Source organism: Clostridium neonatale, from assembly GCF_900465025.1.
Lineage (GTDB): Bacteria > Bacillota > Clostridia > Clostridiales > Clostridiaceae > Clostridium > Clostridium neonatale.
The window spans coordinates 1,570,858-1,628,528 of record NZ_UICR01000001.1 but is presented as its reverse complement, the minus strand read 5'-3'; the positions used below and the strand labels follow the sequence as shown (position 1 = coordinate 1,628,528).

Genomic DNA, 57,671 nt, shown 5'->3' with positions numbered 1-57,671 from the left:
ACCTTGTTTTTTATCTAAAACAAAATATTGACCACTTCTTGGAATTATCTTGAAGCTTTCTTTACAGATTAAGTTATGAATTTCCTCTCCATAAAGTCCAGCTGCATTAATAACATATTTTGCTTCTATGACTTCTCCATCTTTAGTAGAAATCTTAAATGTATTATTCTTTTCAATTCCTGTAACTTCTTTATTTAACTTTATTTCTCCACCATTTGTTACTCCATTTTCAGCCAACGCTATTGTATATTCAAATGGACCAACTATTCCTCCTGTTGGAGCATATAAAGCACCTAATATGTTCTCACTTAAATTGGGTTCTTTTTCCAAAACCTCTTCTCTGCTTAATATTTGAAGACCTCTTACTTTATTTTTAACACCATTTTCATATAAATTCTTTACAGTTTCCATATCTTCTTCTGTAAATGCTAGGATTAAAGATCCATTCCTTTTAAATGGAACACAAAGTTCCCTGCATAAATCTTCAAACATTTCATTTCCTTTGACATTGTACTTTGCCATTAATGTTCCTTCTTTGGGATCATAGCCAGCATGTACTATTGCTGAATTTGCTTTTGACGTACCCATTGATACATCATTTTCTTTCTCTAGCATAAGTACTTTCAAATCATATTTTGTTAATTCTCTAAAAATTGAGCTTCCAATAACTCCTGCACCAATTATTGCCACATCATACATCATATTTCCTCCTTAATCATAGCAAAAAGAGCCAAGCAAAAACAAAGGTATGTATACCTATATTTTATGCCTGACTCTATATTCTCTCAGCATTAATATTTATTTATATACTAATTATATCATGTAAATGTATACTTGTCTATATTTCCTTTAATTTTCTTCCCAGCCTTTTGCTCTTTCAACAGCTTTCTTCCATCCTCTATAAAGCTTTTCTTTTTTATCTTCATCTAAATTCGGAGTGTAAGTTTGACTCACTGACCATTTTGTTGCAATTTCCTCTTTAGATTCCCAGAAACCAACTGCAAGTCCTGCTAAATAAGCAGCACCAAGAGCTGTTGTTTCAGTTATTATTGGTCTAACAACTTCTGAACCTGTTATATCTGCTTGGAATTGCATTAATAAGTTATTTCTACTTGCTCCGCCATCAACCTTAAGGCTTGTAAGCTTGCATCCTGAATCTTCTTCCATTGCATCAATTAAATCTCTTGATTGATAAGCTATAGATTCAAGTGCTGCTCTTATGATATGATTTCTATTAGCTCCTCTTGTTAATCCAAATATAGCACCTCTAGCATACATATCCCAATGTGGAGCCCCAAGTCCAGTAAATGCTGGGACAATATATACTCCGCCATTATCTTCAACTTTCTTTGCAAAATATTCAGTATCTGCTGCATCATCAACTAATTGAAGTTCATCTCTAATCCATTGAATTACAGCTCCTCCTACAAAAACAGAACCTTCTAAAGCATATTCTACTTTGTTATCAATTCCAATAGCAATAGTTGTTACTAATCCATTTTTACTTTGTATCATTTTGTCTCCAGTATTCATTAATAAGAAACATCCTGTACCATAAGTATTTTTAGAACTTCCTGGTTCAAAACAAGTTTGTCCAAATAAAGCACATTGTTGATCTCCTGCCATACCTGCTATTGGAACTCTAATTCCACCTGTTCCTCCAAGGTTTGTATATCCATAAACTTCAGATGAATTTTTTACTTCTGGTAACATTGATTTCGGAATCTCAAGTTTTTCTAGTATTTTTTCATCCCATCTTAATTCCTTAATATTATAAAGCATAGTTCTAGAAGCATTTGTATAATCAGTTACATGAACTTTACCATTAGTAAGCTTCCATACAAGCCATGTATCTACTGTACCAAATAATAATTCTCCTTTTTCGGCTCTTTCTCTTGCACCTTCAACATTGTCTAAAATCCATTTAATTTTAGTTGCTGAGAAATATGCATCTAATAATAAGCCTGTATTTTCCTTTACATATGCAGAAAACTCATCATCTTCTTTTAATTCATCAACTATTTCCGCTGTTCTTCTACATTGCCATACTATTGCATTATATACAGGCTCTCCCGTATTCTTATCCCAAACTATTGTAGTTTCTCTTTGATTTGTAATGCCTATGGCTGCTATATCTTCAGGTGTTATATTAGCTTTTGCTATTACTTCTTGTAAAACAGCATATTGACTTGCCCAAATTTCTAATGGATTATGTTCTACCCATCCTGCCTTTGGATAAATTTGTGTGAATTCCTTTTGGCTTAAATTTAAAATGTTTTGTTCCTTATCGAATATTATTGCTCTTGAGCTTGTAGTTCCTTGATCTAACGCTATTATATATTTTCCCATTTATATGACACCTACCCTTTCAGATTTAATAAAAATAATATTTATGATAATTTTATTGTAAGCTTATTTTTAATAATTATAGCCGCATAAAACATATACCTATAATGTCTATTTCAATACATCATACGTCTTGTACAGGAAATTACTATACAATTTTGTTTTATGTGGCTTCCACTCTAAATCTCTATAGCTACATATCCCAAATTTCTTTTTTGGTTGTTGATACACAAGTTGCTCCGCTATTTAATGCTTGTATAACTTCGTTCTTGCTTTCAATTAATCCTCCAGAAACTAAAGGTTTTTTAGTTTCTCTAGAAATAATACCTAAAACTTTCGGTATTACACCTGGTAATACTTCTAAAGCATCACATTCAGTTATCATGTGATTTTTTACATTATTTAATGAAAGTGTGTCAAAAATAAACACCCTTTGAATTGCTAATAAATTATACTTCTTAGCAGCTTTTACAATTTGAGGTTTTGTACTGATAATCCCATGAAACTTGGTTTTTTCTTTCAAATATTTGATAACGATTTCTTTGTTTGCAAAACCTTCTACTAAATCTATATGAATTATGCCAATCTTATCACTTTCTTCTATCTTTTCACTTATACTCGCGATACTTGTGATGTCTCCGAATAATACAAATATAATCTTAGCAGATGATTCTAAGGCTGAATTTAGCTGTTCTTCATTCTTCACAGCCGCTATAATTGGATTTTCTTCCAGTAAATCTTTAATGTCCATATTCACTCCTCAATTAATAACATAATATTTATTTGAGTATTACATATTTGTATTTACCTGTCAAATTGGTTTTTCAACACCTTACAGTATAATGCTGATTTTTTCTTGTTTATACCAACATTGTATATATTAATGCACCTAAAACTCCACCTACAATAGGTCCTATAACCGGAATCCAAGCATATCCCCAATCTGAATCACCTTTATCTGGAATTGGAAGTAATGCATGTGCAATTCTTGGAGCTAAATCTCTAGCAGGGTTTATAGCATATCCTGTTGTTCCACCTAAACTTAAACCAATTGCCCAAATTAAAAGACCTACAAATAAAGTTCCAAGTCCGCTTGCAATATCTTGAGCGCCTATTCCTAATATACCAAAAACTAATACAGCTGTTCCTATAATTTCACTTATTAAATTTAATGTAGTATTTCTTACTGCTGGACCTGTTGCAAATACTCCAAGCTTGTCTGCTTTATTATCAGTAGCTTTAAATTGATCATAATATTGAATAAATACCAAAGCTGCGCCTAAAAATCCTCCTATAAGTTGTCCAGCAAGATAAATTGGCACTAAGCTCCAATCTAGCTTTCCAATAACTGCAAATGCAATAGTTAGTGCTGGATTAAAATGTGCACCACTATATGAACCAAATATTAGCGCTGGAACCGCAACAGCAATTGCCCATCCTGTTGTTATAACCATCCATCCTGAATTTGAACCTTTTGAATTCTTTAAGACAACATTTGCAACAACGCCATCTCCTAAAAGGATAAGTAATAATGTCCCTATCATTTCTGCCATAAAGATTGTCATAATAAAATCTCTTCCTCTCCATAATTAATATTTATTTAATATTTATTTAATATTTATTTAATATTTATTTAATGACATACTTTTTAAATTATCTTTTATCTCTTCAATGGTTTTATTCATACTGGCATATACTGCGGCAACTATAGCTCCTTCTACTAATGGAGCATCTATTATTTCTACTTTACTTTTAATATCTTCATCTAAAAATTCTATTGCCATCTCAGCATTCATAAGTGAACTTCCTAGATCAAACAATAATATAACACCATCTTTATCAAATGCATTTTCTATAGCAGCAGAAATTTTCATAGCATCAGTTCCTATTCTTCCATCATCTGTTCCACCTGCTGAATATATTTTCACCTCTGGAACCATTTGCTCAGCTACTTCCTTTACACCTTCTGCTATTTTTTCACTATGTGAAACAATCACTATCCCAACCATATTTTAATTTTCTCCTAATACCTTTTTTGTTATTGTGTCTAGAATCAAATACATTGATGTAGCACCGGGATCTTGATGACCTTTACTTCTTTCACCTAAATAACTTGCCCTTCCTTTTGTTGCTATAATATCAATTGTTTTTTCCATTCCATCTTTTGCTGCTTCACTTATTGCATTTAGTATCTCTTTATCAGTCTTATTATGTGATAAAGCTTTACTTCCTGCTGTAATCGCAGGTAACAATGCATCTATTAAAGTTTTTTCACCTTCCTTAGATTTCCCCCTTGCTTTTATTCCATCTAATGCCTGCTGCAATATGTTCATATAATCATTAACATCTAGGCTTGTTTTATTTACCGTTACTAATGCTCCCTTCATAAAGGCAGTACCATACAGCGGCCCAGAAGAACCCCCAACAGTACTAACTAATGTCATTCCACATGTTTTTAAAATTGTTGATATATCATCAGTATCAATTTGACTCATCTTATCATTAAGAGCCTTGAACCCTTTAGACATATTAAGTCCATGATCTCCATCACCAATTGCTCCATCAAGCTCACTTAAATATAATTTATTTTGTTCTATAACCTCTCCAATATCTAAAAATATTTCTTTAAGTTTTTTTGCATCTACCATGATTTATTGCCTCCAAAATAGAATAATACTATAAACTCTTAAATGCTGGTGTATCTGCAGAATCTTCTAATAACTCCTTTAATTCATCATCAAGCTTTAGAATTGAAATTGAACAACCTGCCATTTCTAATGATGTCATGAATTCTCCTACAAAAGTTTTGTATACTTCTATTCCCTTATCCTTTAATATTTCATTTACTTTTTTATTAACTATGAACAATTCCATATTAGTAGTAGAGCCTAAACCGTTAATCATAACGCTAACCTCATCTCCACCCTTTAATTCTATATCACTAAAAATCTTACTCATCAGCTGCTCAGCTACACTATCTGCTGAAGATATTTTTTCTCTATGAGTTCCTGGCTCACCATGAATGCCCATTCCAATTTCTACTTCATCATGACCTATCTCAAAATTTGCCTTACCCACTGCTGGTATTATGCATGAAGATAATGACATTCCCATAGTTCTAACATTACTTATTACCTTTTCTGCAACTGCTTTTACTTCTTCTAAACTTCCTGACATTTCAGCTTTAGCTCCAGCTATTTTATGAACAAATACAGTACCTGCTATTCCCCTTCTTCCTGCTGTGTAAATACTATTTTCTACAGCTACATCATCGTTTACAATAACTTCTTCAACTTTGATTCCATCCATTTCTGCCATTTCCTTTGCCATTTCAAAGTTCATGACATCTCCAGTATAATTTTTTATTACAAGTAATACTCCTTCTCCATCATCAGTGGCTTTGATTGCTTCATATACTTGATCTGGAGTTGGTGATGTGAATACTTCGCCACAAACTGCTCCGTCTAACATTCCATATCCTACATATCCAGCATGTGCTGGTTCATGTCCGCTTCCACCTCCACTAACTAATGCTACCTTATTTTTCTTTTTTTCATTTCTAACAATAACGTTAAAACCTTCTAATTTCTTTACATACTCTGGATAAGCTGCTACAATACCATCAATCATATCATTAAGAACATTGTTAGGATCATTAATTAGTTTTTTCATATTTTTTCCTCCACTCTTTTTTCTTAATAAATAATTATAGCCGCATAAAACACTTTCAAAATAAAGTAATATTGTAGAACTTATTTATTACTTTAATAATGAATGTAGTTTTATGCGGCTTATTCTCTAATTCTCATAGCCTGCATATAATTATATTTTTATTCATATAAACGTTTTCTTCCCTTTTATTAAAACACATCTGTAATTTTATGTCAATGATATTTTCAAGAAAAATTTAATATTATTATTTAGGCATCAAAGTTTAATTAAAGATAATTATCATTACAATAAATTATATGTTATAAATAAGCTTATTATGAAGATTAAAATGGCAGTATATAAAAATTTATATACTGCCTTCTAGGGTAAATATATTATTGTTGTAGATAGACATAGGGGAGTTCATATCTACATATTACTGTGATAAATATATTTAAGTAATGAAATGAAAAATACTTTCAGCACATCCTTGTAATAATTATTATATTTATCTTATCTTAACGTTAGCTTAACGGATATAGTATTTTTTACAACAAATTAAATATATCAGTAAAAAAATCTTTATCAGTTAAACTTAAATTCCTCTTAAAAATTTTAATAATTCATCCCACTATTTATTATTATGGTAAAATAGTAAATAAATACAAGAAGGGGGCATAATCAAAATGATAAAATTAAATATAAGAAAAGCCGTGACATTTTCATTAGTAACAGCCTGCTTATTTTCATTAACTCCAATGAAAACCAATGCTGCATGGAAAAAAGATACTACAGGCTGGTGGTATACAGTAAATAATTCATATTCTAGAGGCTGGAAAGAAATCGATGGAAAATGGTATTATTTTTACTCTAATGGATATATGGCTCATGATACAATAATTGGTGGATATAAGCTAGGATCTGATGGTGCCTGGATTACAAATACATTAAATAATTCTAATAAATCAACTGAATCAAAAATTACTGAGGTTACTGTTGGAAATGCTCAGGAATTTGTTAATTCTATAGGCTCCAATAAAAAAATCATATTAAAACCAGGAGTATATAATTTATCAGATGTAAAACAAATTAATAATTCAGATTCTGGTGTAAAGTATATACCAGTAGATGATGGTGATGAATTGAATATAATAGGAATTCATGATCTTACTATTGAAGGTGCAGAGGCAGGTAAAGTAGAAATTAAAGTAGCTCCACGTTTTGCTAATATAATGAATTTTTCTAACGCCAAAAATATTACTATAAAAAATATTGTTGCAGGCCATACACCAGCAAAATATGAATGTAATGCAGGAGTATTGAAGTTTACTAATAGTAATAATATTTCAATTGCAAACTCACATCTATATGGCTGCGGAAGTATTGGATTGGACTTACACAATGTAAGTAAACTTGAAGCATCAAATTGTTTAATAGATCATTGTTCTTTGCGTGCAATACAGATTTATGATTCTTCAGATATTAAATTTGTAGAAAATAAAATCATTGATCATGAAGCCTATAGTAATATAGTAATGATAGATGGTGGAAAAGGTATTACATTTGAGAAATGTGAATTTGCAAATAATAATAATTTCATGTGGAGTTTTATAGAAACCTCAAACAAATCAGATATATTGTTTGATTCATGTGTAATTAAGAATAATTCAAAATCATCAAGTTCAGAATTCAATGATGAAAATATATGCTTATTTAAAACAACAGACTACTTTGGTAAATGTGACAGTAAAATAACAGTAAGAAACTCAGAAATAACTAAGAACACATGTGATTCTTTAGTAGACAATAAAGAAAGTGTTAAATTTGATGATTGTACTATTAATAATAACACTTTTAGCAAATAATCTAAAAATAATTTATAACTCAAATAATAGCTCTGTTCTCTGCTCTTATATAAATATATCTCCTAAATAATAAAAAGGCAGGATGAAATTCAAATATTTCCCCTGCCTTTAAAAATAATTAATTAACATGTAAAAACATTTCATAATTTTCTATTTTATCCTCTCTATTGGTATCTTTTAGCCATGTATTGTACTTCAAAATATATTTTTCTAACTGTTCAAGCTTTAAATTATTAATTTGTTTACCTTTACATTCTGCATACATATTAATCTTAATTATATTTCCCATCTTCTCACCTCTCTTTAAATTCCTCATATCTAATAATAATCCATTTTTGTGTCAGCATTTTGTCAAATTAGTAAACCTTTACTTAACATTCTTAATTTTTTCGATTTTAAAAAAATTAAGAATGTTAAATCATTTTATTAAAAAATAACAAGTAAAAATTAGCTTATTATATATGTTCTAATTAACAATTTACAATGATGGTTGAAATCTTTTCAAGATTTCTTAAATTTATATGTAAATCAATTATTGGAACTTATATATACTACTTTTGAAATTAATTTAATTAATCACAATTTATATTAATTATATCCATAATTATATTATAGCCATATATCAAAATTTTATCTTAAAAATATATAAAATTTTGATATATTTAGCAACTTTATCGTTTTTTCTATTGTAACTTTATTTTTATCCATATAATCTTCTCTAATTCTCTTCTTTTTTATTCAAAGTATCAACCTTTCAACCAATACTCTCAGGTATTTCCTCTATTCCAAGTAATCTAGGGATTCTTTCATTTATTTTTATAGATATTTTTGCAATTTTCATTTGCAGATTTTCAATTATCGTCTTAACTTTGCATATGAAATAATACTCATCATATCCATTTGTAATTACTGCAATAGGATTAAAATCCCATCCATTTATTCCATCAACTGCTTTACTTAATATTTCTTTATCTTCTATTGTAATATCTTTTCTTATTTCCATTTGATTATTTTCATTTATCATACATCAACACCCTTTCTATACTATATATATTAAATAATGTTTATGTCAGGTGTTTGTCAAATAGATTAAGATTTTCTTAACATACTCTTAAGTTCCTTAATTTTATTATAAAAACTTATATACAAGCCTTCTCTTATTGTTTTTTAAATGAAATAATGTTATTTTTCTCATTTAAGAATAGTTACATATAAATCAATTATTATATAATTTTTTCACATTTTGTAACTTACAACCTAGTAATAATCAGCTTTATTTTTCTTCATTAATAAGACTGGACAACAATTCTATTCCTTTTATTATATCTTCTTCATCTGCATAAGCATAAGATAATCTCAAAGAATGTTTATTGCTGCATCCATATATACTACCTGGATTTATCAATAATTTATTTTCCACAGCTTTTTGAAATAATTTTTCTGTATTTATTCTATTATTAAATGTAATCCAAATATAAAAACCACCTTTTGGAACTGTCCATGTTGCAATATCTTTAAACTCCTTCTCTAAAATACTAATCATTAAATTCCTACGTTTTTTTAGCTGAATACGAACCTTACTCAAATATTTATCATACAGTCCACTGGACAATAATTCGAACATGACATATTGAGCTATAGAGCTTGCGCCATAATCCATTTGCATTTTAGCGTCTCCTAATTTTTGAACAACTGATTCAGGACCAACAAGCCATCCAATTCTAAACCCTGGCGCTAAGCTTTTAGAAATTGATCCAAGATATATTATCATTCCGTTGTTATCTATAGCTTTTAATGGTTTAGGTGGAACTTCATCAAACCATAACTCACCATATACATCATCTTCTATTATTGGAAGCATATTTTTCTTACAATAGCTATATAGTTTTTCACGTCTTTCTTCACTCATTATATTACCCGTTGGATTGTGAAATGTTGGTATTGTGTATAGTAGTGCTGACCTAGCATTATTATTCTTTATAGGTATTTTAAAATATTCTATTCCTTCTTTATCCATTGGAATACCACAAAGGTTTATACCTGCTGATTGGAATACTTTTAATGACTGTATGTATGATAAGTTTTCTGTATATACTGTAGACCCTTTCTTAAGTACACATACAGATAATAAATGTATTGCTTGCAAAGATCCTGATGTTATAAGTACACATGATGGCGATACATTAATGCCTTTTAACTTTAACCTGTCACATATTATTTTTCTAAGATCAAACAAACCTAATGGTTCTAAATAGTTTAATGAGGTTAATTTTTCTGGCAATCTGCTAAATATCTCTTTCATTATATGGCTTGGCAATAATTTAGGCGATAATTCTCCTGTACCAAGACGTATATAATTATCATCATATTCAAGCTTATTTATTGTCTGAATTATAGGCTTGTTCGCCTTGAATATACCTGAATCTATATATTCTCCCCAGTCAGGTGTATTATTTGACACAAAAAGTGACCATGTATTACTTGCAACCCTTGTTCCTCCCCCAGAACTTCCTTGTAAAATTCCATAAGAACATAATTCATCCATGGCCATAACAATAGTACTTCTATTTACTTTAAAAAGTTCTGCAAGTTTTCTTTGTGAAGGCAGTCTGCTGTTAAGCACCCAATCACCATTTATAACCTTGCACTTTATATATTCAACAATTTGTTTATATATTGGAATTTCTAAAGATTTATCTGGACACCAGTCAATTATTACAACTTCCTTTGATAAACTTTCATCAAAAGGCTTCATCTTTCCACCACTTTTCTTTCAAAATATTAAAAAGATATATTTAATATTATATGTTTGGTTGGATAATAAATCAAACTTTGGTTGGATACATGAAATAACTATAATGATAATATATATATTAAATTAATTGTAAGCTTATAATGATTGGTAATATTATTGGTAAATGAAAGGATGAATTTAAATATGTCAGAAAAAACACTAACACTTAAATTATTAAAAGAAACTTTTGCTGTCTGTAGATTAAATAAAAATGAGGTAATTCCTGATTGGATAAATACTAGTGATTTTTATTCTATAACAAAAACAGAAGACGAATTATCAATTGTATGCTCTCAAGAATCTGTTCCAAAAGAAATAAAACATGAAGATGATTTTAAAGCCCTCAAAATTGAAGGTCCTCTGGATTTTTCATTAATTGGCATACTATCAAAAATAAGTACTATTCTAGCAAAATCGAAAATAAGTATATTTGCAATTTCTACATATGATACGGATTATATACTTGTTAAAAATACTGATATTCCTCGTACTATAGAAGTACTTTCTAATGAAAACTATGAAATTCTAATTTAAATAATTATAATTTGAGCGAGGTAAATTAAATGTGTATTCCTAATTTACCTCGTTTAAACATTTGAAATAATATTTTTAAAAGTTCACCTTTTAATCTCAAATATCTTAAGGTGCTCTTAATTTATCTCACTTCTATATCCTTTTTGTTATCTCCATAACTTAAATAATATTTATCTGCATCTATTATTCTAGCTATTTCTTCAATAAATACATTAACTTCAGAACTTACTTTCCTTTTATCTTTAATATATAGAGCTTTATCATCTATTTGATCAAGGCAAGTTATAGCTAAAGATTTTCTTATTTTAAATTTACTATTTAATGATTTATTAAAGTCTGCCTCAATGTTTTCTTTTAATAAGTCTAAATTTAATAATCCAAATCTTAAAGTTCCTTGATATCTATTAGGTATATTTGTTAAGTCTTCTATTTTTTCATATGGTTTATCTTTTAATTCATCTGGCATTGGACCTGCTCCATGTCTTGTTAAATAGCTTCTTGTAATATATATAGCCTCAATATCAACAGCCTGCCTTGTTTCTTCATCATTAAATTCATCATATAGTAGCTCAATAACATTTTCAATGCCAGTATTTGAAGGTGTTACATGAGGGAAATATTTATAATTTTGATGCAACATTAATCCCTGCGCACCTTCAAATATTAAGGTATCAAAATCATTTGCTATCTTAGAAAAACTTTTAAAATAACAAAAAGCATCACGAATTTTTAAATGGAACCTATAAGATAGACTTTCTTTTATTAGTACCTATCCTATAAGTTCCATTTTATTTATCACATTATGCTTTTTATTATTTATTCTGCTGGAGTTAATACTCCTCCATCATTTAATGTTATAGTTTTGCCTTCAAGCCATGAATTGCTGCTATTGCTGCTATCATAGTATATTGTATTTCCATTATCTTTTATATTATCAAGAGAAGTATCTTCATCAGTTAAAACTGTAACATATGATGTTCCTGTTACATTCCATGTACTATTCTTATCTAATGATATGTCTAATTCTTTTCCAGAATTTGCGCTATTTACTGTAGATTTTAATGTACTAGATTTTAAATTAAGTTTTAAAGTACTTATCCTATCTACTGTTATTAAGCCTTCTAAGTTTTGATTATCCGCATTAAATGTCAAATCTGCTCCATTGGCTCCTTTTGTTCCCCATTCACCATTATTTCCAGCTACATTTAGAAGTTTTCCGCTTCCAAATGAAAGTTCAGTATTTGTTAGGTTAATTACACCTTCTGTATTTGTTACAAAGAACATTGGAGCTGTGCTATATTTACCTGAAGCAGGATCAATAGTAAGTTTTGAATCTGAAGCTGAAAAAGTTCCCACACCATTATCAGCATCTCCTGACATACTCTGATAAACCATTACTCCAGTATCATCAACACCACCTGTACCTCTTCCAATTGCATATCCAGTTAAATCACAATTATTTAATTCAATTGAATTTTTGCCTTCTATAACAGCAATAGAAGATCCTGTGGCCTTACCTTTACTATCAGAAACATTTATATCTCCTGTTGAATAAACACATGGTGAACCTTCTCCAGATGTATTAAGAGTGCTATTATTCACACTAACAGTTCCCTCTCCTCTGTCAGTAGCAACTGCTGCGCTATGTGCCCCAGCTGTGCTTATCTTAACATTATCAGCATTAATTTCACCTTGATAAGTAGCATCTAGTCCTCTCGAATGGTCTCCTGTTGTATTTATTACAGAATCTTTAACAGTAACTTTTGTTCCTTCTCCAGTTGAAAATACAGCATTTCCACCAGCTACTGTCGTATTTATATTTACATTATCAAGTGTTGCATTTGAACCTTCATTAGCTAAAAAGCCTGCATTTGCACCAAAGAAATCACTAGCTTCTTCAACTGTCATCTCACCAGATGTCTTGTTCAATTTGGAATCTGAAATTGTTAAAGAACCTCCATTAGTCACTTTTATAGCTGATTCATTTGCCTTCGTAGCTGTAACTTCTTCCTTGCTTTTAGTTTCAGATGTTCCATCAATAGACATTACTGCTGTAGACTCTACTGAACTTCCTTTATCAACATTGAACACACCATTAGGCATTTGTCCATTTTGTCCTCCCTGTGGCATTTCAGGTGGTTTACCATTAGTCTTTTCATTTAAAGAATCAGAATTACTATTTCCTTTATTCTGCACATTTTCATAATAAGGTGTAGCATATTGTGTTGCAGCATTAGCTACAGTGCCGCTTAATAAACCAGTTCCTATTATAGAAAATACTGAACATATACCAATTAATCTCTTTACATTTTTAGATACCATACTTAAATCCTCCTAAATTTTACTCAATTGTTATATAGTCTATGATTTAACAATAGTATTCTTATCTTAACGTTAGCTTAATCCATTGTTGTTAATAAAAATTTTTTCATCTAACACCAATAAGTTTTAAAATAATTTAAAAAAACATTTGACTTCAAGTCCCTCTAAGGTTGTACACTCTTTTATGATATATGAATATCAAATATATAGAGCAAGTGACAAAGATTCAATATGTAAAATTAAATAATGGTATAGAAATGCCAATGTTAGGGTTTGGTGTATTTCAAATTCATGATGCATTACATATCTTGATAATACGATTTTACAATTTTGCTATTTATTTTTAATTGTTGATAAATTTTATATAGATTTTCTTTAATAGTATTACTAATGCATAAATAATAACTATATTAAAGAATAAACTCAATATATTGATATCCATCCCCCTATTTCCATTAAATAGATTATCAAAAAGCATATAACTTCCTTCACTCCCTTGGTATATTGACCAATAGTTACATGGAAATCCAAAGTTATATACTATTAACGTTCCATTTTGTCTTATATTAGCTGGTACAATAAAAGTAACAACAATGAGTAGAAATACACTTAATTTAAACTCATATGTTTGGATTCGTCTCATTTTATTCACTACTTTCTATAACTTTATTACAAATCTTTTTGAGATTATAAGTTATATTATAACATAAATTGTAAATATATCATGTTCAAGTTTCAAGGAAAATTTTTTAATTACTACTCAAAATCCATATTTTGTGCATAAAAAATATCACAAAAATCATTTATTATTTTGAATAATGTGATATTAAAAACTAGTATTTACTTTTTATCTGTTAATTTTCATTTATACTTGAAATAATCAATAAAAATCCTAAAATAAAGCCGCCACCAATTATATTTCCAATTACAACCCACACTATATTTTTTAGTGCTAATAATATTGGTAATCCTCCTAAAGAGAAATATGCAATTGAAAAGATAGCCAGATTAGCTATACTATGTTCAAATCCTGCTAGTGCAAAAGTAAAAACACAGAAAAACATCATTATAATTTTTCCTACTTCACTTTTAATTCTTATTCCACTATATACTGCTAAGCAGACACTAAAATTACACAGTATGCCCCTCAAAACAAGCTCTAGAACTGATAAATCTAATTTTGAGTAAGCTATTGGCTCAATATAAGATTTAATAGCTTCAAAGTTGACACCACTTTTTACAAACATATAAGCAAATATAATTATTCCAACAAAATTTCCCAAAAATGAATAACTTAATATCTTTAAAGTAGATTTTATATTCACTTTTTTCTTTAAGATTCCTATATACATAACAAAATTATTCCCTGTAAATAATTCTGCACTAAAGAATACAATTGCTATAATGGCAAAGCAGAATAATGCAGCACTAGATATCCTAGCTGCTTCTGGATAATTGGGAGAAAGTATTCCTCCAATTGTATATGACAGTATAGTTGCAAGCATGATAAAAATCCCTGCCATAACAGCACGTCCAAAATATTTTGTAAAGCTTTCTTCTACTATTTTAACTTTATTAGCTGAAGTATTTGCAATTTTATCAACATCATCATGATACATTTTTCACACATCTTTACCTTTCTCTTATTGATAATAATTTTCATTTTCTAAATTATACATTAATTTTAAAGTTTTGTATATAAATATATATTTTTTTATTATTAAAAATATATATTTGGTTGGGTAAAAAATCGTTTTTTGGCTGGATACAGCTAAATGATATGATGATACTATGAGTTTGTGTATAAGAAATATATTAAAGTCTTTAAAACTAAATTTATAAACATGAGATGAGATTTTTCAATGTAAAACGCAATATTATCATTAAAATTATTAAAGGACAGCTTTGCTATATGTAGATTAAAGAGAGATGAAAACATTCTAGATTGGGCATTAAACAATAATAAGAATGAAATAGAAAATTCTATAAGAGTTCTTTCTATTGAAAAATAATATCATTCAATAAATATATCTATTATTAACTTAATTTTATACTACTAATAAGGAATGATTTTTATGTTAAAAACAATATTGAGAGGTTTTACAATTGGACTTGCCTATCTTGCACCTATAGGAATGCAAAATTTATATGTGATAAATAGTGCTCTATGTAGAAAAAGATCTCAAATGTATATGGTTGTATTTACTACAATATTTTTTGATATTTCATTAAGTCTTGCATGCTTCTTTGGTATAGGATTTTTAATGAATAAATTTCCACTATTTAAATTAATAATTCTTTTGGTTGGTTCAATTACAATAATAATGATTAGTATTCAGTTAATTAAAAGTAGTCCTTCACCGTATTCTTCAATTAATATAGAAAAAAATTTTATACAAACAACAATTTCTTGTTTTTTAGTTACATGGGCTAATCCTCAAGCTCTTCTTGATAGTACTTTGCTTTTTGGCGGACTTAGCACAACTCTTCCATCACATATGACATCATATTTTATCTTTGGAGTATGTATTTCATCTTTTATGTGGTTTTTTTGCCTTGGAAGCATTGTCAGTATATTTAGTAAATCATTTAATGAAAAAACTTTAAAGATTATTAACATGGTCTGCGGTTCTGTGATTATTTATTATGGAATTAAGCTTGCCTATAATTTTTTAAAGCTTATTTTATAAATTTTATTACTCTTTAAGTCAGTATTCTAAATCCTGCATTTTGTATGAATACCCAATAGCAAATGCAATCGTGTTTTTGCAAAATGACATAAGTGAAGTTTCATTAAAATTCTTAAGTTCTAAAATTCTTAAGAATTTAAGAATTTATATTCTTTTTCATATAGTATCTCTTGTGATTTTCTGGGCACTGATCTAAGACTCCAAATATCTCGTAACCTTGCTTTAAATAAAAATCTTTTGCTTGAAAATCAAATGTATCTAAGTGAATTAATTTACACTTATTTCCTTTTGCTATCATCTCAATTTCTTCTAAAAGCTTTCTTCCCAATCCCTTATTTCTATATTTATCATCAACAAATAAAGAATCTATATATAAACAGTTCCAGCAATACATTTTGCTATTTATCCCTGCAATGATTCCGCCATGATTATCTTTAATAACTCTGTTTATCCATATGAATGATTTTTTCTGAGTATTGGGCACCTTAGATAAATTGTAATTTATCAGCTTATCTATTATTAACTCTGATTCTTTGTCACTACTTTTTTCAATATTATATTTTTCCATATTATATCTCCTAATATATATCTAATTCATACTAACTTAAATTTAGTATACTTTTTTCTTACTATTTTTAAAGATCCACACAATTATAATTAGATGTATATTGTGGTTTTAATCTTGTAAGCAATTATGACACTTTTTTTCTACGTACATAACTATATATTTAAACATAAAAAATAAAGAGGTAAATTAAACATCCCTGCCTAATTTACCTCTTTATTTTTTATTATTGTGCTTGCAAAAACTCTTCATAAGTTTCAACCTTATCCTCTCTATTAGTTTGCTTTAGCCACTTATTATATTGCATAATCTTTTTTTCTACATTTTTTAAACAAATCTTTTTATTATGCGCCTTTTTAGTTTCTGCATACAAGTTTATTTTCATTATATTTCCCATTTTCTCACCCCCTTTTATATATAATACAATTCGTTTTTTATATTTCGGTACTAAAATTTAAAAAAATAATAAAATAGTACGTTTAAATTATTATACATCGTACTATCTCATTATTCTAGTAGAAATTTTTTCTATACTTGTTGATAAAGATGATTCTATTCATAATTCTGACATTTTTCGAGAGGTGAATGTCACCTATTAGTTATATACTTTGCTCAAATGCAAATACATCATTAGGATCATATTTAGTTTTTATAAATTTCAGCTTTTCATAATTATCACCATAATATTCATGTTTATAATCTTCAAGCTCTACTAATGGGAAATTAATAAATGATCCTTTTGTTATAGATTTTATGTATTTAAATTTTTCTAATATCCATTCTATGTTTTCTTTTTTATATTTATCTTCTTCAAATACACTTTGGAAGCCCATTATAAATTTTGCATCTCTATAATAAAAAGCACCTTCTTCTTTGGTTTTATTAATTACTGCACCGCCAAGTCCATAAAATGTTACAGCTGCATAAACTGCTCCATTTGCAGCATTATCTAAAATTTTAATTATCTCTTTTATTTCTTCTTCTGAATAGTCATTATAAATAAATCTTCCTGTTGATTTATATTTTTCATAATCTGCATGGCTGTCTTGAATTATTCTATTTGCTTCAAATATACTTGTATATGTTAAATTTAAAGTTTCATCATAACATAAATCTATAAGTGGTCTTAAAATATTGTGAGCTTCTTCTTTTTCACCATAATATAATCCAATTAGCTTTATTCCTCTTCCTTTTTTCTTTGAATTATAAATTGCCATCTTAAAATTAACCTTATTATCTAGATTTTTAAACATATCTTGATAAGTTTTTACTACAGTTACTTGCCTATCAGATTCCAAATTAAAATACTCAAGATCAATTAAAGTTACATTTTCAACTTTTTCTTTAAGCTTAAATGTCATAGAAACTACAACTCCAAAGTTTCCACCACCACATCCTTTGCTTGCCCAAAATAAGTCTTTATTTATATGTTCATTTGCAATAATTATGTCACCTTTATAATCTACAAACTCTACTTCGATTAAGCTATCACATGCTAGTCCTAGAAATCTGCTTGAATATCCCCAGCCTCCACCAAGTGTGAAACCTGCAACTCCTACTGTAGGGCATCCTCCACCTGGAAATGCATATCCTTTTGAACATAGGATTTTACATGCTTCTCTATTTGTTACTCCACCCTCTAATGTTACCTTTTTATTTTCTTCATCTAAATCTATTTTTTTCATTTGGCTTACATCAAGTACAATCAAATCATTTCCTGTTGAATATCCCTCATAGTTATGAGCACCACTTCTTATTCTGAACTCAACTTTATTCTCTCTGCACCACTTTATATTTTTTGAAACTTCTTCTTTATTAAAACAATAAACAATTGCTTTTGGATAAGCATCAATTGCTCTATTCCATGACAATCTGCATTCTTCATAATCTATATTATCTTTTAAAATAATTTTTCCTTCTAATTGATTTAAATTTAAATTTATATTATCCATATTTTCTCCATAATCTATATTTCAATATCACAGCTATTAATTTTCTCTTCTCTTATTCTATAATTAGAATCACACTTTGGATTTTTACATACTCTTTCAATAACTATATATGCTCCATCATACTTACGTTCTCTCTCCAAAAGCACTCCGCACTTTGGACATTTATCTGGTAAACTACACCCACATACCATATTCATTCCTCCATATAAGTAAATATTGATTTACTTATATTATAAACTTTTTCTACAATTTTTTATAATAAACTGTCTTTTATAATTTCTTCTATAAAATTTCTTATTATTTCTACTTTTTCAATATCCTCAACAAGAAAATCTACACTTTCATAATCCAAATCAACTATCATAGTAAACTTTATGTCTTTATATATATAATCTGATGCAGCAATATAAACCATATCTCTTGTTTCAATATATTTTACTTCTTTATTGTATTTAAGCTTTTCTAGAAAAAACTTATATTCACTATATTCTGCATTCATATCATTAAGCCATTTATATTGCTTACATGGTATAAATCTTTTTGAATCATCTTTATCTAGTTCTGTGAATCTTTCTTCCTTCATAGTTTTTACATCCTTTAATTTATAAATATTTTAATAATGGTATTATAATTTATTTTCAACGCTCCTAAAAGACCTTAATAAATTTTGAACATAGCTCTTTATTAATTATTCACTATAATTTACAACTTACTTCACTCATTTCTTATATAGATTATACAACATAAATTTGCTATTCTTAAATTTTTTAAGTATTTTACTTAACTCCATAAAACATTATTACTTTAATTTTACGCAGTTTAACTGTCATTATTTTGATTTTTCATATCATAAATGTTGTTTAAATAAAATAAACTATATTGAATAAATAAAAAATTTAATTCAATATAGCTTGGTCTAATTCAAAATTCTTCTTTTGAATATTCATAAAAATCTATTCTCGGTTTAAAGATACTTTATATCCTTAGGATATTCTTTTTCTAATTCTAAATTTGTATTATTAATTATAGTATCTAAAAAAATCTGTTTATTTTCAATAGGTTTAAAAGAAAATATTGGAATCAATAAATCTTCATTATTAACTGTTCTTACAAGTATGTAATTATCTACTGAATGTATACTCTTAATAGAATTCCAATTATAAATTTTCACTACAAATTTAGTGTTAACTTTTAATCCTTCCTCTACAAAAGTTAATTTAGTTTGTTCAAATAAATTTTGATATTTATCAAAAGAATATATTTCAAAAAACTTTTTTCTAAGCTTATGCATAATAATCTTTTTTCTAAATAACATAATTATAAACGAAAATACTATATATATTACAATTGATAATGGGTCTTTAATAAGAGCAATTGCAACTAAAAAACCTAATAAAATAAATAAAATAATAAAAATAAAATTAGAAATCATCTGATATTTAAAAACTTTAGTTTCCTCAACATGTCCCATATGAAAATCTATTAATTCTTCCTTTGAAATAGTATAGTCTATCTCCGTCAAATAAACACCTTCTATCTTAAAAATTAATTAAATAATAAAAAATCATAAATACAAATTTAGCAAAATATACAATACCTTTTAAAATTATATTACTTTTCAGATTAATATTCAATAAACAACATATATATTTCTATTTTTTTAAATTATTGCCTCAATAAAAATTAAATGGTATTATTTATCATATGCTGTTTTAGGTAGGAATCTAATGAAAAGAATAAAATTAATAATACTTCCACTTATAATATGCGCATTTATAACTGGATGTAATAAAGCTCAAATTAATAATGAAGACAAGCAAACTAATAATAAATCTGCACAAACTTCGAAAGCAAATGATAATAAAAAAAATAAAAAAAGAAACTGCAGATATATCTCAAACAAATGAAAAAAAGGAAACTAGTAATGAGTCTTTACAGACTTCAGATAAAGATAATAAAAAGTCTACAGAGACCAATAGCAAAAATGATAACTCAATAAATGATGAAATATTTTTTGGTGATTGGACCATCACCGGTACAGCAGCTTCTGGCCCTGTAACAATTTATAGTACTGAAGATATTAAAAAAATAATAGGTACAAAAATATATTATGGAAAAGATAAATTTATTAGTAATGATAAAATTGTTAATAATCCTATATATGAAACAAAGTTAGTAAGCCGTGATGATTTCAGCTCTGATCATGCTAATATATCTGTTACACTGTGCCTTTTTACCTAAGATTATTAAGGATTGTTAATGAATTCTTTTAACAATTTTATTATATTCCATTCAAAACATTGAAAAATGTTTAGTTCGTGTTATAAGATTGTTTAAAATTGGAAATAAAAATTAAAATAATAAAATACTGAAAATTTGATATAATCCAATTTTCAGTATTAAAAAATTGTTAATCCACATATAAAAAACTCATAAATTCAGTTTTTTATATGTGGATTTTTATTAATTATATTTTATATTTATAGATTGGTTTACTTATATATTACTTTACTCTCGAAACCAAATATTCATTTCTCTTTCTGCATTTTCTATACAATCTGAAGCATGAACACAGTTGATATTATTACTTATTGCATACTTCTTTCTTATTGTTCCTTCTTTTGCCTTAGATATATCAAAAGGTCCATTCAACGCTCTAACTCTTTCTATTGCATTTTCACCTTCAAGAATTAATGCCACAATTGTATCACTTGTTATATATTCAATTAATCTATCGTAATATTCTCTTCCTTCATGTTCTTCATAATGTGCTTTTGCAAGCTCTAATGTTGCATCTAACATTTTCATCTTTACTATTTTTAAATCATTTTCTTCATAAATTGATAATACCTTACCAACTAAATTTCTTTGTAATACGTCTGGTTTTAATAGGACTAAAGTTTGTTGTTTTTGCATGTTTCCTCCTGCTGCGCTTATTACTGCTAATAATATTATAATTACTAAAATAACATGGTCATTATATATTAAAAGTTATAGCTTTAACAACTGCTTGGCTCTGATATAATCCTATTTTACAAGGTTATCATTTAGATTTATATTTTTATAATTCTAATTTATTTAATAAATCAATAAGAGAATACGTTACAAATCTTTAAATACATATCTCTTCTTTAATACAATCAATATTTAATTGAAGTTTTAATTGATAAAACTTCTGATTAATTACATAATCTTTTGTAAAATATTTTCTTTTTCCATAAAAATATTTTACTACAAATCATAAGCTTTTAGAGTTTTGATTTATTTTTTGTAATAAAAAGGAGCTTCGCACTAATTCTTAACGCGATAGCCCACTTTCTATTATTATGGTTTATGAGTTTATACTTTTTATTTACAGACTATTTTATATTAAAGTTACTTTTTATGGTTTACATTTTCTATTTGTTTATTTATATAAATATTGTGTTAAATTTAATGCTTTATGCTATATTTATTTTTAAATTATTTAAAGATAAAACCATATAAACTTATTTAGCTTTAAATAATATTTTATTTTGAAATCTTATAGTTTATCTTTTTAAGCTTCCACCATTAGTAGCTATTACTTCTTTGTACCAATTAAAGCTCTTTTTCTTATATCTTTCAAGAGTACCTGATCCATCATCATTTCTATCTACATAAATGAATCCATATCTCTTTTTAAGTTCAGCAGTTGATGCACTAACTAAGTCAATACATCCCCATGTAGTGTATCCCATAAGTTCAACACCGTCTTCAATTGCTTCATAAACTTGAACTAAGTGATCATTTAAGTAATTTATTCTATAATCATCATTTACAGTTTTATTTCCATTTTCATCTGTAATTAATTCATCAACAGCACCTAATCCGTTTTCAACTATAAATAATGGTTTTTGATATCTGTCATATAATAAATTAAGAATATATCTTAAACCTTCTGGATCAATTTGCCATCCCCAGTCTGATGCTTCTAAATAAGGATTTGGTACTCCTGCAATTAAGTTACCTTCACCAGCCTTATTCTTTTCTGGGTCAGCTGTTGCACATGAACTCATGTAGTAGCTGAATGAAATGAAATCTACTGTGTTCTTAAGTATTTCTGCATCACCTGGCTCCATTTTGATTTCTATATTGTTTTCCTTGAAGTATCTATTCATATATCTTGGATATTCTCCTCTTGCATGAATATCAGCAAAGAAAAGATTAGCTCTATCTTGTTCCATAGCCTTTAGTACATCACTCGGTCTTGGGCTTAATGGATAGTTCGGTACACCAAGTATCATACATCCAATCTTAAATTCTGGGTTTATTTCATGACCTATTTTAACTGCTAATGCACTTGCTACTAATTCATTGTGCATAGCTTGATATAAGTCCTGCTTGCTTAACTTTTCTTTTGGTGTCCATACTCCTGCACTCATATATGGAAAGTGAAGTGCTGAATTTATTTCATTAAATGTAAGCCAGTATTTAACCTTATCTTTGTATCTTGTATAAATTGTTCTCACATAATTTTCAAAGAATCCAACAAGCTTTCTGTTAGTCCATCCATCATAATTCTTAGCAAGTGCTAAAGGTGTTTCATAGTGTGAAATTGTAACAAGTGGTTCAATTCCATACTTAGCTAATTCATCAAAAACATTATCATAAAATTGTAATCCCTTTTCATTTGGTTCTTTATCATCACCATTTGGGAATATTCTTGACCATGCAATAGATAATCTAAAAGTCTTAAAGCCCATTTCTGCAAATAACTTTATATCTTCTTTGTATCTGTGATAGAAGTCTATTCCTATAAGCTTCATATTATCTTCTGTTGGTTCATCTGTTAATGGTGCTTTTATACCATGTGGCATAATATCTTGAATTGATAATCCCTTACCATCTTCGTTATATGCTCCTTCGAATTGGTTTGCTGCTGTTGCTCCACCCCATAAAAATCCTTCTGGAAATTTAATTGCCATAATTACTCCTCCTAATTTAAGATTATATCTTCATAGCGCTAATGATAAAATATGTATAATCGTAATAGTTTTATATAAAATTTATAAAAAAATACCTAAGAAATATAGAAAAATAATTTCTAAATCTCTTAGGTATAGCCTGCTTTACCAGTAACAATCCTGTTTTATAAATCTATGATAAGGATATCATATTTTTTTGATAGTGTCAATAATCAACACTTATATTTTAATATCTTAGTTATTATTTATTCTAAGTATACCATCTTATTTAACCGTTATAATAACGCGTTGATAATGTTTTAAGTTTATTTTTCCATTATCTTTTGCTTCAACAACAATGTGAATAGTATCACCAGATTTTGCATCTTCTGGTACTGTGAAAGTAACCTTATTAGTGTCACTTCCTTCTAATTTAATGCTGTCTACAACTTCATTTTCTGCAAGTTTACGAGTAGTATCTAGTAATAGATCTCCAGCATAAGTATCTTCTGTCTCATTCTTTTGACCTTTGTAATCTTCATAAGTATCAGCTTCAGCATAACGCCACCATTTATAAGTTATTTCATCACCATCTGGATCTTTGGCATCAGCAGTTAATGTTATCTTTTCTCCTGCTTTCGCAGTTAAATCAATTCCTTCTTTAACTTTAACTGTTGGAGCATGGTTAGCTTCTTCATAAGTTTTAGCAACACACCAATCTGCTCTTGCAGCAAAATCATTTTGAATATCATCAAACCATCTTGTTAAAGAATATGATGCTTCATATTGATTTGTATATGGATTGTAATCTAGTTCAGTATTTTTCCATAAGTTATCATTAACAACTCCAAAACGAGATCCCCAACCTCCATAAGTTGGATCTTCCATACTTCTTAAACCGTTATCAATCAAGTATAAAAATGATGGAGAATCTCCCTCTGATATAAAGTCATATCTATTATACTCTGAGTTATTTTTAAGATATTCTTCAGTTCCTCTTTGTTCTTCTTCAAGTTCACCTTCTATATAATTTCCATCACCCATTAAAGCATATTTTTCAAGTAATGTTCCATGATTTGCTTTAATATTTTCATACATCCAGTCACCTTGTAATAAAGAATTCACTTCGTCATTATGATATTTCCAAGCATATGCAAAGTGCCAGAAGTTACTTCTATCATTTATGATTCTAATGTTTGGCCAATTTTTCGCTATATATTCACCATAGCTGTCATCTTGGTCTAAAATTATATAAAGTACAACCTTTTCATTAATCTTCTTTTGAATTTCTTCCCACTTATCTGTATCCTTGTACTGTTCTTCTATAGACTTTAAAGCACGAGCTGTAGTATTAGTTCCACCCCATGTTTGGACATACAGTTCTCTATCATCATCATCTAAGAAAAGTTCTTTTAGGTACTCAGAACCTTCTGTGACTTCATCCATTTCTCCAGCATCTGAGATATTACCAATCTTAGTTATGTTTCTAACATGTTCTGGTTCTGGATAGCCTTCTGCATGTACTGATAAGTTAGGATATACTTCTTCATATGCATCAATAAATTCGTCTACCCACTTAGTTCCAGTCCATCTAAATGGTTCAATCCCTTTTTCTTCATCTCCTGCATAGTGATACATGGAGCTTGTCACAACTATTCCTGCAAGATCAACTTCATTTGCATAAAGCATAAATCTTATTACTGAGTTCATATCATCAACTTCACCATCTGTTGTAATAACAGTACGAGCCTTTGTCTTTTGTATTGTTGATGAAACATTTTGACCTTCTACTTTGTTATTAGTTTCAGGCGCTTTGGCATTATTACATCCTGCAAACATACCAACACATAAAACTGATGCTACAAGCATAGAAAGTAAAGAACATTTTTTGTTTTTCATTTTACTACTCCCCTTATTTTAATATTTTCTTTTGTTAATTTATATTTAATTTATAGAATTCTCCTAGCTGATATCTATATATCAGCTAGAATTCATCATATTATAAATATCAAATTTTAGTGAAATTAATTATCTAGTAGCTTTAAGCAATTCTTCTTTTTCTTTAACATCTCTATCTATAAATGATAAAACATCTTTATAATCATGTGCATTAGTTACAAGAACTGGCGTTATTGTATCATATCCAGCTTTTTTAATAGCTTCTATATCAAACTCTACTAATAAATCACCTTTTTTAACTTTATCTCCTGCTTTTATATGAGCTGTAAAGTGTTCCCCACCAAGCTTAACGGTATCAAGTCCTATATGGATTAATACTTCAACTCCATCATCACTTGTGATTCCAATTGCATGCTTTGTTTCAAATAATGCTGAAACTACTCCATCAACAGGTGCAACTGCTCTTCCTACTGCTGGTATTATTGCAGCACCTTTTCCCATTATTTCTTCTGAAAAAGTAGCATCATCAACTTGCTTTAGTGAAACTGCCTTACCTTCAATCGGAGCACATACTACAGATTCAACTGTTATTTCATTATTATTTTCTATGCTTTCTTCTAAAGTATTATCTTCATTAACTTCTTCCACTATTTCATCTTCTTCGTTTTTAGGATCATCAAAACCTAATATCCATGTTCCTACAAAAGCTATAGCAACTGATATTCCTGCTGTTATTAATGCATTTCTCATATTGCTACCGCCTTCTGGTGCAATAAATTGTACCATTGCTAACGCTGATGGTGTTGCAAATACATAACATTTTAATGCTGTTAATCCTGCGTAAAATCCTCCAACTAACCCTGCAAACATACAAGCATATAAAGGTTTTTTATATTTTAAAGTAACACCATACATTGCTGGTTCAGTAACACCTGCAAGAAATGCTGATATTGCTGATGAGAAAGATAATTGTTTTAAATCTTTATTTTTTGATTTTAAACCTACAGCTACACATGAAGCTCCTTGAGCTAAGTTTGAAGATAACATTGCAACTAATAATAAAGTATCAAAGCCTGGAGTAGTATTTATATTAATTAATGCTATAGGCACAAATGCCCAGTGCATACCTGTCATAACTAATAAAGGCATAAGTGCAGCCATTAATGCTAGTGCAAGCCATGAAGCTTTGTCGTATATAGCATATAATACTGATGATAATATATTACCTCCAAAATATCCCAAAGGACCTACTAAAACAATTGCTATAGGAAGTGCAATAATTAAAATAAGTAATGGTTTTAAAAAGTTCTTTGTTACAGCTGGTGTTATTTTATCAGCAAATTGTTCTATATATTTCATAATCCATGCCATTATGATTACTGGAATTACCGCATATGTATAACTTGCAGCAGCTACTGGAAGTCCAAATAATGATATTTTTTCACCACTGGCTACTAATCCTGTAAAATCCGGATATAACATAACACCTATAACTGCAGCTAATGTATAGGGATTAATGTTAAATTTCTTAGCTGAAGATATAACTAACAAAAATGGTAAGAAGTAAAATGTTGCATCTCCTAAAGAATACAGCATCTTATATGTTTGACTTGTATCTGATAATAATCCTATTGTCGTAAGTATTACAAGTAAAACCTTCACCATACCTGCTCCAACTAAAGCTGGCATAGTTCCTGACATACATCCTGATACTACATCTAAAACTGTTGTAACAATTCCTTTCTTTTCTTTTGTTCCTTCACTGCTACTGCTTGAATCACTGAAATTTCCAAGTTTTAATATTTCCTTATAACAAGTTCCTACATTGTTTCCTATGATGACTTGATATTGGCCGCCTTTTTTCATGACACCCATAACACCTTTTATTTTTTTAACTTTTTCATCATCAACAATGCTTTCATCTTTTAATACGAATCTAAGTCTAGTCATACAGTGCATAACACTATTAACATTCTTTTCTCCGCCTAATTCTTCTATTATTCTTTTTGCTACTACTGAGTAGTCCATAATACAGTCCTCCAATTAAAATAAATTTTAAATTTGATTTTAATGAAGTAAAGCCCATAACCCAGATCTATATTTTATTTAACCAACTTTATATTTTGTAATTACTTTTTATATAAACCTGCTTATGGTAACATTCTTGCATTTAATTAAATATTATTGCGAGCTTTAGGCTATTTAAAGCTACATAAAATTTTATAAAAAATACCTAAGGAACATAGACTGAGCGCTCAAAAATCTATGTTTCTTAGGTATAGCCTGCATTACCAGTAACAATCCTAAACTTATTTAGTTTATTTTTGTTATTCTATTTATATGTACAGCAAGGTACATCTTTTCATCTTCTGTAAGCTTATGATCATATTCTTTTTCAATATATTTTTCTATTTTTTCAACACAATCATATGCCATTTTATATTTTACCTTCATTATTTCACAAAGATTAGTATCTTCATCTTCTATTTCCTTTCCACTAAACATTCTTTGTGCAAAAAACTTTAGATGTGTTATAAATCTTTCATAATGAAGTGAATATTCATCTAATTCTAAATTATAATGATATTTTACTATATTTAAAGTATTTTGTATTATCTTAGTTATGTCTAAAGTTTCATCCATATTACTAGAATTAAGCTCTGCATTAACTATATGTAATGCAATTGATGCAGCTTCATCTTCTGGAAGTTCAACATTAAGCTTTTTCTTAATTATCTGTAATGCTTCTTTACCTATTAAAAATTCATGATTATAAAATCTTTTAATTTCCCAAATAAGAGCATTTTTAAAATTTAGACCTTGCTTTTCTCTCTCTACTGCAAAATTTATATGGTCTGTTAATGAAATATAAATATTTTCATTAAGCTTTTTACCAAGTGAATATTTTGCATAAGAGATTATTTCATTACATACCTGAATGACTTCTAATGGAATTTCTGATAATAAACTCACTAATTTGTTAGTACTATTTGCATCTTCTAAATAATAAACCTTTTCAATTTTATCAGAGTCTATTTCTTCTCCAATTTTCTTTTTGAATCCTAGACCACATCCCATAACAAGGACTTCTTTATCATTTTTGTCAAATGCACGAATTAAATTGTTGTTTATTACCTTGTCTATTTTCATAAGCTATTCTCCCCTAAAATTTCACCTTTTGAATCTCTATATTGTGGTATAAAAAAAGACCACACCACAAAATAATATAATATTTTTTACAAAATACTAAAAATAAAGCGGTAAAGCCTGCATAACCAGTAACAATCCTTTAATATTAATTTCATGATAAGGATATCATAAAAACTTTTTCATGTCAATATATAATCTTTTTATATTTTATCTTTTAATCTAAGAATATGATAATATGCAAACTTACTACATATTTTATCTTTACAATTTAATTCTATATAACACGCTAAAATGATACAATACTTAAGAAACTATAATAAACTGAATAAAAAATAAAGCCGAATAGAAAACTATTTAGCCTTATTTTTTATTATATGGTCTTTTATATAAATGGGTTTAGGGAAAGCAAGTTAAATTGTTTTATCTATTTGATAAATAAAGCATCAACTCATCTCTTGATATTCTTTTTGGCTCTTTGAATTGATTCAAAATTAATGCTTTATAATAAACTTTAGCAACTTTTTCTACATCTATTACTTTAGACAATATATCTTCTGTACTTGAGCTTATAACAATAGCTCCATTACTTTCTAATAAACAAGCATCACTTCTACTTAACTTTTCTATTAAATCAGTTATACATTCATCAGATTTTCTTTCTTCATATTTTGCTAAATAGATATACCCTCCATAGCTTGCTGAATCATATGATATTGGTGGAATCACTTTATTTGCTATTGAAAATGTTGTTGCATAAGTTGAATTTATATGCATAAAAGTACGTATATCTTTTCTAGCGCTATATACTTCTAGATGCATTTTCAAGTCAGAACTAGGGTTTATTCCATCAAGCGGCTCAATTTTTTCTCCTTTTAAATCAACAATACAAATATTTGTTGTTTTTAAGTTCTTTATTTTTATTTTTGCAGGTGTTATCACTATATATCCTGATGTCTTATCTTTGATACTGAAACTTCCACACTTTTCTAAACCCAAATTATTCTTTTCTGCATCTTGTGCAATTTTTATAAGTTTAATTTTTAAATTTTCTAGCATACTACATCATCTCCTTATAAATTTAGGCTACTTTCTTAATCCCATTAATTTATCTAAAAATATTTTTTCTTCCATTACTTTGAGATTTTTATCTATTATTGGTTTAAATTCCATATTACTTAAAATATCTTTTTCAAGGTTAATTCCTGGTGCTATTTCTGTTAAATGAAGACCATCTTCTTTTAATTCAAAAACTGCTCGTTCTGTTATATACATTACTGGCTGCTTAAGCTTTCTTGCTCTATTCCCACTAAAAGTAATCTGCTGAACGGAATCTAAAAACTTCTTATTAGTTCCTTCATTTATAATCTTCACTTTTCCATTTTCAATTTCTATCTGAAGTCCTTTGACTGTGAATGTTCCACAAAAGACTACTTTCTTTGCATTTTGAGTAATATTAATAAATCCACCACACCCCGGAAGCTTTGGTCCAAATTTGCTTACGTTTACATTCCCCTCTTTATCACATTCTGCAAGTCCTAAGAAAGCTATATCAAGTCCACCTCCATTATAAAAATCAAATTGTGTTGCTTGATCAAACATGCATTCAGGATTAATTGATGCTCCGAACCTATCTCCACCTTGTGGAATTCCTCCTATTAACCCTGGCTCCACTGTTAAAGAGAAAAGATTTTCAATTTCTTCTTCATTTGCAACGCTTGAAACCGCTTCAGGCATTCCTATTCCTATATTGACCACTTGTCCTTCTGATAATTCCATAGCTGCTCTTCTTCCAATAATCTTTCTTTCATTTAAATTTAATGGTTGAAGTGCATCTACCACCATATTAGCTTCACCAGTCAATGAAGGATCATAATCTTGACCTAAAACTTGAGCCTGATCTTCTTTTTCTGCCTCAACTATATAATCAACATAAATTGACGGAATTTTAACAATTTTAGGATCAATAGTGCCTTCTTTAACCACCTTTTCTACCTGTACTATTACTGTTCCACCACAATTTTTAACTGCTTGCGCTATGCATGTGGCTTCGGAGTACGTAGCCTCATGCTCCATACTTATATTTCCTTTTTCATCTGCATATGTCCCTCTAATAAAAGCTATATTAATATCAGGACATTTATAAATCAAGTTTTCTTCACCTAATATATCTATTACTTCAACTATATCCTCTTTAGTTCTTGAATTTGCTTTTCCACCATCTATTCTTGGATCTACAAATGTATCTAATCCAACCTTTTCTATAGTCCCTGTTCTTTTTCCAGCCTTATCTCTAAACATATGACATACAACTCCTTGAGGCAAGTTATATGCAATTGTTTTATTATCACTAATTAATTTTCCAATCTTAGGTGCTAAGCCAAAGTGACCTCCTATTATTTTACCAACTAAGCCTTCATGAGCTAAATGGTTTAATCCTCTATCCTTTCTATCTCCTGATGCTGCTGCAAACATTAAAGTTAAATTTTTAGGACTTTTTTCTTCTAAAAATCTTTCTTCAAGCCCTTTCATCAATGCTTCTGGAACTCCTAAAAAGGCAAAACCAGATGTTGCTAAAACATCATTATCTTTCACTAATCTTACTGCATCCTTAAAATTAATTACTTTTGTCATTGTCTTTTCCCCCTCAAATTCTCATTTCTTTTTTCAATCCATCACACATTATTAAATTAATTATTTAAGCCGTAATTATTGATATTTTTTTAACAAATATTGCAACAAAAAAAGTTATAACACCTCCTTAACTGAAGTACTATAACTCTATATCTCTTAGTCTCCTAAATTTAACTTTTTATTTAATTATTCATTCACTTTATTATACTTATTTTTTTAGATAATAGATTTTATCTTTAATATAATTATATCATGGTATAAATAATATAACAAGAATTATATTCAGATTCTTCTGAATATTTTAATTATTTAGGACAAAAATATTCTCCAAAAATTTATCATCTGATAATACAAAAAGAATGTAGAATAATTTGCTTTATATAAATCATCCTACATTCTCCCTAAAATTTATTTTTATATTATCAGCTATATCTATTACTAATTTAGATTAATATTTATAAATTGGTTTCCTTTATTTTTTTGTTATTAAAACCAAATATTTATTTTTATTATAGTTCTTCTCCATTTGATGATATAACTTTCTTATACCAATTAAATGATTTTTTTCTGCTACGATTTAATGTTCCATTTCCTTCATTATCTTTGTCTACATAAATGAATCCATATCTCTTTTTCATTTCACCAGTAGTAAAAGATACACAATCTATACATCCCCATGGTGTATATCCCATAAGTTCAACACCATCAAGCTCTACAGCTTTTTTCATTTCTATTATGTGTGATTTTAAGTATTCAATTCTATAGTCATCTTGTACTACACCATTTTCATCTAGCTGATCAATTGCACCAAAGCCATTTTCAACTATGAATAAAGGTTTTTTATATCTTTCATATAAATTATTTAGTGAAAATCTTAAGCCTACAGGATCAATTTGCCATCCCCAATCTGATGCCTTAACATATGGATTAGGAACGCTTCCTGGGAATCCATCAAGTCCTGACCCTTCTACAACATTATCAGCCTTAACTGCATTAGACATATAATAGCTTAATCCTATATAATCAACAATACCTTCTTTTAATACTTCTTCATCTTCTGGCTCCATATGAATGTTATATCCTTTTCTTTCCCATTCACATCTTGCATATGAAGGATATTCTCCTCTTGCATGAACATCTGCAAATAAGTGTCTATCGTGCATTGCTTCTGCTGCATACATAATGTCATCTGGATTACATGAATATGGATATATTGGAACATATGCAATCATACATCCTATTTTAAAATCTGGATTTATTTCATGACCAAGCTTAACAACCTTAGCACTAGCTACTAATTCATGATGAACTACTTGATACATAGTTTCTTCTGGCTTTTCTTCCTTATTGAATATAACTCCTGAACATGTATATCCAAATAAATGATACTTGTAGTTCTTTTGATTGTTTATTTCATTAAAAGTCATCCAATAGTTAACTTTATCTTTATATCTTTTCATTACTGTTTCTGCATATTTAACAAAGAAGTCTATTACTTTTCTGCTTTTCCATCCACCATAATTCTTAACTAAGTTATATGGCATTTCAAAATGAGACAATGTTATGACTGGCTCTATGTTATTTTTTAATAGCTCATCAAACATATCATCATAGAATTTTAATCCTTCTTCATTTGGTTCTGCATCATCACCATTTGGAAAAATTCTAGTCCATGCAATGGATGTTCTAAAACATTTGAACCCCATTTCTGCAAATAAAGCTATATCTTCTTTATAATGAGAGTAGAAATCTATTGCTTCATGATTTGGATAATTATGTCCTTCTAAAACTCCATCTGTAATTACACGATCTACTCCATGTGCACCAGCTGTTAATACATCTGCGATACTAACACCTTTTCCACCTTTATTCCATCCACCTTCAACTTGGTGGGCAGCTACTGCGCCCCCCCATAGAAAGTCTTTTGAAAATCCTTTAGTCATATTTTTACCTCCTAGTTACTTAACTACTGTTATTGCAACTTCATCTATTGCTTCTAATTCTGATTTATCTGTTTTTAATATGTCTAAATAGTCATCCATATTTGTAACCATTATTGGTGTAGTCACATCATATCCTTGTTCTTTTATAAACGAAATATCAAATTCAACAAGTAATTGTCCTTTTTTCACCATATCACCTTGTGCAATATGTGAAGTAAAGCCTTTTCCTTCTAATTTAACTGTATCTATACCTATATGAATTAAAACTTCAATTCCACTTTCTGATTTAAGTCCAATAGCATGTTTTGTAGCAAATAGTGCTTCAACAGTTCCATCAAATGGAGCATAAACCTTGCCCTCTGAAGGAATGATTGCTAATCCTTTTCCAAGCATTTCTGATGCAAATGCAGCATCTTTAACTTCTGCTAATGGTATTGCATTTCCTTTAATAGGACTTACTATATATTCTTTTACTAATTGTCCTTTATTATCTGAATTTATACTTTTTGTTAATTCAGTATTTTCTATTTCTTCTTCAATATTTTCTTCTTCGTCTTCAAAACCTACTATGTAAGTTAATAATGCACCTAAAACAAATGCTATTACTATTGATAATAATAACCCTAAAAATTGAGTCATATATCCTGCCTTAAAATATGCTGGTAATGTTGCTATACCTGGAATATTGTATCCCCAAGATAGTGCTCTAAATCCACCTGCAACAGCTCCACCTACTGCTCCTGCTATACAACCACAAATTAATGGCTTTTTAAGTCTTAATGTAACACCATAAGTAGCTGGTTCTGTAATACCAAATATTGCTGTAATACCTGCTGATAATGATACATTTTTAAGCTCTTTATTTTTTGATTTTAGGAATACTCCAAATGTTGCTCCTGCTTGAGAGAAAACTGCTGAAGCTTGAAGAGCTGTAAATGTATCATATCCAAGTGCTGCATAATTTCCAACTGTAACAGGAGTTATTCCCCAGTGAACTCCAAATACAACTAGTATTTGCCATAATCCACCTACAACTGCCCCTGCAACTATAGGACTTAAGTTATATAAGAAATTATAAACACCACCAATTGCTCCACCTATAGTATTTCCAACTGGTCCAAATACTAATAATGTTAATGGAACTATAATAACTAAACAAAACATTGGTGTTAATAAGTTTTTAACTACTGAAGGTAATACTTTTTCAAAAAATCTTTGCACATATGATAATATCCATACAGATAAAATTATTGGAATAACAGATGATGTATAACTTAACATTTGTACTGGTAAACCTAAAAAGTCTAAGCTATAAGATGTAACTGGTATACCTAAAACATCTGTCATGAATTTAACCATATCAGGATTATTCATTGCAGATTCCATAAGGGCTTTTATTGCTGGATCTGCTGAATTTAATGTAGCAACTGTTCTTGCTGTCATCATATTAATAAAATCTGGATTAACTAATGCACATGCCGCTATAACTGATACATAAGTATTAGCTTTAAATTTTTTAGATGCTGTAATAGCTATTAATACTGGTAAGAATGTAAAACCAGTCCATGATACAAAGTTTAATATTCTATATGTACCACCTGCTGTTGATAAAACTCCCATTGCAGTAAGTACTGATAATACCCCTTGAAGTATACCACATGCAGCTAATGCATATAAAAATGGTGCAAATATACTTGAAATAATATCAACTATTCTACTCATTATTCCAATCTTTTGGGTTTCACCAGAATCTTCTCTTGGCTTTCCTTCTAAATCAAGTATTTGAGACATTTCATTATAAACATCTTTAACATGATTTCCTATTACAACTTGGAACTGTCCTCCTGCTTCTACTACTGTAATTACCCCAATGATTTTTTCGACTTTAGGCTTATTAGCCTTTGAAGTATCTTTTAATTTTAATCTAAGCCTTGTGGCACAGTGAGTAGCACTTGCTATATTTTCGTCTCCACCGACTTCTCTTATTATATCTTTTGCAATCTGATTATAATCTCTTGCCATGATATTCTCTCCTTTTCTTTCTATAATGTGTATTATGTATTAAGTTAAACTTGATTCAGATTGGGTTTGTTCCCCATCTGAGTCTTAGTTTAACTTATACCCTCAAGGGATACCTAGTCTATGGTCGTGTCCACTGTTATCTTCCTCTTTAATAGAAGATTTGATTGTTACAGTGGCTAGGCATCAGATAAATAAAATAGACCTAAACTTTTATTTTACTAAAAGTTTAGGTCTAGCCTTATTTCAAAAGTAACCATCCTATTTTTTTATAAATTCACTAAGATTCTGGTTCACAAATTCTTTTAATGTGTACAGTCAAATAAACAAGTTCTTCTTCTGATATACTCTTTTTATAATCTCGTTCAATAAAATCAGCTATTTTCCTAGCACATTCAAATGCTTGTGGGTACTGACTTTTAATAATATTATATATAGAATCACTCTTATTTCCCAAGTCATTTTTATTTAATACTTTTTGAGCAAAATATTTTAAATGAGTGATAAATCTTGTATAATACACAGAACTTTCATCTAAATCAATGTGATAATAATACTTAATCAACTTTAATATTGATTGAATTAATTTTGTAATCTCCATTGTACTATTCATATTAGAATCAAGTTGAGCATTAACAATATGTAAACCAATGAATCCTGCTTCATCTTCTGGTAATTCAACACCAAGCTTCTCCCAAATTAACATGATTGCATCTTGACCTATGTTAAATTCTTCTGGGTAAAATTTCTTAATCTCCCAAAGAAGTGCATTACTTAACATATGACCTTGCTCAAATCTTTTAATTGCAAAACTAATATGATCTGTTAATGTTATATAAATGTTATCATTTAGTTCTTTATTTAATGTTTCTTTTGCCTTTTTTATTATGGCATTTGATAAGTTAATATGTTCAATCGGGATATCTGCTAATATATTCTCTAGTTTATTAGCTGTATGTTTATTATTGATAGAAAATTCTTTTTCTACTTTACTTTCATCAATATCATCGCCTTTTCTTTTTTTAAAAGCAATACCATTTCCCATTAACACAAGCTCTTCATTATTATCATTTATAACACATACTACATTATTATTAATTACTCTACTAATTTTCATGTAAATCTCTCCATATAGTGATATAAATTCTTTCATTAAAAAAAACTAAACCTCAATTAATATATACTATATATTAATAAAGTTTAGGTCTTGCCTGCTCTAAGCAGTAACAATCCATTTCTATTTATTTATGTAAGCATTTACTTTGCATATGTATGTTAACATATACATACACTATGCGTCAATAGTTTTTTATCACAACGCATTTACTTCCATATTATAATATTTTAAATTCTATTTGTAAACAAGAAAATGCCAGATAGTTTTTTATATGTAGAATTTATTTAATCTATAGTAAAATACTCTCCTCATAATTATGTATTAAAAATTTCCTTCTTAGTAATAAGACTTAATTCTTATTTTATATATTCTTTCAAAATTAATAAAAAGTCCAGTTACATTATTTCTTGTACAGAAAAATCAGTTGAAGTACTTAAATCCACTCCAACTGATTAAAAAAATAACTATTATTAAATTTTTATCAATACCTGTCCTGTATATATACTAGTATGTGACTTCACTTAAACTATAATTTTCTGGAACCTCTGTTGACTTACCTCCCTCAATAGGCACTCCTTCAAATCCAAATGATACACTATTTTCTGCTTTAATATTAGCATTATGTGATTTACCTTTAATTACATAATGATCTCCTTTATGGCTTACTATTTCTGCATTCCATATAGATTCAATTGTATCTTTATAATCAAATTCAATAACCCAATTTTCTATTGGTGTATTACCGTTGTTATTAATTACAAGCTCACCATTAAATCCATTATCCCATTCAGAACTTTTAGAGAAATCAACTTTATATTGATCATCTTCTACTCTTTGTTCAGATGATACAATACTATATTTTGTAATTTCAGGAGCTTTTTCTCCTTCATATGAAGCTATAAAACCAAATTCAACAGCTGCACCTGTGGTAATATCTTGTGGCCATCCAGAATTTTTTATTATATAACTATTTCCATCATGAGAAGCTATTGAAGCATTCCATATTTGAGTTATTTCTCCATCAAAATCAGCTTTCAATGTCCAATTGCTAATTGTTTTATCACTTGTATTAGTTAATTTTACAGTTGACTTAACGTAATTTTCCCATGCCTCATCTACTTTATAATTAAATGAAATTCCATTACCTTCACTTGGATTTGATGGTTCTTCTGGCTTTGATGACACTTCTTCATTATAAAGTGCTTCTACTTGTTGATCTGTTAATGCAGTATCATAGACAGATACATTATCAAATTTTGCAGAAGATATATCTGCATCTCCCCAAATGTTACCACTTCCAACTCTAACATCAGTCATATTTGAAAGAAAATCATCTGCAAAACATGCTGTTAAATTACCTTTAGCACTTCCAACTTCATCTCCATCTACATATACAGCAATTCCTTCTGAATTTACTGTATATGTTACATATTGCCATGTATTTGCTTTTAATGGCTTACTAATTTCTGTTGCGTCAGCCCATGCTCCATTGGAATTAATTCTAGAGAATAAATTAGCACTAATTCTTGTGACAGGATATTTATCTTGTCCACCACCATTTCCTTCAAACAATGCACTATGCTCAAAGTAATTTGGATCTGTAGTATCTACATTTACCCACATTCCTATTGTATAACCCTTATTGGTAATTCCACTAAATGTATCACTTGGTAAGGCTAAATAATTTTCTTTTATAGCGCCCTTTTCATTTGATATACTTAGTACCTTCCCTCTATTTTTATCATCTAAAATTGATGCTGAACCTACTAGAATTGCACTTCCATCTTTAATTCCACTATTTAAAACTTCATTTGATTCATTTAATGTATCAAAATCATATTTATATGTTGGCTCTAAATCAATCTTTTCTAATTTACCTTTAACAACAACATTAAATGTTTTATTATAAACTGATTCACCTTTAGATATTTTCGCTGTAAGTGTGATAATCTCGTCATTTGCAGTACGACTTATTACTCCTTCACTATCAAGCACACTAGGATTACTTGAATACCATGAAATTGTTGTATTATATGCGCCTACTGTAGGCAATGTTATATCTGATTTTGTACTGCTTGGAATTTTCGCCTCTAAATCATTTCCTGCATACTGTACTGCTTCACTATCTTTTAATTCAAGCTTACTTCCCCAAATGCATTCATTATTACTACCAAGAGCAGTAAATGTCATTACTTTAGACACATATTTAGACTCATCTTGTTGTTTAAAGAATACTCCTTTATAAGTCACTCCATCTATAGTAACATTCATGAAATATGAATCATCTTTCATGCTCCAAGTACCACTTACATCACCAGATACTGTATAATCTTCCTTTAGCTCTACATTTAATGTATCTATCATTGCAGAACTGTTAGAATTACCATGATTAATAAATTGGTAGTATCCAACAACTTCATCCTTTGAATAACCATCTTCAGAAATTTTATCACCACTATATTCATAAGGTGCTACTACTGGCCATCCCTCTTCATTTATAAACATTTGATGAACTCTAACTTGATGTTCTTCTGTACCATTATTAAATCTTGTATGATAAACTAGATACATTTGTCCATCTGAATCAATAAATGATGAATTGTGTCCAGCCGCTTTATATCCAACATCTAAACAATCAAATTTATAATTGCCAATAAGTTTAATTCCAGAATAAGCATTATCTACATTTCCAGGTAATACAGCATTATTTCCAGCTGCATCCAAATAAGGACCCTCTGGACTTTTTGATCTAAATAATCTTATGTTGTAACCACCATTTGCAGCTAATCCAGCATAAGATACATATAAATAGTAATACCCTGTTTCTTTATCATAAACAACTTTTGCACCTTCACCTGATTTTGTATATCCCCCAGATATTCTAGTTCCAAAATATCTATCAGTAATATTACCACTATCACTATTTTCATCTTTTCCTGGATATATTACTTTACCAGTGCTTTTATCAACTTTTAATATATACACGCCACCCGACCAAGAGCCATAAGTCATCCAGAGTGTACCTTCTGAATCATAAAATAATTCTGGATCTATGGCATTTGGAGAATAGCTTGTATTATAAGCCCCATTACTTGTAAACCATTTTGAATTTGATCCTGTTAATGTACCGTTATCAATAAGTTCTTTAATATTTGTATTCAAATAATTAGTATTTATTTTACTTCCAGTATCATAAGAATCTCCAGTAGTGAAGCCCGAATACATAATTGTATCAACATAAGTATATGGACCTTCTATATTTTGAGATACAGCGTAACCTATAGCAGATCTCTTATAAGTAGATGATGTGCAATAATATATCATATACGCACCTTTTGTTCCGTTATCGTTTACATAGTCTGCATTCCAAAATACATTTGGTGCCCATACAGAAAATCCACCTTTACTATCTGAATCATTTTCACCAGCCCACGCAAAAGATCCCGCTAAATTTTTTGACAAATCCCCAAATAAAGCATTATTGGGAGTGGTATAGTTATTAGTAAATTTAGTCCAATTTTGTAGATCTGTAGACTTTGCTGCTTCTATATGAGAACCGAATACATAATAAGTATCACCGTCTTTTACAATAGAAGGATCATGAACAGATGTACGCTCTTTAACTTTTACTTGTGCTTGATTTTCACTATTTGTAATTGCTTGTACATTTTGATTCATATCTTGTGCAAATACATTAGTTGGTCCAATTAAAGATGTAATTATAGATCCAGCCATTACACATGATGTCAGTTTTTTAAATCTTTTTTTAATCATTAAAACACCCTCACTTTTCCCTTATTTTTTAGCCTTGAGTTTAAATTAATTATTTTATAAAAGAGTAAAATATTTTAATCTTTTATAATTTAAATTATATTGTTTTATGGAAATAATATCAATAATTATCTTCCGACTTAATATGACTTACTTATACATTCATAACCTTTATATCATGATATACTAAGTATTTTAGGGGGTATTATTTTGTACTTTTTGTCTAAATAATTCTAATGTAAATCATAATAGCTATAATGTATTACATATTAATTTAGAATTAATTCTTGTATTAATTAGATTTATTTTAAACAAATCTATAATTTATTTATATATAATATAAAATCACACAAAAATGTCCCATGTTCATATTACTGAACTATGGGATATTCGTTAATAAATATTGAGCTTGTTCACATACATTATTTACGTTTAATATTTTTTCTTTAAATACAAAATACATATTATTGCCTCTAATACAAAATAAAGAAGTATGAATAAAAATTCGTACTTCTTTATTCTTTGCTATTTATAATTATTTTTTAGTATATATTAAATCTTCAACATTTACTTCTTTTTCTTGTAATCCATTTGCAATTAAAAAGTCTTGTGTATCCTTAAGTGATTGTATATCAGCATCTGTTATGTCTAAATTAAAATCATACCAGCTATACATTTCTTTTGTTTCTTCAACCGTTAAGCCAACTTCATTTGCTACTTTTTCCATAGCTTCATCAAAGTTTTCATCTACATACTTTAAAGTTTCTTTTTCTACTTTTAAAAATCTATCTACTAGATCTGGGTGCTTATCTGCAAAGTCCTTGCTTACAGCAGTTACAATTATTCCATCAACTAAGCCTTCCCCATTTGCAACAACTTTGCTTCCTGAATTTATTGCCTTAAGTGCTGTAGGTCCAGCTATTAGAGCTGCATCTACACTGCCATCTGCAAGAGCTGCACTAGCTTCAGGAATCCCCATGTTTATATATTCAACATCATCAATTGTATGTCCTTCATTTTTTAAAGCAGCTATTAATACTTGATGAAGTACTGTTCCTTTAGGCCCTGCTACCTTTTTACCTACTAAATCTTTTGCTGAAGTTATTGAATCATCATTTGTTAAAATCATAAATCCTTTTGGTGATCTACTATATGTATTTAATATTTCTAACTCAACACCATTAGATGCTGCTATTAATGCTGAAGTTCCACCTAAAGCATGTAAGAAGTCTAATTCTCCTGCTGCTAAAGCTTGTGTCTGATCTGGTCCTGAAGTTATTTCATGAAAATTAACAGCTATATTATCTTTTGAAAATTCCTTTCCAAATAAATCATCCTGCTTTTGAATAATTGATGGTACATTAAGTGGTGATTTAACGTAAGTTAAATTTATTTCTGAAACTTGTTCTGCCTTATCTTCTGTTGTCTTCGCGCTTCCACAACCTATCATTGTTCCTGTTAAAACCATCATAGCTGTCATACATGCTAATACTTTTTTAAAATTCATTATTGTTTTTCCCCCTTGAGTTTATATATTTAAATTACATATTAATATATAATTTATAATCTTCTTATAATGTATATTTAATAATCTTTTCTACCTTTTACTTATAACTTTCTGCATGGAATATATTATTAATCATCTTTACTTCATTGGCTTTAATCTTTAATATTAGATTTTAAGGTATGTAAAATTTCTTTTTTCAGTGAAACATAATAATTAGATGTCAAATCTCTATTATATGTATCATTTATTTTAAATTCTTTAAATTCTCTTTCTAAAGTAAAAACTATTATTTTATCTGCAATTTTTAAAGCTTCATCGATATCATGAGTTACAAAGATAACACCTTTATTTGTAGATTCATGTATTCTTATAACTTCATTTTGCATATCTTTTCTTGTAAAATAATCTAAAGCTGAAAAAGGTTCATCCATAAGCAGCATATCTGGATCAAATGAAAGAGCTCTTGCTATACTTACTCTTTGAGCCATTCCCCCTGATAATTCACCTGGATATGAATTTTTGAACTTTTCTAATTTCATCATAGAAAGATACTTATCTACATCTATTTCACTAACTGAATTATTTTTCTTAAATCTTAATTTACTTAGCAGCCTATATATTGCATTTTTATTATTTTTTTTAGATCTATTACTAACATTATGAAAAGTTATATTTTCACTTACATCAAGCCAATCCATAAGCCTGCTTTCTTGAAATACCATTCCTACCTTTGGTTTAAATTCTTTATTATCTTTAATGTAGCTTATTTCACCACTTGTTACATTTTCAAGACCTGCAATAATCCTAAGAAATGTTGTCTTTCCACATCCACTTTCTCCAAGTATTACTGTTATATCTTCTGTTGAGATATTTAATGAAATATTATTAAGAACCATATGCTGTTCATTATTGACTTCATAATTTTTGCAAACTTTTTTTATTATATATCCCGAATTACTCATAAGCTTCCACCGACTTTCCCTTGTTGACCTTCTTTACAAGTATAGAAAATATGTAATCACACAATATTCCGAGTATACCTATTACGATTATTCCAACTATAACTACATCCGTTCTAGACATTTCTTTTCCATCTGAAATTAAATATCCAAGTCCTGAAGATGCAGCTACAAGCTCGGCACCAATAATAGCCCTAAAACTATAGCCTAATGCTAATTTTAGTCCAACAGCTATATCAAGGACTGCACTTGGAATTATTATTTTAAGTATTATTTGCAACCTAGATAATTCAAAAGCTTTACCAACTTCAATTAATTTCGAATCACAATTTCTTATTCCTTTTAATGTACTTGTAAATATAGGAAAGAAAGATGCAAGAATTATAATTATTATCTTTGATTTTTCTCCAATTCCAAACCACAATATAAGCATTGGTATAAGTGCTAATGGTGGTGTATTTCTAAAGAAATTAAATAACGGCTTAAAATATTCATAAATGCTGTTAACCATTCCAAAGAATATCCCAAGTGGAATTCCGATTATTGCACTTATGAAAAACCCAATAAAAACTCTTTTCATACTTGCATAAATATTGATAAATATTGATCCATCTTTTAGCATCTTTAAAAATGTTTCAAATACTTTTTGTGGTGGAGGTAATATATAAGCATTCCATACCTTCATCTCACATACAATATACCAACCTATAAGTATTATTAAAAAGATTAAAAATCCTTTTAAATTTCCTAAAATATTAAATTTAGATTTTTCACTTTTCATTTATAGACCATCTCCATTATTGCATCCATTTTTACAATAAAGCATTTCTACAATATCATATCTTTTTTCATTGCATTCTTTTAAGCTGCTTATTCCAGTAAGTATTTCTTCTTCACTTGATAATTCAAGAACATTTTCAAAAGTATCCTTAAAATATCCTAATGGTATAGGAGACTCGTCCACGCTACCTAATGATTCCATACCTTCGTTTTCAATAAACTCTTTCCATGTAAAAAATTTAATTCCAACTTTATCATTCATTGCTTGCCTTGAAAAATCCCTAAGCTGCGTACATGGACAGGTTATTATTAATGTATCCTCTTCATTTTTTATGTACTTTTCATATAATACTCTAGATGTTCTTACTAATATTGGCTCAATCATTGGAATCTCAAAGCCATAAGTTAAATTATTTCTTTTTAAAAAATTTATACTTTCAGGGCATCTACAGTCTAAAATAGTTCCGTTTATTTCTTCTGAATATTTTTTATACTGTTCTTTTACATACTCAAGTTGTGACTCACAATTTACTATTATATATCCTTTTTTAGTTAAATTGTACTTTATTAAATCCAACTCATCATCATACATCTTTTCAGCTACAGGATTTATCCAAATATATTTCGACATATTGCCTCCATTTAAAATATTGATAATCATTTTCATTTAGTATAATACAATCTTTACTTACTTATGTCAATATAAAAACACTAGTATAAAGTAATATATGATTTTAGAGAAAAACAAATAAATTCAATATATGAGTATACTTATGTATTGCATTAAAATTTTAACCTTTTAAATTATTAGACAAAGGCCGTTCCAAAATTGCTTGTCAAAAACTTGTTTTTGGAGCAAACTATTTTGGCTACCCACTGTCATTAGAATTTTCAGCTTAAAATTTTTTTACAATAGAGCATATCATATATTGAATTTCTCTTGTTATCCCTAGCCACTGATATTGCACCATTTATTTATTCCATGTGCACCAGATTTTTTTACCTTCTTTACTAATATATTATTTTTTGTAATCTGTAAAATATAATTTTTTCAAATCATCTGCAATATCTTCTGCACTATCTGATATTTGTCTTATTCCATATCCTAAATTTAAAGGAGAAGTCACGAATCTTGGGAATACTTTGCATATGATTCTTTTATCCATATGATAAAAGAATAAATTGAAGCTATCACATTTAACAAAATAATCATTTAACACATAAGTTACAACTTTCTTTACGATGCATGAAAATTCTTCAATTGCATCTAAGGTGTCGCTCATAATTATATTAAATTCTGAAAAACCATTAAATGGCTTTGTAGATAAATTTATGCTGCACCCTTCACTTTCATATATTGATATTCCTTCAAAATTATCTTCTCTTAGACTTTCTTTATAATCTATATTGTCTATTCCTACAATCTGCATATGGGGATGCTTTAAACTTCCTCCAGATCTTGGTCCATGATTTTTATAGAAAATTACTGATTTATATTTATTACTTTTTTCTATTTCAAGCCAGTGCTTAATTGAAAATCTAATTAATTCTATCATATATTCATCACTATACTTGCTCATATTTGTGTCACATTCATATGATTCAATTATAACAAGCTGGCATGTGTCCTTTATAGTTGGATATTTATTCTTTAAAATAATAAATGGACCTTCGGTATCAATTATATTTTCAAGACTTTTTCTATCACAAAATGGACATTCAGTATCTTTATTGACAAAGTTATTAGGTTTGCCATCATTAATGTCATTTAAAAATGTCAGGTATCTGTCTTGCTCCACCTATTACCACCTTTTCTTTCTTACGTATTTCATCTTATAAAAATCATTATATCATTTTAAATCATGATTTTTCAAAAGTTTATTTTTTTATAAGAACATATGCACATTTTGAAGGTACTGTTATATTGTTTCCTGTAATTGCATGTATTTCATCAACACCTGCTTTTTCTTTATTAACAAGCACACTCCATCTGCATTCTTGTAAATCTATAAAAGCTTCTTCATCATTGGCATTAAATATTACAACAATATCATTACATAAGTTTTTTCCTGTATTGTCTTCAATTTTATACGCAACTATATTATCTTTATAGAAATTCTCTCCCTTAACAAAAAACTTTAAGTTTTCCTTTATTTCACATCTGCTATTCATCCTAAAAGCCCTATATTTCTTTCTTAATTTTATAAGGCCTTTATAGTAATCTACTATATCTTTATACTCTATTGTTCTTTGCCACTCTAAATTATTTATTTTATCTGGAGCATTATAACTGTCATGATTAAATGTTCCATCATCATTTTTCTTGCTTCTTAAAAATTCTTCTCCTGCCTGGAAAAAAGGTATTCCTTGAGATGTTAGTATTATTGCAGCTGCAAGCTTATTCATGCTAATTCTCTGCTTTATAGATGAATCGCTATTAGCCATAGCAAGCTTATCCCATAGTGTATAGTTATCATGTGCAGATATATAATTAATACATTGATATGGCTCATTTGCCCATGACCAATGTGAATATATTATTTTATCATAATTTATTCCACTTTGACCGGTCGAACCAACTATACAAAATTTAATAGTTTCTTCGAGTCCACTTCTTCCATTTACAAAACCTCTTTCATTTACATTAAATACATGACCTTTAACACCGTCTCTTGTATCATCACTGAAAGCTGCAATCTGCATCCTTTCAAATTTAGTTATATTTTGCTTACTTGATTGAATATGTCCATCTAATGATGTTCCTCCGCCAGTCCAGCCTTCTCCGTATATAATTATTGATGGATCTATTAAATTTAATTCATTACGTATTGCTTTCATTGTGTCTATATCATGCAATCCCATTAAATCAAACCTAAATCCATCTATATGATATTCCTTAGCCCAATATATAACAGAATCAACTATAAGTTTTCTTACCATAAAACGTTCTGAAGCTAATTCGTTGCCACATCCTGAACCATTAGAGAAATTTCTATTTTGGTCACATCTATAATAATATCCTGGAACTGCTAAATTAAGGTTTGAATCATAAGATTTATACGTATGATTATAAACCATGTCCATTATTACTCTTATACCTGCCTTATGAAGTGCAAGAACCATTTCTTTGAATTCTTTTATTCTTTGACTTCCGCTATATGGGTTTGTGGAATATGATCCTTCTGGTACAAAATAATTTTGAGGATCATAACCCCAATTATACTGTGGTTTATCTAATCTTTCTTCATCTACAGTTGCATAATCAAAGCATGGCATCAAATGAACATGTGTAATTCCCAAATCTTTAAGATAGCTTATACCTGTCTTTGAAAATTCGCATGGAATACTGCTGCCTTCTTGCGTAAAAGCAGTATATTTTCCTTTTTTATCTTCATCTATTCCAGACATTTCATTTATAGAAAAATCTCTTATATGAAGTTCATAAATTATTGAGCCTGATGCACTGCTAAGCTCTGGTCTTATATCATATTCAAAACCTTTTGGGTCTGTCTCTTTAAGATCAAGAACCATTCCTCGTCTCCCATTAACACCGACAGCTTTAGCATACGGATCTGTTACCTCTCTCTCATTTCCACTATTAGTAATTAAATAATTATAAAAAACTTTATTTAGGTCTCTTTTTACTTCTATACTCCAAGTACCATTCTCTCCTCTATTCATTTCAATTATCTCTTGAGGCGGATCGTTATATTCCTTTTCATTACTTGTAAATAAAACCAAACGTACATTATTAGCATTAGGAGCCCATACTACAAATTTTGTCTTATCTTTAGAATAATCTACACCTAAACTTCCATTATAGTTATTATAATCATTATCTAATAAATTCATTTTTTAATTACCCTTTCAAAACCTTACTTGCTTTTACTTATTATTTTTGCCGAAAATGCAGGTACTTTAAGGCTTACCCTTCCACCTTCTATTATTTCTTTAGATGAATCTAGCAAATCCATACCTTCTTCAAAGGACATATGAAAATCTAAAATGCTTTCATTATCACTTAAGTTTACTAAAACATATACCTTATCGTCTTCAATTGCTCTTGAATAAACTAATTGTTCATTTTTTATTACAACATTTTCGAAATCACCATATTTTAACGCTTTACTTTTGCTTCTTATTTCTCCAAGCCTAGCAATAGTATCACATAATTCGCTATTTTCTTTTTCAAATGCGTCAATATCATATAGTGGTCTTAAAGAAACATCACTGCCATTTTCCTTTACGCCTTTAATTCCATATTCACTTCCATAATATATACTTGGTACACCTGGCATTGTATATAAAATGGTATATACATTATTCAAGTACTTTTCTGTTTTAAGAGTACTTGCTATTCTGTTTACATCATGATTATCCACAAAATTATATAAACATAAATCTTTGTATAATCCACCATTCCCAAATAATCTATTTAAAGAGTATGATATTTCAAAATAATTCTTATCATTATGGCTTGAGTAAATTCCCTTATAACATTCATAATTTGTTACAGAATGAAGACATTCGTCATTTGCCCATCTTCTGTAATCTCCATGAATTATTTCTCCCATAAGCCAAAAATCCTTTTTCTTAGATTCAGTAAATCTTCTAAGTTTTTTGAAGAATTCCAGTTCCACCTTATCTGCTGCATCAAGTCTTAATCCATCTATATCAAATTCATCTATCCAAAATCCAACTGCTTTAAGTAAATGATCTACAACTTCATCATTGCATAAATTCAACTTTACTAAATCATAACATCCATTCCAGCCCTCATAGCTAAAATCATCGCCATAGGCACTTTTATTATTAAAATTTAAATTTGTAAACCAATTAATATACTGAGATGAAGCTCCCTTTTCTTTAACATCATTAAATGCAAAGAAATCTCTGCCAACATGGTTAAACACTCCATCTAGTACGATCTTTATATTATTTTCATGTAATTTTCTACATAAATCTTTAAAATTCTTATTAGTTCCAAGTCTTTTATCTATCTGATAATAGTCCTTAGTGTCATATCCATGATAAGTAGACTCAAATACTGGTGAAAAATAAATTGCATTTACATTTATTTCTTTTAAATGAGGTATGCAATCTTCTATCATCATTAATCTATTCTTTTGTTCATAATCCTTATCGGCATCTAAAACTCCACAAAATCCAAGTGGATATATTTGATAAAATATACTTTCTTTAATCCATGAATTCATAACTTCTCCCCCTTATCGCCAACTATATTATAACATTTCATTTAATTTTTTCCTAATTATGATATCGTTTCGATTATAAATTATTAATTTTTTATAAATTCGTTTTAATTTTTAGCATTAATCTTAAGAGAAGATAATTATTAAAATATTTTATCTTACTAATACTTTATGCATTAAATATATTTATTGACTATTATTTAAGCGGTAAATTATTATATTTTTCATTCTTACCCTTACGCATATTTTTTAATCATATTCATCTCTTAGTATCTTTAAATTTACCCTTTAGTATCTTCAAAATATTAATAGAAAAATAATATTTTCGAAAACACTTTTTAAGAAATTTTGTGGTATAATTCTTTTGACATAATACATAATTGACTGTAAAGGAGATAATATCAATGAAATTCAAAAAATTAATAGCTACTATTTTGCTAAGCTGTACATTACTTATTAATAATCTTTCTTTTGCTTACGCTGATAGTGCTAATGTTGTAACTTTAGGTGCTAACCTTACAAATGAGCAAAAAGAAAAAATGCTTACATACTTTGGTGTTAATAAAGACCAAGTTGTTATACTTGAAGTAAATAATGATGATGAAAGAAAATACTTAGAAGGAATAGCTACTGAATCCCAAATTGGAACTAAAACATACTCTTGTGCATATGTTGAGCCTACAAAGTCAGGAAGTGGAATAAAAGTAAAAACTGCAAATTTAACTTGGGTTACAAGTTCAATGATAGCAAGTACCTTAGCTACATCTGGAATGGATTCTTGTAACGTTGTTGTGGCTTCATTATTTCCTGTATCAGGAACTGGTGGACTTACTGGTGTAATGAAAGCTTTTGAAGATGCAACTGGAAATAAGCTTGATGAAGAAAAGAAAGAACTTGCTTCTAAAGAATTAATAACTACTGGTGACTTAGCTGAAGAAATCGGACAAGACAAAGCAACAGGCGTTATGAATGATATTAAAGCTGATATCATTAAAAATGATACTAAAGACGTAAATCAAATTGCAGAAACAATAAATAATGTAACTAATAATTACAATATAACTTTATCAAGCGAACAGCAGGATCAAATTAAAGATCTAATGAAAAAAATTGCTGATCAAGATTACGATTATGATACTATGAAAAACACTTTGGACAATGTTTCTGATAATGTAAGTGCAAATTTAAAAGCAATGGGTGAAAAAATTAAGACCTCTGGGTTCTTTGAATCAATAGGTAACTGGTTTAAAGATCTATTCTCAGGAAGTAACGATGGTGATTTAGGGATTCTTCAAAGTACAAATGACAGCATACTAGGTGATACTGCTCAAATTGATGCTACTGAATCAGATGCAATTCAAACTGAAACTCCAAAAGAAGAAGGTTTCCTTGGAAAAATATCTAATTGGTTTAAAAACTTATTTGCTGGAGATAAATCAGAAGGTAATAGTTCACAACAAAATTCAGATAAAGAAACAATAATTCCTGACGATGCAGAAACTGAAACTCATTTTGAAGATAAAAATTCAAATGAAAACAATTCTGATGTAAATACAGATAATTCTTCTGAAGATGTTAATACTTCAAAAAACAATGATTCAGAAAATAATACTGAAGACACTAATTCAACAAATAACAATTAAACTAATAAATAAGGCTTTGTTTTAAAATAGTGTTGAAATTAGCATAACATAATAGGATGTCCATTTGGACATCCTATTTGAATCGCAATAGATTAATATTGTTCACTTTATTATATTATAGCATTAACTTAATTTACACATTTCATTTAAAGTATTTTTGTTATTTCTTTAATACACATTTTCCCCATCGTAGTCGTACAAAGACAAAGTCATTCTTACAAGTATATTTATCTCTAGCTTAATTGGTTTTGGAAGTATTTATTTATCCTATTTTAATGTCTTTAGCATCATTTGTAGTTATTTACTTTATTGTTGCAATAAACACATACAATAAAATCATTTCTAATTACTTATCAAATATAAAAGAGGCTATCACATGAACAATTTTCAATTGGTATGCGACATCCTCTTTCATTTATGCATTGTTTATATAGATACCTAGAATCACTCTAGATTATATATGACTGGTATTTAACATAATCCTCTTTACTACATTCTATACTAAATAAAGTTCCTTCATTAGTATATTCAGTTTCTAGAACAGTTGAACTATCAATTATATAAGATGTCATTTTACCATCTTTATAAGGAACCATAACCTTACATTTTATATAATCCATAAATATATTTTTACATATAGATTCCAATAATTCTTCTATACCTATATATTTTTTAGCTGAAACCAGCATCCCTTCTATATTGAATGTATCTAATTCCATTAAATCAACTTTATTATATACATAAATCACAGGAATATTATCCGCCCCTATTTGATTTAATGTTTCATTTGTTACATTTATATGATTTTCATAATTAGGATTAGATATATCAATCACATGAAGTAATAAGTCCGCATCACAAACTTCTTCTAGAGTAGACCTAAAAGCTTTTACTAAACTATGAGGTAAATCCCCAACAAATCCCACTGTATCTGATAATAAAAAAGATTTATTATTATCTAATTTTATATTTCTAACATAAGTTTCTAAAGTTGCAAATAGCATATTTTTTTCAAATACTTTTTTATCTTCATCATTTATAAACTTCTCTACTAAAGCATTCATAACAGATGACTTACCAGCATTTGTATATCCTACTAAAGCTACATTAGGAATATTAGATTTTTTCCTTTTACTTTTTTGTACTTCTCTTTGATTTTTTAATACTTCAAGCTCTTTATTTAAATTAGCAATTTTATCTTCTATTCTTCTACGGTCTAATTCTAATTTTGTTTCTCCTGCGCCTCTGTTTTTAGTCCCTACTCCACCACTTTGACGACCTAAATCTTCATTTGAACCAACTAATCTTGGTAATTCATATTGGAGCTTCGCAACCTCTACTTGTAATTTAGATTCTCTTGTTTTTGCTCTATTTGCAAAGATATCTAATATTAACGCAGTTCTATCTATGACATTACAATTTATTTCTTCTTCAATATTTTTAACTTGTGACGCTGATAATTCATTATTAAATATAACTATATCTGCATTGTTTTCTTCTACTAAATTTTTTAATTCATCTATCTTCCCACTACCCATATAAAAAGTAGAGTTAACTTTCTTTGAATTCTGCTTAATTTGACCAACAGTTTCTATTTTGCAAGCTAAGCATAAATTTTTTAATTCTTCCATAGATTCATCAAAATTATTTTTATTATTTATATTAATTCCTACAATTATTCCTTTTTTTATCATCTTCATAATCTCCTGTAATTTTATATTTAAATATTAACTTTAAATATCACGGGATTATGACTCTTTATTAAATTAAGATAATAGCCACAACCCGTGACTTATCCTCTTAATCTTATTGACGCTATTCCACCATTCATAATCATTTTAACACCTCCTAATTTAAATCTACTATTACTAATCTATCTTTTGTTTATATCTAAATAACTGTATCCAATCATTATAAGAAACTTCACTAATATTATTAAGATTTATACCTAGGTATTTAATTACTGCATGAATTTGATTTTTTGTAAATACATCTCTTAAGTTATTAATAGACTTAGATATAAAACTTGTATATTCATTCCATTCATCTTTAGATATATCATATTTATATTTTCTTTTAAAATATACTAAGACGCAATCTACACTAGGCATGGGATGGAAGTCTTCTCTATTAAAATAGTGCACTATCTTAATATCAAATTTAGTTTTTAAAAGTAATGATAATTTACTCTCTCTAGGTATTCCCATAAATCTTTTTGCGGAACCTTTCTCCATAACTAGCCACATATCAGTTGGTGAATTTAACTCTTCTAATAATAATTTCTTAATAATCTTTGTTGTTATATAAAAAGGAATATTAGAAAATACCTTATATTCTCTTTTTTTAGGTAATTTCCAATTTAAAAAATCTTTATTAATAAGAGTAACATTATTTTTACTTTTAAATTTATTTATTAAATTTCCATATAAACTTCTATCTAGTTCTATAGCTGTAACCCAATAACTTTTTTCACATAAAGCTTCTGTTATATGACCTTTTCCTGGTCCAATTTCAATAACAAAATCATTTTTGGATATATTTGTTTTTTTTATTAATTTATATATAGTATTTTTACTAGTAATAAAATTTTGCGATACACTAATATCAACTTTTCCTCTATAATTATTACTTTTAGCTTTCATTCATAATCTCCTTAATTCACTATTTTTACTCTTTAAATAGCACGGAGTTATGACATTATATTAAATTTGTTTAACGATAGCCACAACTCCTTTCATATTTTAATGTATTTAATAATACCATAAACTATATTTACTGTAAAGCACTCCGATTCACTTCTAGCAAAATCACAATATACTTTATAGATAAAATAAAAAATAGGAGCTATGCTCCTATCCTTTTGCTTCGCAATATAATACAATTGTTCATCAATCATTATATTTATTGTACACTAAAAACAGTAAAATAAAAACAAATTTTACCTTTTATACATATATTGGTCTTCTTATCTTAAAGTCCTTTATTAAAGATATAGAATGTGTTGAGTTAGCATGAATAAAGAATTTCTTAGGCTTATTTCTTTCAATTTCTGTTTTAAATAATTGGGTCCATTTATACCAAAATAGGTAGTTTGTTAGGAACTTGGTTGAAACACCATTAAACTTTCTTATCCATCTTTTTAAGCTACTATGAAAAGCATTGACTCTTTGAATATTATAAATATCCACAGTTTTTCTCCCGCCCCTAATTTGATGTAATTCAAAATTATGTTGAGCCGCAAATGGGATATAACTCCTATGTTTATCAGTACATAAAATAGAATTTTCTTCAACAACCTCTGATAAAGCCCTATTTATATCAGTATAGTTAGGTCTGCCATCACATATTAAACCAGTATATATATTTCCTAATCTATCTACACCACATAATACACAGGCAAATTCCTTTGATATACCTCTTGTATTTATTTCTTTACCACGCTTTCTTGATTCCCTTGGCATAGTAAAATTAGAACTTTTGCTATGATTCCCTTTATAGCTAAGGGCAAAGTATGTCTCATCGAGTTCAATAACACCCTCAAGAGAGCCGTAGCCAATAAATTTTCTAATAGCGTCTATAATTTTATGTCTCCAAAAGAAAGCTGTTGCAATATTAATCTCAACAATTTCGGCACATTGCCTAATAGTGTTACCATTTATCATACATTGAGCATATAGTAGCCATTTATCTAATCCCTTTTTACTACTTGAAACTGGGGATTTAGAAAAATCATTGAAAGTTTTTTTGCACTCTGGATTTTGGCATTTATACCTTTGTTTAACGCCATTCTTGCCATGATATTTTCCATACTTAGATATTTTATCATGATTGCAAAAAGGACAGCACTTCCCCTTGTTAAATCTATTTTCAGCGATTTCTTCATCTATAGAGTTAGTTATTCCATTTGACATCAATACAGTCTTTAAAAAATCAAATACCTTCTCTTGCTCATATGTATTTAATTGTGAAACTTGCTGAATAACATTATTAACTCTTGGCATAAAAAACCTCCTAAATAGTAGTTATATTATATATTATAACCATATTTATAGAGGTTAATCAAATTTCAACAGTTTATTAAAACAAAGCCATAAATAATTAAAAGAATATTTGGATGTTAACTTCATATTTAAAATAGTTTATTTTTAATTTCTGTAATTAAAAATTGAGAAAAAGATATCTTAAAATCATTATTATCATTTTAAGATATCTTCTTTTTTTAATATTTTTTTATTTTTATTAATAAATTTTTTTATTAAATCACATACTATGATTGAAATTTAATGTTAGGAAGGTGTAACTAATGAAAAAGCAAACTATTAAATGTATAGCAGCCTCTTTGGCAATCATGGGATGTATATCTTCAATCCCTCAAAGAGTTTTAGCATCTATTGACGATATATCTGTTGCCAATGTGTCTTCTACTGTAAATCATAAGAATAAAGACAAAGATGGTTGCGGTTGTAAAGAAGATAAAAAAGAAGAAAAGAAAGACGGATGTAAAAAAGAAGAAGTAAAAGAAAAGAAGGATGACTGTAAAAAGGAAGAAAAACGTGAAAGTATTTTTAGTGAAGAAAACAAGAAATATCTTTCTAAAGATCAATGCACAAAATTAGAAGAAGTAAAAAAATGCAGAGAAAAAGGTGACAAACTTACAAAGGAGCAAGAAGATTTCCTTAGAAACGTTGTTGACTGTATCATAAAGGGAAAGCTTGGAGACAAGAACTATAAAGAATATCAGGATTTAATGAAAAAGAAAGACAGCGGTGCAAAACTTAGCGATGCAGAAAATAAAAGATTAAAAGAAATAATCGATATGATCAATACTGCTAAAACATCTGCAACTGCTAAAAACTTTTTAAAAGACTTTTTAAGATAATAGAAATGAAACCAATTTAAAAGAGACTTACTTCAAATATCATTTAAATGTACTTGAAGTAGTCTCTTTAATTCTATTGTTTTAAGAATCTTAGATTATACATATTATAACTTTAATATTATGCCAACTATAGCAGCTGCACCTATATAAACAACAGGATGCTTTTTATATTTCATTATGGCATAAAAAATAATTACGAAAACAATCAATGCTCTTATATTAATTAAATCCATTATATTTCTGCTTAATTTATATAAATCAATATTAATAAGTGCAATTTTTACAACTTCATATCCTGCAACAGCAATAAGTCCTACGCTTGCTGGTCTTAATCCATTAAATACTGATTGAACGATAGTATTACTTTTAAATTTCTCTAAAAACTTTGCAACAATCAAAATCACTATTATTGATGGTGTTATAAGGCCAAGTGTTGCTATAAATCCTCCTATAAAGCCTCCTGTTTCAAACCCTGCATACGTAGCTATATTAACTCCCATAGGTCCTGGCGTTGACTCTGAAACTGCAACCATATCTGCAAGCATCGCTTGATCAAACCAATTATATTTATATGTCAAATCAATTAAAAACGGTAATGTTGCAAGGCCTCCACCTACTGAAAATAAGCCTATCTTAAAATATTCAAAGAATAATATTAAATATATCATGCCTTGTCGCCTCCTATGTTCTTAGTTAAAAATCCAATTATTCCTGCACCAATTACTATATAAATTGGTGATAAACCAAATACTGCACCAAGAATAAAAGCAGCTATTGCTATGAATATACCTATTGAATTTTTAACTGAGCTTTTCCATAATTTTATAATTGAACTTATGATAAGTGCAACAACAGCTATTCTTATTCCGCCAAAAGCATGCTTTACTACTGCGAATTCTGCAAAATTCTTTAAAAAAGCTGCAATTATCATTATTATAACAAGTGAAGGAAAAACAACTCCAAATGTTGCAAACAACGCTCCGATTACACCCTTTGTTTTATATCCAATAAATGTAGCTGTATTAACTGCTATTACTCCTGGAGTACATTGCCCAACTGCATAATAATCAACAACTTCATCCTCTGTTGCCCATTTTTTATTTTCAACAATTTCCTTTTGTATCATAGGAAGCATTGCATATCCGCCTCCAAACGTCAGTCCTCCAATCCTACAAAAAGTAAAAAATAAATCAAATAATTCTTTCATCCAATGTATCCCTCTTTCTTTTGTTTATATATTATTTTCTATATAAATATATATTTTTGAGCATAATTACATCCTAAAATCACTATTATTTTTTCACAATAACTTATAAGTAATACATCCTATATAAAATTCAAAATTGTTTTAATTACCCATTTAAACAATTTTGAATAGTGAATGTACTAAAACATATCATAACTTCTATGAAAACTACAATTAATTATTAGATTTTGGTTTATATTTTATCTTTTATTACTTATAAGGTTTAATTTTATAATTTATTTCAGTATTTTTCTTTTATTGCTGTATATAAAACTATGTCTATTACTAAGATATAAAATTATAGGCTACAGTGAATTAAGTTAAAACTCTCTATTCACTGTAGCCTATATAGACTATGTTTAATGTATAATTTTAGTATCAATCTATAGTAAAATTTATATATAAAATATGAGTTTAGATGAAACAAAGAAATAAAGCTCTCATGTTCTGCGGAGACTTGCATTCAAAAAATGAACTTTAGAATTATTACATCAATGATTGTTCCAAAATTGTTTGTCAAATTTTATATTGGAGCAAACAGTTTTGGGCTCAATCATTCATGTTTTAATTCTTAGTTCATTTTTTGTAGCAAGCGAGCAGAATTTGAGAGCTTTATTTCGTTTATTTCTCACTACCCTCTTATTTCGCGTCCTTTATTTTACTTTACTGTATTCATCTTCCTTGAACCCAACAAGTATCTTATCTTCTGTAACCAAAAGAGGTCTTTTTATAAGCATTCCATTTGTAGCTAAAAGCTCACAAACTTCTTCTTTTGACATATCTTTAACCTTATCTTTTAAGTTCATTTCCTTATAAAGCTTTCCAGAAGTATTGAAAAATTTTTTAGGTTCAAGTCCACTTCTTTCCATATAATCTGATAATTCTTCTTTACTTGGTGTACATTCAACTATATTTACCCTTTCAACTTCTACATTATTTTCATTTAAATATTTATATGCTCTTTTACATGTAGTACATTTAGGATATTCTATAAATAACATATTATCACTCCTTAATTTTATAAATCATAATAATTATTAATTACCATCAATTATTAATTTAATTTTACCATATCTGATGATTTTGGTAAAGATTTAAGAAATAAGATAATACATTTCCATTTAAATTTTCCTATAATCGACCATATCATCTATTGAATTTATGTTATTTTTACTAACATCAGTATATTATTTACCTATATTATACTGTTATAAAAATTAAGTATTTTTTCAAAAACAGGAAATGCTATTTCATCCTTTTCATTAAAAGA

The 57,671-nt window shown here is 28.4% G+C and carries 52 protein-coding genes (2 of these 52 only partly in view); 7 read left to right on the top strand and 45 right to left on the bottom strand.

What is annotated here, in order from left to right:
- The 7 genes from CNEONATNEC86_RS07440 to dhaK form a co-directional block, all read right to left on the bottom strand.
- Positions 1-699, bottom strand: the beginning of a protein-coding gene (locus CNEONATNEC86_RS07440; RefSeq protein ID WP_125148945.1) for an NAD(P)/FAD-dependent oxidoreductase. Its footprint begins 729 nt before the window's first position; only the first 699 of its 1,428 coding nucleotides appear in the window; it begins with the start codon at positions 697-699; the stop codon falls past the left edge of the window.
- 150 nt (positions 700-849) lie between these two features.
- A complete protein-coding gene (glpK, locus tag CNEONATNEC86_RS07435) occupies positions 850-2,349 on the bottom strand; it encodes a glycerol kinase GlpK (protein ID WP_058294614.1) in 1,500 nt (499 codons plus the stop codon).
- Between the two features lie 190 nt (positions 2,350-2,539).
- Positions 2,540-3,097 (bottom strand): glycerol-3-phosphate responsive antiterminator, encoded by a 558-nt coding sequence (locus CNEONATNEC86_RS07430; RefSeq protein WP_058294613.1) that lies wholly within the window; start codon positions 3,095-3,097, stop codon positions 2,540-2,542.
- Positions 3,098-3,206: 109 nt separating this feature from the next.
- Entirely contained in the window at positions 3,207-3,911 is a 705-nt protein-coding gene (locus CNEONATNEC86_RS07425) for an MIP/aquaporin family protein (protein ID WP_058294612.1), read from the bottom strand.
- Positions 3,912-3,968: 57 nt separating this feature from the next.
- The gene (dhaM, locus tag CNEONATNEC86_RS07420) at positions 3,969-4,355 is read right to left on the bottom strand and encodes a dihydroxyacetone kinase phosphoryl donor subunit DhaM (protein WP_058294611.1); all 387 of its coding nucleotides are present in this window, start codon (positions 4,353-4,355) and stop codon (positions 3,969-3,971) included.
- A gap of 3 nt (positions 4,356-4,358) precedes the next feature.
- Positions 4,359-4,994 carry a dihydroxyacetone kinase subunit DhaL gene (gene dhaL, locus CNEONATNEC86_RS07415; RefSeq protein WP_058294610.1) on the bottom strand — a complete coding sequence of 212 codons (636 nt, stop codon included), beginning with the start codon at positions 4,992-4,994 and terminating at the stop codon, positions 4,359-4,361.
- 28 nt (positions 4,995-5,022) lie between these two features.
- Complete coding sequence (gene dhaK, locus CNEONATNEC86_RS07410; protein ID WP_058294609.1) at positions 5,023-6,018, bottom strand: dihydroxyacetone kinase subunit DhaK; 996 nt, start codon at positions 6,016-6,018, stop codon at positions 5,023-5,025.
- Positions 6,019-6,683: 665 nt separating this feature from the next.
- Between dhaK and CNEONATNEC86_RS07405 the strand changes: the two genes are divergently transcribed.
- The gene (locus CNEONATNEC86_RS07405; protein ID WP_159115976.1) at positions 6,684-7,862 is read left to right on the top strand and encodes a right-handed parallel beta-helix repeat-containing protein; all 1,179 of its coding nucleotides are present in this window, start codon (positions 6,684-6,686) and stop codon (positions 7,860-7,862) included.
- 118 nt (positions 7,863-7,980) lie between these two features.
- Here CNEONATNEC86_RS07405 and CNEONATNEC86_RS21230 read toward each other — a convergent pair whose 3' ends face one another.
- The 3 genes from CNEONATNEC86_RS21230 to CNEONATNEC86_RS07395 all read right to left on the bottom strand — a co-directional run bounded on the left by CNEONATNEC86_RS21230 (position 7,981) and on the right by CNEONATNEC86_RS07395 (position 10,617).
- Positions 7,981-8,151: a hypothetical protein gene (locus tag CNEONATNEC86_RS21230; RefSeq protein ID WP_172437793.1), complete on the bottom strand. Its 171-nt coding sequence runs from the start codon at positions 8,149-8,151 to the stop codon at positions 7,981-7,983.
- A 465-nt stretch (positions 8,152-8,616) separates the two neighbouring features.
- A complete protein-coding gene (locus tag CNEONATNEC86_RS07400; RefSeq protein ID WP_058294607.1) occupies positions 8,617-8,886 on the bottom strand; it encodes a hypothetical protein in 270 nt (89 codons plus the stop codon).
- Between the two features lie 249 nt (positions 8,887-9,135).
- A complete protein-coding gene (locus CNEONATNEC86_RS07395) occupies positions 9,136-10,617 on the bottom strand; it encodes an aminotransferase-like domain-containing protein (RefSeq protein WP_159135793.1) in 1,482 nt (493 codons plus the stop codon).
- A 183-nt stretch (positions 10,618-10,800) separates the two neighbouring features.
- On the opposite strand from CNEONATNEC86_RS07395, the gene CNEONATNEC86_RS07390 reads away from it, so the two are divergent.
- Complete coding sequence (locus CNEONATNEC86_RS07390) at positions 10,801-11,190, top strand: ACT domain-containing protein (protein WP_159135792.1); 390 nt, start codon at positions 10,801-10,803, stop codon at positions 11,188-11,190.
- 121 nt (positions 11,191-11,311) lie between these two features.
- Here CNEONATNEC86_RS07390 and CNEONATNEC86_RS07385 read toward each other — a convergent pair whose 3' ends face one another.
- The 4 genes from CNEONATNEC86_RS07385 to CNEONATNEC86_RS07365 form a co-directional block, all read right to left on the bottom strand.
- Complete coding sequence (locus CNEONATNEC86_RS07385) at positions 11,312-11,878, bottom strand: adenylosuccinate synthetase (protein ID WP_276508223.1); 567 nt, start codon at positions 11,876-11,878, stop codon at positions 11,312-11,314.
- 128 nt (positions 11,879-12,006) lie between these two features.
- Positions 12,007-13,512 (bottom strand): hypothetical protein, encoded by a 1,506-nt coding sequence (locus CNEONATNEC86_RS07380; protein WP_159135791.1) that lies wholly within the window; start codon positions 13,510-13,512, stop codon positions 12,007-12,009.
- Between the two features lie 343 nt (positions 13,513-13,855).
- Positions 13,856-14,155 carry a hypothetical protein gene (locus CNEONATNEC86_RS07370; protein WP_125149034.1) on the bottom strand — a complete coding sequence of 100 codons (300 nt, stop codon included), beginning with the start codon at positions 14,153-14,155 and terminating at the stop codon, positions 13,856-13,858.
- Between the two features lie 211 nt (positions 14,156-14,366).
- On the bottom strand, positions 14,367-15,131 hold the full coding sequence (locus CNEONATNEC86_RS07365) for a formate/nitrite transporter family protein (RefSeq protein ID WP_159135790.1): 765 nt from the start codon (positions 15,129-15,131) through the stop codon (positions 14,367-14,369).
- Between the two features lie 456 nt (positions 15,132-15,587).
- Between CNEONATNEC86_RS07365 and CNEONATNEC86_RS07360 the strand changes: the two genes are divergently transcribed.
- A complete protein-coding gene (locus tag CNEONATNEC86_RS07360; protein ID WP_159135789.1) occupies positions 15,588-16,202 on the top strand; it encodes a LysE/ArgO family amino acid transporter in 615 nt (204 codons plus the stop codon).
- Between the two features lie 136 nt (positions 16,203-16,338).
- Here the strand turns inward: CNEONATNEC86_RS07360 and CNEONATNEC86_RS07355 are convergent, their stop codons facing one another.
- The 6 genes from CNEONATNEC86_RS07355 to CNEONATNEC86_RS07340 form a co-directional block, all read right to left on the bottom strand.
- Entirely contained in the window at positions 16,339-16,770 is a 432-nt protein-coding gene (locus tag CNEONATNEC86_RS07355) for a GNAT family N-acetyltransferase (RefSeq protein ID WP_058294601.1), read from the bottom strand.
- Between the two features lie 223 nt (positions 16,771-16,993).
- Entirely contained in the window at positions 16,994-17,164 is a 171-nt protein-coding gene (locus CNEONATNEC86_RS21225) for a hypothetical protein (RefSeq protein WP_172437792.1), read from the bottom strand.
- Between the two features lie 202 nt (positions 17,165-17,366).
- Positions 17,367-18,719: an FAD-binding oxidoreductase gene (locus CNEONATNEC86_RS07350; protein ID WP_159135788.1), complete on the bottom strand. Its 1,353-nt coding sequence runs from the start codon at positions 18,717-18,719 to the stop codon at positions 17,367-17,369.
- 14 nt (positions 18,720-18,733) lie between these two features.
- Positions 18,734-18,910: a hypothetical protein gene (locus CNEONATNEC86_RS21220; protein WP_172437790.1), complete on the bottom strand. Its 177-nt coding sequence runs from the start codon at positions 18,908-18,910 to the stop codon at positions 18,734-18,736.
- Between the two features lie 62 nt (positions 18,911-18,972).
- Positions 18,973-19,302, bottom strand: a complete 330-nt coding sequence (locus CNEONATNEC86_RS07345) for a hypothetical protein (RefSeq protein ID WP_058294599.1) — start codon at positions 19,300-19,302, stop codon at positions 18,973-18,975.
- 381 nt (positions 19,303-19,683) lie between these two features.
- Positions 19,684-20,241 carry a YcxB family protein gene (locus CNEONATNEC86_RS07340; RefSeq protein ID WP_159135787.1) on the bottom strand — a complete coding sequence of 186 codons (558 nt, stop codon included), beginning with the start codon at positions 20,239-20,241 and terminating at the stop codon, positions 19,684-19,686.
- A gap of 205 nt (positions 20,242-20,446) precedes the next feature.
- On the opposite strand from CNEONATNEC86_RS07340, the gene CNEONATNEC86_RS07335 reads away from it, so the two are divergent.
- A complete protein-coding gene (locus CNEONATNEC86_RS07335; RefSeq protein ID WP_159135786.1) occupies positions 20,447-20,626 on the top strand; it encodes a hypothetical protein in 180 nt (59 codons plus the stop codon).
- Positions 20,574-20,960: a hypothetical protein gene (locus CNEONATNEC86_RS07330; RefSeq protein ID WP_159135785.1), complete on the top strand. Its 387-nt coding sequence runs from the start codon at positions 20,574-20,576 to the stop codon at positions 20,958-20,960. Before CNEONATNEC86_RS07335 ends, CNEONATNEC86_RS07330 begins: the two co-directional genes overlap by 53 nt.
- 267 nt (positions 20,961-21,227) lie before the next feature.
- Here CNEONATNEC86_RS07330 and ndk read toward each other — a convergent pair whose 3' ends face one another.
- The 18 genes from ndk to CNEONATNEC86_RS07240 form a co-directional block, all read right to left on the bottom strand.
- A complete protein-coding gene (ndk, locus tag CNEONATNEC86_RS07325; RefSeq protein WP_058294596.1) occupies positions 21,228-21,635 on the bottom strand; it encodes a nucleoside-diphosphate kinase in 408 nt (135 codons plus the stop codon).
- Positions 21,636-22,249: 614 nt separating this feature from the next.
- Positions 22,250-23,665 (bottom strand): glycoside hydrolase family 1 protein, encoded by a 1,416-nt coding sequence (locus CNEONATNEC86_RS07320; RefSeq protein WP_058294595.1) that lies wholly within the window; start codon positions 23,663-23,665, stop codon positions 22,250-22,252.
- A 264-nt stretch (positions 23,666-23,929) separates the two neighbouring features.
- Positions 23,930-25,543, bottom strand: a complete 1,614-nt coding sequence (locus CNEONATNEC86_RS07315; RefSeq protein ID WP_159135784.1) for a DUF1593 domain-containing protein — start codon at positions 25,541-25,543, stop codon at positions 23,930-23,932.
- A 129-nt stretch (positions 25,544-25,672) separates the two neighbouring features.
- Positions 25,673-27,571 (bottom strand): beta-glucoside-specific PTS transporter subunit IIABC, encoded by a 1,899-nt coding sequence (locus CNEONATNEC86_RS07310; protein WP_125149041.1) that lies wholly within the window; start codon positions 27,569-27,571, stop codon positions 25,673-25,675.
- 285 nt (positions 27,572-27,856) lie between these two features.
- Positions 27,857-28,693 (bottom strand): BglG family transcription antiterminator LicT, encoded by an 837-nt coding sequence (gene licT / locus CNEONATNEC86_RS07305; protein ID WP_125149042.1) that lies wholly within the window; start codon positions 28,691-28,693, stop codon positions 27,857-27,859.
- 420 nt (positions 28,694-29,113) lie between these two features.
- Positions 29,114-29,749, bottom strand: coding sequence for a class II aldolase/adducin family protein (locus tag CNEONATNEC86_RS07300; RefSeq protein WP_159135783.1), 636 nt, complete (start codon positions 29,747-29,749; stop codon positions 29,114-29,116).
- Positions 29,750-29,776: 27 nt separating this feature from the next.
- On the bottom strand, positions 29,777-31,324 hold the full coding sequence (locus CNEONATNEC86_RS07295; protein WP_159135782.1) for an acyl CoA:acetate/3-ketoacid CoA transferase: 1,548 nt from the start codon (positions 31,322-31,324) through the stop codon (positions 29,777-29,779).
- 509 nt (positions 31,325-31,833) lie between these two features.
- The gene (locus CNEONATNEC86_RS07290; RefSeq protein ID WP_159135781.1) at positions 31,834-33,267 is read right to left on the bottom strand and encodes a 6-phospho-beta-glucosidase; all 1,434 of its coding nucleotides are present in this window, start codon (positions 33,265-33,267) and stop codon (positions 31,834-31,836) included.
- Positions 33,268-33,282: 15 nt separating this feature from the next.
- A complete protein-coding gene (locus CNEONATNEC86_RS07285; RefSeq protein ID WP_159135780.1) occupies positions 33,283-35,289 on the bottom strand; it encodes a beta-glucoside-specific PTS transporter subunit IIABC in 2,007 nt (668 codons plus the stop codon).
- Positions 35,290-35,566: 277 nt separating this feature from the next.
- Entirely contained in the window at positions 35,567-36,403 is an 837-nt protein-coding gene (gene licT, locus CNEONATNEC86_RS07280) for a BglG family transcription antiterminator LicT (RefSeq protein WP_159115960.1), read from the bottom strand.
- 504 nt (positions 36,404-36,907) lie between these two features.
- A complete protein-coding gene (locus tag CNEONATNEC86_RS07275) occupies positions 36,908-40,177 on the bottom strand; it encodes a cellulose binding domain-containing protein (RefSeq protein WP_159135779.1) in 3,270 nt (1,089 codons plus the stop codon).
- Between the two features lie 532 nt (positions 40,178-40,709).
- Complete coding sequence (locus CNEONATNEC86_RS07270; protein WP_125149046.1) at positions 40,710-41,681, bottom strand: NrtA/SsuA/CpmA family ABC transporter substrate-binding protein; 972 nt, start codon at positions 41,679-41,681, stop codon at positions 40,710-40,712.
- Positions 41,682-41,833: 152 nt separating this feature from the next.
- The gene (locus tag CNEONATNEC86_RS07265) at positions 41,834-42,643 is read right to left on the bottom strand and encodes an ABC transporter ATP-binding protein (protein WP_159135778.1); all 810 of its coding nucleotides are present in this window, start codon (positions 42,641-42,643) and stop codon (positions 41,834-41,836) included.
- A complete protein-coding gene (locus CNEONATNEC86_RS07260) occupies positions 42,636-43,421 on the bottom strand; it encodes an ABC transporter permease (protein ID WP_230132073.1) in 786 nt (261 codons plus the stop codon). Before CNEONATNEC86_RS07260 ends, CNEONATNEC86_RS07265 begins: the two co-directional genes overlap by 8 nt.
- Entirely contained in the window at positions 43,422-44,051 is a 630-nt protein-coding gene (locus CNEONATNEC86_RS07255) for a hypothetical protein (RefSeq protein WP_125149047.1), read from the bottom strand. It abuts the gene before it with no gap.
- A 388-nt stretch (positions 44,052-44,439) separates the two neighbouring features.
- Positions 44,440-45,219 carry a DUF4931 domain-containing protein gene (locus tag CNEONATNEC86_RS07250; protein WP_058294582.1) on the bottom strand — a complete coding sequence of 260 codons (780 nt, stop codon included), beginning with the start codon at positions 45,217-45,219 and terminating at the stop codon, positions 44,440-44,442.
- Positions 45,220-45,298: 79 nt separating this feature from the next.
- Positions 45,299-47,272: a type I pullulanase gene (gene pulA, locus CNEONATNEC86_RS07245; RefSeq protein ID WP_058294581.1), complete on the bottom strand. Its 1,974-nt coding sequence runs from the start codon at positions 47,270-47,272 to the stop codon at positions 45,299-45,301.
- A 23-nt stretch (positions 47,273-47,295) separates the two neighbouring features.
- On the bottom strand, positions 47,296-48,636 hold the full coding sequence (locus tag CNEONATNEC86_RS07240; RefSeq protein ID WP_058294580.1) for an alpha-amylase family glycosyl hydrolase: 1,341 nt from the start codon (positions 48,634-48,636) through the stop codon (positions 47,296-47,298).
- 401 nt (positions 48,637-49,037) lie between these two features.
- Between CNEONATNEC86_RS07240 and CNEONATNEC86_RS07235 the strand changes: the two genes are divergently transcribed.
- Complete coding sequence (locus CNEONATNEC86_RS07235; RefSeq protein ID WP_058294579.1) at positions 49,038-50,276, top strand: DUF1002 domain-containing protein; 1,239 nt, start codon at positions 49,038-49,040, stop codon at positions 50,274-50,276.
- Positions 50,277-50,725: 449 nt separating this feature from the next.
- Here CNEONATNEC86_RS07235 and hflX read toward each other — a convergent pair whose 3' ends face one another.
- The 3 genes from hflX to CNEONATNEC86_RS07220 form a co-directional block, all read right to left on the bottom strand.
- On the bottom strand, positions 50,726-51,970 hold the full coding sequence (hflX, locus tag CNEONATNEC86_RS07230; RefSeq protein WP_162214182.1) for a GTPase HflX: 1,245 nt from the start codon (positions 51,968-51,970) through the stop codon (positions 50,726-50,728).
- A gap of 174 nt (positions 51,971-52,144) precedes the next feature.
- Positions 52,145-52,918 carry a 23S rRNA (adenine(2058)-N(6))-methyltransferase Erm(Q) gene (locus tag CNEONATNEC86_RS07225; RefSeq protein ID WP_007286427.1) on the bottom strand — a complete coding sequence of 258 codons (774 nt, stop codon included), beginning with the start codon at positions 52,916-52,918 and terminating at the stop codon, positions 52,145-52,147.
- Positions 52,919-53,221: 303 nt separating this feature from the next.
- A complete protein-coding gene (locus CNEONATNEC86_RS07220) occupies positions 53,222-54,277 on the bottom strand; it encodes an IS1595 family transposase (protein WP_055257692.1) in 1,056 nt (351 codons plus the stop codon).
- Between the two features lie 302 nt (positions 54,278-54,579).
- Here CNEONATNEC86_RS07220 and CNEONATNEC86_RS07215 point away from each other — a divergent pair, with 302 nt between their 5' ends.
- Entirely contained in the window at positions 54,580-55,155 is a 576-nt protein-coding gene (locus CNEONATNEC86_RS07215; RefSeq protein ID WP_058294578.1) for a hypothetical protein, read from the top strand.
- Between the two features lie 104 nt (positions 55,156-55,259).
- Here the strand turns inward: CNEONATNEC86_RS07215 and CNEONATNEC86_RS07210 are convergent, their stop codons facing one another.
- From CNEONATNEC86_RS07210 to CNEONATNEC86_RS07195, 4 genes are all read right to left on the bottom strand, one after another.
- Positions 55,260-55,823 carry a chromate transporter gene (locus CNEONATNEC86_RS07210; protein ID WP_058294577.1) on the bottom strand — a complete coding sequence of 188 codons (564 nt, stop codon included), beginning with the start codon at positions 55,821-55,823 and terminating at the stop codon, positions 55,260-55,262.
- Positions 55,820-56,362 carry a chromate transporter gene (locus tag CNEONATNEC86_RS07205; protein WP_125149051.1) on the bottom strand — a complete coding sequence of 181 codons (543 nt, stop codon included), beginning with the start codon at positions 56,360-56,362 and terminating at the stop codon, positions 55,820-55,822. Before CNEONATNEC86_RS07205 ends, CNEONATNEC86_RS07210 begins: the two co-directional genes overlap by 4 nt.
- 692 nt (positions 56,363-57,054) lie before the next feature.
- Positions 57,055-57,402, bottom strand: a complete 348-nt coding sequence (locus CNEONATNEC86_RS07200) for an arsenate reductase family protein (protein WP_159135777.1) — start codon at positions 57,400-57,402, stop codon at positions 57,055-57,057.
- Positions 57,403-57,596: 194 nt separating this feature from the next.
- Positions 57,597-57,671, bottom strand: the 3' end of a protein-coding gene (locus CNEONATNEC86_RS07195) for an alpha/beta fold hydrolase (protein ID WP_159135776.1). Its footprint extends 927 nt past the window's final position; the window shows 75 of its 1,002 coding nt (coding positions 928-1,002); the start codon falls outside the window, past its right edge; its stop codon occupies positions 57,597-57,599.

Coding starts and splice junctions, on each gene's coding strand:
- glpK (WP_058294614.1), bottom strand. CDS start 2,349: ATGGGAAAATATATAATAGCGTTAGATCAAGGAACTACAAGCTCAAGA.
- CNEONATNEC86_RS07430 (WP_058294613.1), bottom strand. CDS start 3,097: ATGGACATTAAAGATTTACTGGAAGAAAATCCAATTATAGCGGCTGTG.
- CNEONATNEC86_RS07425 (WP_058294612.1), bottom strand. CDS start 3,911: ATGACAATCTTTATGGCAGAAATGATAGGGACATTATTACTTATCCTT.
- dhaM (WP_058294611.1), bottom strand. CDS start 4,355: ATGGTTGGGATAGTGATTGTTTCACATAGTGAAAAAATAGCAGAAGGT.
- dhaL (WP_058294610.1), bottom strand. CDS start 4,994: ATGGTAGATGCAAAAAAACTTAAAGAAATATTTTTAGATATTGGAGAG.
- dhaK (WP_058294609.1), bottom strand. CDS start 6,018: ATGAAAAAACTAATTAATGATCCTAACAATGTTCTTAATGATATGATT.
- CNEONATNEC86_RS07405 (WP_159115976.1), top strand. CDS start 6,684: ATGATAAAATTAAATATAAGAAAAGCCGTGACATTTTCATTAGTAACA.
- CNEONATNEC86_RS21230 (WP_172437793.1), bottom strand. CDS start 8,151: ATGGGAAATATAATTAAGATTAATATGTATGCAGAATGTAAAGGTAAA.
- CNEONATNEC86_RS07400 (WP_058294607.1), bottom strand. CDS start 8,886: ATGATAAATGAAAATAATCAAATGGAAATAAGAAAAGATATTACAATA.
- CNEONATNEC86_RS07395 (WP_159135793.1), bottom strand. CDS start 10,617: ATGAAGCCTTTTGATGAAAGTTTATCAAAGGAAGTTGTAATAATTGAC.
- CNEONATNEC86_RS07390 (WP_159135792.1), top strand. CDS start 10,801: ATGTCAGAAAAAACACTAACACTTAAATTATTAAAAGAAACTTTTGCT.
- CNEONATNEC86_RS07380 (WP_159135791.1), bottom strand. CDS start 13,512: ATGGTATCTAAAAATGTAAAGAGATTAATTGGTATATGTTCAGTATTT.
- CNEONATNEC86_RS07370 (WP_125149034.1), bottom strand. CDS start 14,155: ATGAGACGAATCCAAACATATGAGTTTAAATTAAGTGTATTTCTACTC.
- CNEONATNEC86_RS07365 (WP_159135790.1), bottom strand. CDS start 15,131: ATGTATCATGATGATGTTGATAAAATTGCAAATACTTCAGCTAATAAA.
- CNEONATNEC86_RS07360 (WP_159135789.1), top strand. CDS start 15,588: ATGTTAAAAACAATATTGAGAGGTTTTACAATTGGACTTGCCTATCTT.
- CNEONATNEC86_RS07355 (WP_058294601.1), bottom strand. CDS start 16,770: ATGGAAAAATATAATATTGAAAAAAGTAGTGACAAAGAATCAGAGTTA.
- CNEONATNEC86_RS21225 (WP_172437792.1), bottom strand. CDS start 17,164: ATGGGAAATATAATGAAAATAAACTTGTATGCAGAAACTAAAAAGGCG.
- CNEONATNEC86_RS07350 (WP_159135788.1), bottom strand. CDS start 18,719: ATGGATAATATAAATTTAAATTTAAATCAATTAGAAGGAAAAATTATT.
- CNEONATNEC86_RS21220 (WP_172437790.1), bottom strand. CDS start 18,910: ATGGTATGTGGGTGTAGTTTACCAGATAAATGTCCAAAGTGCGGAGTG.
- CNEONATNEC86_RS07345 (WP_058294599.1), bottom strand. CDS start 19,302: ATGAAGGAAGAAAGATTCACAGAACTAGATAAAGATGATTCAAAAAGA.
- CNEONATNEC86_RS07335 (WP_159135786.1), top strand. CDS start 20,447: ATGAAAAGAATAAAATTAATAATACTTCCACTTATAATATGCGCATTT.
- CNEONATNEC86_RS07330 (WP_159135785.1), top strand. CDS start 20,574: ATGATAATAAAAAAAATAAAAAAAGAAACTGCAGATATATCTCAAACA.
- ndk (WP_058294596.1), bottom strand. CDS start 21,635: ATGCAAAAACAACAAACTTTAGTCCTATTAAAACCAGACGTATTACAA.
- CNEONATNEC86_RS07320 (WP_058294595.1), bottom strand. CDS start 23,665: ATGGCAATTAAATTTCCAGAAGGATTTTTATGGGGTGGAGCAACAGCA.
- CNEONATNEC86_RS07315 (WP_159135784.1), bottom strand. CDS start 25,543: ATGAAAAACAAAAAATGTTCTTTACTTTCTATGCTTGTAGCATCAGTT.
- CNEONATNEC86_RS07310 (WP_125149041.1), bottom strand. CDS start 27,571: ATGGACTACTCAGTAGTAGCAAAAAGAATAATAGAAGAATTAGGCGGA.
- licT (WP_125149042.1), bottom strand. CDS start 28,693: ATGAAAATAGACAAGGTAATAAACAACAATTTAATTCGTGCATTTGAC.
- CNEONATNEC86_RS07300 (WP_159135783.1), bottom strand. CDS start 29,749: ATGCTAGAAAATTTAAAAATTAAACTTATAAAAATTGCACAAGATGCA.
- CNEONATNEC86_RS07295 (WP_159135782.1), bottom strand. CDS start 31,324: ATGACAAAAGTAATTAATTTTAAGGATGCAGTAAGATTAGTGAAAGAT.
- CNEONATNEC86_RS07290 (WP_159135781.1), bottom strand. CDS start 33,267: ATGACTAAAGGATTTTCAAAAGACTTTCTATGGGGGGGCGCAGTAGCT.
- CNEONATNEC86_RS07285 (WP_159135780.1), bottom strand. CDS start 35,289: ATGGCAAGAGATTATAATCAGATTGCAAAAGATATAATAAGAGAAGTC.
- licT (WP_159115960.1), bottom strand. CDS start 36,403: ATGAAAATTAGTAGAGTAATTAATAATAATGTAGTATGTGTTATAAAT.
- CNEONATNEC86_RS07275 (WP_159135779.1), bottom strand. CDS start 40,177: ATGATTAAAAAAAGATTTAAAAAACTGACATCATGTGTAATGGCTGGA.
- CNEONATNEC86_RS07270 (WP_125149046.1), bottom strand. CDS start 41,681: ATGAATTTTAAAAAAGTATTAGCATGTATGACAGCTATGATGGTTTTA.
- CNEONATNEC86_RS07265 (WP_159135778.1), bottom strand. CDS start 42,643: ATGAGTAATTCGGGATATATAATAAAAAAAGTTTGCAAAAATTATGAA.
- CNEONATNEC86_RS07260 (WP_230132073.1), bottom strand. CDS start 43,421: ATGAAAAGTGAAAAATCTAAATTTAATATTTTAGGAAATTTAAAAGGA.
- CNEONATNEC86_RS07255 (WP_125149047.1), bottom strand. CDS start 44,051: ATGTCGAAATATATTTGGATAAATCCTGTAGCTGAAAAGATGTATGAT.
- pulA (WP_058294581.1), bottom strand. CDS start 47,272: ATGAATTTATTAGATAATGATTATAATAACTATAATGGAAGTTTAGGT.
- CNEONATNEC86_RS07240 (WP_058294580.1), bottom strand. CDS start 48,636: ATGAATTCATGGATTAAAGAAAGTATATTTTATCAAATATATCCACTT.
- CNEONATNEC86_RS07235 (WP_058294579.1), top strand. CDS start 49,038: ATGAAATTCAAAAAATTAATAGCTACTATTTTGCTAAGCTGTACATTA.
- hflX (WP_162214182.1), bottom strand. CDS start 51,970: ATGATAAAAAAAGGAATAATTGTAGGAATTAATATAAATAATAAAAAT.
- CNEONATNEC86_RS07225 (WP_007286427.1), bottom strand. CDS start 52,918: ATGAAAGCTAAAAGTAATAATTATAGAGGAAAAGTTGATATTAGTGTA.
- CNEONATNEC86_RS07220 (WP_055257692.1), bottom strand. CDS start 54,277: ATGCCAAGAGTTAATAATGTTATTCAGCAAGTTTCACAATTAAATACA.
- CNEONATNEC86_RS07215 (WP_058294578.1), top strand. CDS start 54,580: ATGAAAAAGCAAACTATTAAATGTATAGCAGCCTCTTTGGCAATCATG.
- CNEONATNEC86_RS07210 (WP_058294577.1), bottom strand. CDS start 55,823: ATGATATATTTAATATTATTCTTTGAATATTTTAAGATAGGCTTATTT.
- CNEONATNEC86_RS07205 (WP_125149051.1), bottom strand. CDS start 56,362: ATGAAAGAATTATTTGATTTATTTTTTACTTTTTGTAGGATTGGAGGA.
- CNEONATNEC86_RS07200 (WP_159135777.1), bottom strand. CDS start 57,402: ATGTTATTTATAGAATATCCTAAATGTACTACATGTAAAAGAGCATAT.